Source organism: Amycolatopsis tolypomycina (assembly GCF_900105945.1).
Taxonomy (GTDB): domain Bacteria; phylum Actinomycetota; class Actinomycetes; order Mycobacteriales; family Pseudonocardiaceae; genus Amycolatopsis; species Amycolatopsis tolypomycina.
In genome coordinates, this window is the sequence record NZ_FNSO01000004.1 from 1,928,431 (window position 1) to 1,986,101 (window position 57,671).

The 57,671-nt window shown below is 73.7% G+C and carries 38 protein-coding genes and 1 pseudogene (1 of these 39 running past the window's edge); 20 read left to right on the forward strand and 19 right to left on the reverse strand.

The window, feature by feature from the left end:
* On the forward strand, window positions 1–1,002 hold the 3' portion of the coding sequence (locus BLW76_RS19500; RefSeq protein ID WP_091309405.1) for a winged helix-turn-helix domain-containing protein. The gene continues 1,557 nt to the left of window position 1, outside the view; the window shows 1,002 of its 2,559 coding nt (coding positions 1,558–2,559); its start codon lies beyond the left edge, outside the window; its stop codon occupies window positions 1,000–1,002.
* Window positions 1,003–1,006: 4 nt separating this feature from the next.
* Here BLW76_RS19500 and BLW76_RS19505 read toward each other — a convergent pair whose 3' ends face one another.
* Window positions 1,007–2,200 (reverse strand): AI-2E family transporter, encoded by a 1,194-nt coding sequence (locus BLW76_RS19505; RefSeq protein WP_091309406.1) that lies wholly within the window; start codon window positions 2,198–2,200, stop codon window positions 1,007–1,009.
* 187 nt (window positions 2,201–2,387) lie between these two features.
* Entirely contained in the window at window positions 2,388–3,506 is a 1,119-nt protein-coding gene (locus BLW76_RS19510; protein WP_091309409.1) for an epoxide hydrolase family protein, read from the reverse strand.
* A 63-nt stretch (window positions 3,507–3,569) separates the two neighbouring features.
* Between BLW76_RS19510 and BLW76_RS19515 the strand changes: the two genes are divergently transcribed.
* The 5 genes from BLW76_RS19515 to BLW76_RS19535 all read left to right on the forward strand — a co-directional run bounded on the left by BLW76_RS19515 (window position 3,570) and on the right by BLW76_RS19535 (window position 8,266).
* Window positions 3,570–4,520, forward strand: coding sequence for a helix-turn-helix transcriptional regulator (locus tag BLW76_RS19515; RefSeq protein WP_091309410.1), 951 nt, complete (start codon window positions 3,570–3,572; stop codon window positions 4,518–4,520).
* Between the two features lie 87 nt (window positions 4,521–4,607).
* Entirely contained in the window at window positions 4,608–6,014 is a 1,407-nt protein-coding gene (locus tag BLW76_RS19520; protein ID WP_244170214.1) for a DHA2 family efflux MFS transporter permease subunit, read from the forward strand.
* Window positions 6,014–6,775, forward strand: coding sequence for an isocitrate lyase/PEP mutase family protein (locus BLW76_RS19525; RefSeq protein ID WP_091309415.1), 762 nt, complete (start codon window positions 6,014–6,016; stop codon window positions 6,773–6,775). Before BLW76_RS19520 ends, BLW76_RS19525 begins: the two co-directional genes overlap by 1 nt.
* The gene (locus BLW76_RS19530; protein WP_091309417.1) at window positions 6,762–7,325 is read left to right on the forward strand and encodes a maleylpyruvate isomerase family mycothiol-dependent enzyme; all 564 of its coding nucleotides are present in this window, start codon (window positions 6,762–6,764) and stop codon (window positions 7,323–7,325) included. Before BLW76_RS19525 ends, BLW76_RS19530 begins: the two co-directional genes overlap by 14 nt.
* Window positions 7,322–8,266 (forward strand): RNA polymerase subunit sigma-70, encoded by a 945-nt coding sequence (locus BLW76_RS19535; protein WP_167384991.1) that lies wholly within the window; start codon window positions 7,322–7,324, stop codon window positions 8,264–8,266. The genes BLW76_RS19530 and BLW76_RS19535 overlap by 4 nt, the downstream gene beginning before the upstream one ends.
* On the opposite strand, the gene BLW76_RS19540 is transcribed toward BLW76_RS19535, so the two are convergent.
* The 4 genes from BLW76_RS19540 to BLW76_RS19555 form a co-directional block, all read right to left on the reverse strand.
* Window positions 8,263–8,742 carry a hypothetical protein gene (locus BLW76_RS19540; RefSeq protein WP_091309419.1) on the reverse strand — a complete coding sequence of 160 codons (480 nt, stop codon included), beginning with the start codon at window positions 8,740–8,742 and terminating at the stop codon, window positions 8,263–8,265. The two genes, BLW76_RS19535 and BLW76_RS19540, sit on opposite strands and share 4 nt — an antisense overlap.
* A gap of 9 nt (window positions 8,743–8,751) precedes the next feature.
* The gene (locus tag BLW76_RS19545; RefSeq protein ID WP_091309421.1) at window positions 8,752–9,396 is read right to left on the reverse strand and encodes a DedA family protein; all 645 of its coding nucleotides are present in this window, start codon (window positions 9,394–9,396) and stop codon (window positions 8,752–8,754) included.
* 111 nt (window positions 9,397–9,507) lie between these two features.
* Window positions 9,508–9,882, reverse strand: a complete 375-nt coding sequence (locus tag BLW76_RS19550; RefSeq protein WP_244170216.1) for a bacteriophage spanin2 family protein — start codon at window positions 9,880–9,882, stop codon at window positions 9,508–9,510.
* Between the two features lie 2 nt (window positions 9,883–9,884).
* Window positions 9,885–10,814: a TerC family protein gene (locus BLW76_RS19555; protein ID WP_091309426.1), complete on the reverse strand. Its 930-nt coding sequence runs from the start codon at window positions 10,812–10,814 to the stop codon at window positions 9,885–9,887.
* 182 nt (window positions 10,815–10,996) lie between these two features.
* Between BLW76_RS19555 and BLW76_RS19560 the strand changes: the two genes are divergently transcribed.
* On the forward strand, window positions 10,997–11,287 hold the full coding sequence (locus tag BLW76_RS19560; RefSeq protein WP_091309428.1) for a helix-turn-helix transcriptional regulator: 291 nt from the start codon (window positions 10,997–10,999) through the stop codon (window positions 11,285–11,287).
* A gap of 57 nt (window positions 11,288–11,344) precedes the next feature.
* Here BLW76_RS19560 and BLW76_RS19565 read toward each other — a convergent pair whose 3' ends face one another.
* Together BLW76_RS19565 and BLW76_RS19570 are read right to left on the reverse strand one after the other, a co-directional pair.
* Complete coding sequence (locus BLW76_RS19565) at window positions 11,345–23,602, reverse strand: non-ribosomal peptide synthetase (RefSeq protein WP_091309431.1); 12,258 nt, start codon at window positions 23,600–23,602, stop codon at window positions 11,345–11,347.
* An 82-nt stretch (window positions 23,603–23,684) separates the two neighbouring features.
* Window positions 23,685–26,336 carry a helix-turn-helix domain-containing protein gene (locus tag BLW76_RS19570; protein WP_091309434.1) on the reverse strand — a complete coding sequence of 884 codons (2,652 nt, stop codon included), beginning with the start codon at window positions 26,334–26,336 and terminating at the stop codon, window positions 23,685–23,687.
* A 454-nt stretch (window positions 26,337–26,790) separates the two neighbouring features.
* Between BLW76_RS19570 and BLW76_RS48565 the strand changes: the two genes are divergently transcribed.
* Window positions 26,791–29,844, forward strand: coding sequence for a LuxR C-terminal-related transcriptional regulator (locus tag BLW76_RS48565; protein ID WP_167384655.1), 3,054 nt, complete (start codon window positions 26,791–26,793; stop codon window positions 29,842–29,844).
* A gap of 42 nt (window positions 29,845–29,886) precedes the next feature.
* Here the strand turns inward: BLW76_RS48565 and BLW76_RS19580 are convergent, their stop codons facing one another.
* The 3 genes from BLW76_RS19580 to BLW76_RS19590 are packed head-to-tail and all read right to left on the reverse strand — an operon-like array spanning window position 29,887 to window position 31,822.
* Complete coding sequence (locus BLW76_RS19580; protein ID WP_091309439.1) at window positions 29,887–30,090, reverse strand: hypothetical protein; 204 nt, start codon at window positions 30,088–30,090, stop codon at window positions 29,887–29,889.
* 8 nt (window positions 30,091–30,098) lie between these two features.
* Entirely contained in the window at window positions 30,099–30,890 is a 792-nt protein-coding gene (locus tag BLW76_RS19585) for an ABC transporter permease (protein WP_091309442.1), read from the reverse strand.
* Window positions 30,887–31,822, reverse strand: a complete 936-nt coding sequence (locus BLW76_RS19590) for an ATP-binding cassette domain-containing protein (RefSeq protein WP_091309444.1) — start codon at window positions 31,820–31,822, stop codon at window positions 30,887–30,889. Before BLW76_RS19590 ends, BLW76_RS19585 begins: the two co-directional genes overlap by 4 nt.
* Before the next feature lie 139 nt (window positions 31,823–31,961).
* Between BLW76_RS19590 and BLW76_RS19595 the strand changes: the two genes are divergently transcribed.
* The 9 genes from BLW76_RS19595 to BLW76_RS19635 all read left to right on the forward strand — a co-directional run bounded on the left by BLW76_RS19595 (window position 31,962) and on the right by BLW76_RS19635 (window position 48,049).
* Window positions 31,962–33,209 carry a condensation domain-containing protein gene (locus BLW76_RS19595; RefSeq protein ID WP_091309446.1) on the forward strand — a complete coding sequence of 416 codons (1,248 nt, stop codon included), beginning with the start codon at window positions 31,962–31,964 and terminating at the stop codon, window positions 33,207–33,209.
* A complete protein-coding gene (locus BLW76_RS19600) occupies window positions 33,206–43,183 on the forward strand; it encodes a non-ribosomal peptide synthetase (RefSeq protein ID WP_167384656.1) in 9,978 nt (3,325 codons plus the stop codon). Before BLW76_RS19595 ends, BLW76_RS19600 begins: the two co-directional genes overlap by 4 nt.
* Window positions 43,180–43,389, forward strand: a complete 210-nt coding sequence (locus BLW76_RS19605; RefSeq protein WP_091309452.1) for an MbtH family protein — start codon at window positions 43,180–43,182, stop codon at window positions 43,387–43,389. The genes BLW76_RS19600 and BLW76_RS19605 overlap by 4 nt, the downstream gene beginning before the upstream one ends.
* A gap of 9 nt (window positions 43,390–43,398) precedes the next feature.
* Window positions 43,399–43,650 (forward strand): acyl carrier protein, encoded by a 252-nt coding sequence (locus BLW76_RS19610; RefSeq protein ID WP_091309453.1) that lies wholly within the window; start codon window positions 43,399–43,401, stop codon window positions 43,648–43,650.
* On the forward strand, window positions 43,650–44,873 hold the full coding sequence (locus BLW76_RS19615; RefSeq protein WP_091309456.1) for a beta-ketoacyl-[acyl-carrier-protein] synthase family protein: 1,224 nt from the start codon (window positions 43,650–43,652) through the stop codon (window positions 44,871–44,873). The genes BLW76_RS19610 and BLW76_RS19615 overlap by 1 nt, the downstream gene beginning before the upstream one ends.
* Window positions 44,870–45,838 carry a beta-ketoacyl synthase N-terminal-like domain-containing protein gene (locus BLW76_RS19620; RefSeq protein ID WP_091309457.1) on the forward strand — a complete coding sequence of 323 codons (969 nt, stop codon included), beginning with the start codon at window positions 44,870–44,872 and terminating at the stop codon, window positions 45,836–45,838. The genes BLW76_RS19615 and BLW76_RS19620 overlap by 4 nt, the downstream gene beginning before the upstream one ends.
* Entirely contained in the window at window positions 45,835–46,569 is a 735-nt protein-coding gene (gene fabG, locus BLW76_RS19625) for a 3-oxoacyl-[acyl-carrier-protein] reductase (protein WP_091309460.1), read from the forward strand. The genes BLW76_RS19620 and fabG overlap by 4 nt, the downstream gene beginning before the upstream one ends.
* A gap of 155 nt (window positions 46,570–46,724) precedes the next feature.
* A complete protein-coding gene (locus BLW76_RS49200) occupies window positions 46,725–47,327 on the forward strand; it encodes a PAS domain-containing protein (RefSeq protein ID WP_143060645.1) in 603 nt (200 codons plus the stop codon).
* A 128-nt stretch (window positions 47,328–47,455) separates the two neighbouring features.
* Window positions 47,456–48,049 carry a helix-turn-helix transcriptional regulator gene (locus BLW76_RS19635; RefSeq protein WP_091309464.1) on the forward strand — a complete coding sequence of 198 codons (594 nt, stop codon included), beginning with the start codon at window positions 47,456–47,458 and terminating at the stop codon, window positions 48,047–48,049.
* A gap of 37 nt (window positions 48,050–48,086) precedes the next feature.
* Here BLW76_RS19635 and BLW76_RS19640 read toward each other — a convergent pair whose 3' ends face one another.
* Entirely contained in the window at window positions 48,087–49,742 is a 1,656-nt protein-coding gene (locus BLW76_RS19640; protein ID WP_091309465.1) for a glycoside hydrolase family 13 protein, read from the reverse strand.
* A gap of 128 nt (window positions 49,743–49,870) precedes the next feature.
* Here BLW76_RS19640 and BLW76_RS19645 point away from each other — a divergent pair, with 128 nt between their 5' ends.
* On the forward strand, window positions 49,871–51,163 hold the full coding sequence (locus tag BLW76_RS19645; RefSeq protein WP_091309468.1) for an ABC transporter substrate-binding protein: 1,293 nt from the start codon (window positions 49,871–49,873) through the stop codon (window positions 51,161–51,163).
* A gap of 46 nt (window positions 51,164–51,209) precedes the next feature.
* On the opposite strand, the gene BLW76_RS19650 is transcribed toward BLW76_RS19645, so the two are convergent.
* Complete coding sequence (locus BLW76_RS19650) at window positions 51,210–51,485, reverse strand: hypothetical protein (protein ID WP_091309469.1); 276 nt, start codon at window positions 51,483–51,485, stop codon at window positions 51,210–51,212.
* Window positions 51,486–51,755: 270 nt separating this feature from the next.
* Here BLW76_RS19650 and BLW76_RS19655 point away from each other — a divergent pair, with 270 nt between their 5' ends.
* Both BLW76_RS19655 and BLW76_RS19660 read left to right on the forward strand, forming a co-directional pair.
* Window positions 51,756–52,028 (forward strand): hypothetical protein, encoded by a 273-nt coding sequence (locus BLW76_RS19655; protein ID WP_091309472.1) that lies wholly within the window; start codon window positions 51,756–51,758, stop codon window positions 52,026–52,028.
* A 20-nt stretch (window positions 52,029–52,048) separates the two neighbouring features.
* Window positions 52,049–52,330 carry a hypothetical protein gene (locus BLW76_RS19660; protein ID WP_091309475.1) on the forward strand — a complete coding sequence of 94 codons (282 nt, stop codon included), beginning with the start codon at window positions 52,049–52,051 and terminating at the stop codon, window positions 52,328–52,330.
* Window positions 52,331–52,376: 46 nt separating this feature from the next.
* Here the strand turns inward: BLW76_RS19660 and BLW76_RS19665 are convergent, their stop codons facing one another.
* The 6 genes and pseudogenes from BLW76_RS19665 to BLW76_RS19685 all read right to left on the reverse strand — a co-directional run bounded on the left by BLW76_RS19665 (window position 52,377) and on the right by BLW76_RS19685 (window position 57,424).
* Entirely contained in the window at window positions 52,377–52,658 is a 282-nt protein-coding gene (locus BLW76_RS19665) for a hypothetical protein (RefSeq protein WP_091309483.1), read from the reverse strand.
* A gap of 448 nt (window positions 52,659–53,106) precedes the next feature.
* Window positions 53,107–53,307, reverse strand: a pseudogene (locus BLW76_RS49670) (HNH endonuclease signature motif containing protein); the annotation flags it as partial.
* A gap of 109 nt (window positions 53,308–53,416) precedes the next feature.
* Window positions 53,417–54,874, reverse strand: a complete 1,458-nt coding sequence (ltrA, locus tag BLW76_RS19670) for a group II intron reverse transcriptase/maturase (RefSeq protein WP_167384657.1) — start codon at window positions 54,872–54,874, stop codon at window positions 53,417–53,419.
* A gap of 494 nt (window positions 54,875–55,368) precedes the next feature.
* Complete coding sequence (locus tag BLW76_RS19675; RefSeq protein WP_091309489.1) at window positions 55,369–56,493, reverse strand: HNH endonuclease signature motif containing protein; 1,125 nt, start codon at window positions 56,491–56,493, stop codon at window positions 55,369–55,371.
* Window positions 56,494–56,602: 109 nt separating this feature from the next.
* Entirely contained in the window at window positions 56,603–56,950 is a 348-nt protein-coding gene (locus BLW76_RS19680; RefSeq protein WP_143060646.1) for a hypothetical protein, read from the reverse strand.
* Between the two features lie 144 nt (window positions 56,951–57,094).
* The gene (locus BLW76_RS19685; RefSeq protein ID WP_091309493.1) at window positions 57,095–57,424 is read right to left on the reverse strand and encodes a winged helix-turn-helix domain-containing protein; all 330 of its coding nucleotides are present in this window, start codon (window positions 57,422–57,424) and stop codon (window positions 57,095–57,097) included.
* Window positions 57,425–57,671 lie beyond the last annotated feature (247 nt).

Here is a 57,671-nt window from a genome sequence, read left to right on the forward strand (position 1 = left end):
AGGCTGGCACTGGCCGTGGCCACCGCCGTCGCCGGCGACCACCCGGCGATGCGGCGGGCCTGCACGGGCGCGCTCGCCGTCGCGCGACGGCACGGCTGGCGCCGGTCTCCCGGCGTGGCCGAGTGCCACCTGATGCTGGCCTACGACGACCTCATGCGCGCCGAGCCGGTCGCCGCCGCGCGCGAACTGGCCCAGGCGGCCGCGGCCGAAGTGCCCGGCGGCGCGCCGCTGCCGGCCGCGCTGCGCGGGTTCTTCGAGGGCATGGTGCGCTTCGACGACGGCGACCGGACGGCGGGCTCCCAGGCCATGCGCGCGGCCCGGCACCGGCTGGCCGGCCTGGCGCTGCCGCCCGAGCTTGTCGCGGTGTGCGGCGTCGCCGAGTACCACGCGGCCATCGCCCTCGCCGAGGGCGTGCACGCGGCGGAAGTGCTCGCGTGGATGCACGAGCGGCTGCCCGCCGGCGGCGAGCTGGCCCTCCTGCGGGTCCGCGCGCACCTGGCCGCGGACGAACCGGCGGCCGCCGAAGCGGTCCTGCGCGACACCGCCGCGGCGCCGACGTTGCTGCCGGCCACGCCGGTCGACCGGTGCCTGGCGGAGACGGCGCTGGCGCTGCGCTCCCACCGGCGGACCAAGGCGCTGCACGCGTTGGACCGCGCGCTCGCCCTCGCCCGGCCGAACGGGCTGGTGCGCCCGTTCGCGCTGGCCGAGCCGCAGGTCGGGCACCTGCTGATCGACCACTCCGGCGGGTTCGGTGCGCTGGACCGGTTCGCCCAGGCGGTCCGCGGCCGGCTCGTCCCGCACGCCTCGGCCACCAGCCTGACCGACCGCGAGCAGGTGGTGCTGGAACGCCTGCCGTCCCAGCGGTCCCTGGACGAGATCGCCTCGGACCTGACGGTTTCGGTCAACACGGTGAAGACGCACGTGCGGGCGATCTACGGCAAGCTGGGTGTGAACAACCGGCGTTCGGCCGTCGTGGTGGCCCGCCAGCACGGCTTGACCTGAGCGGTCATTCCCGGCGCGGGGCCGACAGCAGCGCCTCGGCCCAGCGGGCCCGCGGGTCGACGTCCACCAGCAGCGCCTTGGCCAGCAGGGTCGCCGGCACGGCGAGGACAGCGCCGAGCGGGCCCAGCAGCCAGGTCCAGAACACCAGCGCCAGCACGGTGACCAAAGTGGACAGACCGACCGAGCCGGCCACGAACCGCGGCTGCACGAGCGACTGCACCACGAAGTTCAGCGCGGCGTACACCACGAGCACGGCGAGCAGGTGCCGCCACCCGCCGTCCAGGAGCGCGATGACCGCGGGCGGGGCGACACCGATGACGAAGCCGACGTTCGGGATGTAGTTGGTGACAAAGGCGAGCAGGCCCCACAGCAGGGCGCCCGGCACGCCGAGCAGGGCGAGCGCGGTGGTGTCGAGGGCGGCCACGAGCCCGCCGAACACGGTCGTCACGACGAGGTACCGCCGGGTGCCCGTCGCAAAGCCGCGCAGCGCGGCGGAAATCCACGGCCGGTCCCGCCCGATCCGGCCGAGGCGCTGCCCGGCCCAGGCGGTTTCCGCGCTGAGGAAAAGGAGGAGGGCGAACAGGAAGGCCAGGTTCGTGACGAGGCCGCCGACACCGGCGAGCAGCGAACCGGCCAGCCCGACGAGCTTCCCGGTGTCGACCGACGCGAGCACGGCCCGCAGTTCGGCCTCCCCGACCCCGAACCGGCCGAGGACGGTGAGGCCGTCGCGGAGCAGTTCGTCGACGCGGCCGGTGTAGCGGGGCAGCAGGGCGGACAGCTGCGCGACGGAGACGACGAAGACGAGGAAGAACCCGACGAGGATGGCGTAGACGGTGACGACGAGCACGCCGACGGTCAGCCACCGCGGCAATCCCTTGCGCCGCAACCAGGACCGCACGGGATCGAGGGTGATGACGACGACGAGCGCGAGGAAGACGGGCCCGGCGAACCAGGCGACGGCCCGCACCCCACCGAGCACGACCACCGCGGCGGCGGCGCCCAGCAGCACGACGAGGGCGCGGGGGAGCGGGCCGCCGCCGGTCTCGTGACCGGGAGGCAACGGGATGGGGGTACCGCCGCTGCCGAACCGGTCGGCGAGGCCCCGGAAGGCGCGGCCCGCCCGCCGTTCCCGGGGCCGGCCCCGCCGGGGCTTGCGGAACCGGGCAGCGGGGACGTCGGTGAGAGTGGCACGCACCATGCAAACCTCCGAAGACCAGCGGCGGCGAGGTCACGATGCCGCGGTTCGGGTGTTTCGGCTTCACCTGGTGCGGGGGAAAGCGGTGCGGGCCGCCGACCGAGTGTCATGAACGAGTCGTTCATGACATCAGACGTCCTGAACGAGTCGTTCATGACAGCGGCGACTGCGACGCTGCACGTCGCCGGCCTCAGCCCGCCGCGAGCCTGCCGAAGAACTCCCGGACGTCGGCCACCAGCAGATCAGGCGCCTCCATCGCCGCGAAGTGGCCGCCGCGGGGGAACTCCGACCAGTGGACGATCGTGTGCTCGCGCTCCAGGGCACTGCGGATCGACACGTCCAGCGGGAACACCGCCACCCCCGTCGGCACCGGGGACCGCGAGCTCGCGCCCCACGCTCCGGCGTGTGCGGTTTCGTAGTAGCAGTTGGCCGATGACCCGCCGGTGCCGGTCAGCCAGTAGAGCATCACGTTGGTGAGCAGCAGGTCGCGGTCCACCGCGTCCTCCGGCAGCTCGGCCGCCGGGTCGGTCCACTCCTTGAACTTCTCCACGATCCACGCCAGCTGCGCCACCGGGGAATCGTGCAGGCCGTGCGCCAGTGTCTGCGGCCGGGTCGTCTGCAGCGCCACGTACCCGGCCCCCTCGGTCCGCAGGTACTCGAAGTGCTGCAGCCGTTCCTTCTCGGCTTCGGTCAGCTCGCCGTCCGGGGCGCCGAACGCGTAGAGCCCGTTCGCGTGGACGCCGACGACCTTGTCCGGGTTGAGCCTGCCCAGGCCCGGGCCGACCACCGCGCCCGTGTCGCCGCCCTGGACGCCGTAGCGGTCGTAGCCGAGCCGGTCCATCAGCTCGGCGAACGCGCGGGTGATCCGGCCGGTGTCCCAGCCCGCCTCGCGGGTCGGTCCGGAGAAGGCCGTGCCGGGGATCGAGGGGATCACCAGGTGGAACGTCTCGCTCAGCGGGCCGATCACGGTCAGGAACTCCACCACCGAGCCGGGCCAGCCGTGGATCAGCAGCAGCGGCAGGGCGTCCGGGCGGTGCGAGCGGACGTGCAGGAAGTGGATGTCCTGCCCGTCGATCTCGGTGACGAACTGGGGGTACCCGTTCAGCTGCCGCTCGTGGGCGCGCCAGTCGTAGCCGTCGCGCCAGTACGCGGCCAGCTCCTTGAGGTAGCTCACCGGCACGCCGCGGCTCCAGCCGGCGCCGGGCAGGTCCGCCGCCCAGCGGGTGCGGGCGAGGCGGTCGCGCAGGTCGTCCAGGTCGGCCTGCGGGACGTCGATGGTGAAGGGCCGGATTCCGCTGTTGTTCTGCATGTCTCCAACCCTAGGAGCCGGTTAGGTCAGGTTCGGTCCTAGGCGACGAGCAGAATGGAACCCATGTGGGAAACCTCGGCCCGGCTGCTGCGCCTGCTCTCGCTGCTGCAGACCCGGCGTGACTGGTCCGGCGCGGAACTGGCCGAACGCCTCGACATCACCCCGCGGACCGTGCGCCGCGACATCGAACGGCTGCGCGCGCTCGGCTATCCCGTGCTCGCCACCGCGGGCACCGCCGGCTACCGGCTGGGCGCCGGGGCGGACCTGCCGCCGCTGCTGCTCGACGACGACGAGGCCGTCGCCGTCGCGATGGGCCTGCGCACCGCGGCCGGCGGCTCGATCACCGGCATCGAGGAGACGTCGGTGCGCGCGCTGGCCAAGCTCGAACAGGTGCTGCCCTCGCGGCTGCGGCACCGGATCAACGCCCTGCGCTCGGCGACGGTGCCGCTGGCCAACACCGGCCCCACCGCCGACCCGGACACGCTCACCGCGATCGCCGCCGCCGTCCGCGACTCGGTGCGGCTGCGCTTCGGCTACCGCGCCCACGACGGCACCGAAACCGTCCGCACCACCGAACCGCACCGGCTGGTGCACACCGGACGCCGCTGGTACCTCGTCGGCTGGGACGTCGACCGGGCGGACTGGCGCACCTACCGCGTCGACCGCCTCGACCCCCGCACGCCCACCGGCCCCCGGTTCACCCCGCGCACCCCGCCCGACCCCGACATCGGCGGCTACACCTCCCGGGCGATCTCGACGGCGGCCTACCGCTACCAGGGCCGGTTCACCCTGCACGTCAGCGCGGAGACCGCGGCCGAGCGCATCAGCCCCACCACCGCGGCGCTGGAGCCGATCGACGAGCACCGCTGCACCCTGCGCGCCGGCTCGGACTCGCTCGACGAGCTGGCGATCTACGTCGCCGGCAAGGGGTTCGACTTCGAGGTCCACGAGCCGCCGGAGCTCGTCGACCACATCCGGGCGCTGGCGGCGCGGTTCGGCCGGGCGACCGGCTGAGCGGGGCACCGATTCCTTCCGGGCCCGCGCGGGGTCCAAGTCTCCGGAAGCACCGCGACGCCGGTGCCCGGAGGCGAGGAGACGCGAGTGCACACCAGGACTTCACCCCCACCGGTGGCCGCGGGACGGGCCCGGCGGAAATGGGTGCCGGCCATCACGGCGGTCGCGTCGCTGATGGTCGTCCTCGACGCGCTGGTCGTGGCGACCGCGCTGACGGCGATCAGGAGCGACCTCGGCGCGTCGGTCACCGAGCTCGAATGGACGGTCAACGCCTACGGCCTGAGCTTCGCCGTCCTGCTCCTGACGGCGGCGGCCGCCGGTGACCGCTGGGGACGGCGCCGGGTCTTCGCGGCCGGGGTGACGCTGTTCGCGGCGGCGTCGCTGGTCTGCGCGGTCGCCCCCGACGTCACGGTGCTGATCGCCGGCCGGGTGCTGCAGGGGGCCGGCGCCGCGTTCGTCATGCCGCTCGCGCTCGCCCTGCTCGGGGCCGCGTACCCGCCGGAACTCCGCGCCAAGGCCCTCGGGGTCTTCGCGGGCGTCAGCGGGATCGCGGTGCCGCTCGGGCCGCTGCTCGGCGGCGCGGTCGTGGAGGGCGTCTCGTGGCCGTGGATCTTCTGGATCAACGTCCCGATCGGGGCGGCGCTGGCGTACTTCGCGCTGACCCGGATCGAGGAGAGCCACGGCCCGGACCCGGCCCTCGACGTCCCGGGCCTGCTGCTGGCCGGCGCCGGCTCGTTCGGCGTGGTGTGGGGCCTGGCCCAGGCCGGTGCGGCGGGCTGGGCCGATGTGGCGACGCTGGCGCCGCTCGGGGCGGGCCTGGTGGCGCTCGGCGCGTTCGTGGTGTGGCAGGGGCGGGCGGCCCACCCGATGCTGCCGCTGCACCTGTTCCGCTCCCGGCGGTTCGCCGCCGGCAACGCCGTCATCTTCTGCCACTGGGCGTCGGCGCTGGGCGCGGTGTTCTTCATGGCGCAGTTCCTGCAGGAGGGCCTCGGGTACGGGCCTTTGGCGGCCGGGCTCGGGCTGGCACCGTGGGGACTGACGACGACGTTCGTCCCCCAGCTGGCGGGCCGGCTGGTCGGCCGCTTCGGCGAACGGCCGTTCATCGTGGCCGGGCTGGGGCTGCACGGCCTGGCCATGCTCTGGCTCGCGCTCGTGGCCGGGCCCGGGATCGGCTACTGGGTGATCGCCGTGCCGCTCGTGCTGTCCGGGACGGGGATCGCGATGTGCCTGCCGGCGGCGCAGAGCGCGGTGCTGACGTCGGTCGCGCCGCGGTTCCTCGGCAAGGCGTCCGGCGCCTTCAGCGCGATGCGGCAGCTCGGCGGGGCGTTCGGCGTCGCGGTCCTGGTCACCGGGTTCTCCCTGGCCGGCGGCTACGGGTCGAGCGCGGAGTTCTCGGCCGGGTTCGGCGCCGCCGCGGTGGTCAGTGCCGTCCTCGCCGGGGTGGGCGCGCTGGCCGGTTCCCTGATTCCCCGGCGGTCCGAAGGAGCAATGTGATGTCGAAGGCCGATCTGCTGCGCGAACTGCACCACGGGAAGCTGCTGGTGCTGCCGAACGCGTGGGACGAGGAGAGTGCCTCCCTGGTCGTCGAGGCCGGGTTCCCGGTGGTGGCGACGTCGAGTGCCGCGGTGGCCGGCGCGCTGGGGCACGAGGACGGCGAGCGGGCGCCGTGGCGGGCGATGTTCGCCGCGGCGGCGCGGATCGCCCGTGCGGTGCCGGTCCCGGTGACGGTGGACGCCGAAGCCGGCTACGGCCTGGAGCCGGACCAGCTCGTGGCCGAGCTGCTCGCCGCCGGGGCGGCGGGGTGCAACCTGGAGGACACCGACCACCGGGCCGGGGGACTGGTGCCCGCGGAGGCTCAGGCGGAGCGCCTGGCCGGAGTCCGCGCGGCCGCGGGCGAAGCGTTGGTCGTCAACGCGCGGATCGACACCTTCCTGCCCGCCGGCGGGCTTTCGGAGGAGGAGCGGACGGACGAGACGATCCGGCGTGGCCGGCTCTACCGCGCGGCGGGCGCGGACTGCGTGTACCCGATCGGGATGGCGAGCGCGGCCGAGCTCGGGAAGGTGGTCGCCGGCGTGGGCGGGCCGGTCAACGGGAACACGAGCGCGGAGCTGGATCTGGACACCCTGGCGTCGCTGGGGGTCGCCAGGGTGTCCTTCGGCCCGAGGTTCTACCGGGCGGGCTTGGCGGCGATGCGCGAGGGGCTCGAGGAGTTGCGCCGCGCGGCGGGGATGGCGGTGCCGGGTGCCGGCCGTTGAGGTGCTGCTCGCCGCCGCGCTCGACCACGCCGTCGCGGCGGCGGCCGGGGTCGGGCTCGCCGATCTCGGCCGCCCTTCGGCCTGCGACGGCTGGACCGTCGCCGACGCGCTCGACCACCTCACGCGGTCCCTCCGCTGCGTTGCCACGTCGCTCGCTTCCGGTGCCGTCCCGCCTGTTCCGTCGCCGCGGGCCGGGCCGGTCACCGCCCGGAGCCTGCGGGGCGACCTCGGCCGGGCCGCGGCCGCGCTCGCGGCCGCCGTGACCGAGCTCCGGGGCCGGCGCGCGGTCGCCGTCGACGGGCTGCCGCTGCCGTGTCACCGGCTGATCGTCGTGGGCGCGCTCGAAGCCGCCGTCCACGGCTGGGACGCGAACCGGGCCCGGCCGCTGCCCGACGACCTCGCCGCCCGGTTGCTCGCCGAACTGCCGTCGGTGCTCGACGGCGGTACCCGCCGGGGCCTGTTCGCCGAGCCCGTCACCCTGCCGCCGGGTCACCCGCCCGGCGTCCGCCTGCTCGCCGCACTCGGGCGGGATGATCGACGATGTCCATGACGAACGAGGAGCGTGTGGTGTCTTCCGAGGAGCTGCTGCGGGACGAGTTCGGCTCGCTGCGCCCGGCGCTGGTCGCGCACTGCTACCGGATGACCGGGTCCTATCAGGACGCCGAAGACGTCGTCCAGGAGACCTACCTCAAGGCCGCACGGGGCGTGGACGCCTTCGAGGGCCGGTCGTCGCTCAAGACGTGGCTCTACCGGATCGCGACCAACACCTGCCTCACCGAGCTGAACCACCGGAGCCGTCGGGTGCTGCCGTCCGGGCTCGGGGCGCCGTCGGACGATCCCGGGGCGCGGGTCTTCGCCGACGACTCCGTCGCGTGGCTGGGCCCGCTGCCCGACGCCGTGCTCGGCGACCCGGGCGAGGTCGTCGTGCGGCGCGAGTCCGTCCGGCTCGCGCTGGTCGCCGCGCTGCAGCACCTGCCGCCCCGGCAGCGCGCGGCTTTCCTGCTGCGCGAAGTGCTTTCGTGGTCGGCCGCCGAGATCGCGGACGTCCTCGGCATCAGCGTGCCCGCGGTGAAGAGCCTCCTGCAGCGGGCGCGCGTCCGGCTCGACGAGCTGGACCCGGACGCCCGGCTGCCGGAGCCGGCCGAGCACGCGCTGCTCGACCGCTACATCGCCGCGTTCGAGGCCGAGGACACCGCGGCGCTGCGGGCCGTCATCCAGGACGACTTCAGCCTCGAAGCCGTGCCGCACCCGGTGTGGTTCCGTGGCGTGGGCGTGTGCCTGCCGTTCATGGAACGCGCGTTCGCCGCGCGGGGCGGCCCCGTGCGGCTGCTGCCCACCCGCGCGAACGGCCAGCCCGCCGCGGGCAGCTACCAGCACGGGCGGGCCGAAGGGCTGTGGGTGTTCACGATCACCGGCGGCCGGTTCTCCCGGGCGGTCAAGTTCCACGACCCGCGGCTGGTGACGGCGGCGGGGCTGCCCGCCCGGCTCTAGTGGGCGAGCAGCTTCACGCCGACGACGGCGAGGGCGATCGCCAGCTCGACGACGAAGAGCAGCAGCTTGACCGGCCACCGGACGGCGGTCCGCCGCGTCGCGAGCAGCGCCAGCGCGGCGATGGTGAGCACCAGCGACAGGGCGGCGAGCCACAACGCGGTCTTCAGCGGCAGCCAGCCGAGCGCGGCGGCGCCGACGCTGAGGACGGGCAGCAGCGCGGTCTCCAGGACGTGGCCGGCCGCGGCGACGATGTGGCGGAGGTCGTCGCCGCACGGGAAGCGGCCGTGCGTGATGCGGTGCGCGCTGACGTCGGCGAACCCGCCGGCCAGGCAGAGCGCGCCCATCGCGGCCCCGATGTCGGTGACGGCTTCGCCCGCGGACGTCTCGGCGGCGTAGCTGAGCAGGAGGACCACGGTCGAGAGGCCCACCAGCGTCGCGTACACGCGTTCCCGCAGGGCGGACACGGGTGCGGTCATGCCCGAACCTTAGACGTGCTTGCGCTCCCGGACCCGGCGGACCACGAACAGGCCGACGGCCACGGCGATCAGGGCGAACACGACGTACTGGAAGATCGACGCATACCGTTCGACGACCGGCCAGTTTTCGCCGAGCAGGTAGCCGGCGACGACGAACACGGTGTTCCAGATGAGACTGCCGGCGGTGGTGTAGAGCAGGAACCGCCCGAACGGCATGCGTTCCACGCCGGCGGGCACGGAGATGAAGCTGCGGAAGAGGGGGACCATCCGGCCGAAGAAGACCGCTTTGCCGCCGTGCCGGGCGAACCACGCGGCGGTCTTGTCGAAGTCGTCGGTCTTGACGAGCGGGATCCGCCCCACGAGCCGGCGCATGCGGTCGTGCCCGAGCCGCAGCCCGACCAGGTAGACGACCACGGCACCGGCCACGGAGCCGAGGGTGGTCCAGAAGAGGGCACCCGCGAGCGAGAACGCGCCCCGCCCGGCGGCGAACCCGGCGAGCGGGAGGACGAGTTCACTGGGCAGCGGCGGGAAGAGGTTGTCCAGCCCGACGACCAGTGCGGCGCCCGGACCACCGAGCGATTCCATGAGCCCGACGGCCCACCCGGCCACCCCGGTCAGCTCCCCGGCGGCGGTGGGGGCGGGGGACACGCTCATGGAGGCTCCTGGAGTGGGGGATCGGGGCGGGCCGGTTGCGGTGGGTGGTCTGCCGCGGCTGGTCGTGGGTGGTAAGGCGCGTTGGAACGCGCCTTACCACCCACGAGGGCCTCAGCCGGCGCAGGCCTTGGTCAGCGCGGCCACCTGGTCGGCCTTCTTCTGGACCCAGTCCGCCGGCCGCTGCACCAGGTCGTCGACCGTGGTTTCGCGCATCGTCTTGGCCAGGCCGTTGATCGCGTCGGCCGCCGTCGTGTTCGCGGCCTTGGCCGCCAGGCCGGTCAGCTCGTCCGCCGACGCGTGGGCCTTGTCGGCCGCCGCCTGGGGGTTGGTCAGGTCCAGGTTGGCCGTGGCGATGCGGACCGCGTCCGCGCAGACCGCGGCCGTCGAAGCCGCGTTGCTCACCTGGCCTGCCGTTTCCGCGGCCACGCCGCAGCCGGTGAGGGTCAGCAGGAGGCCTCCCGCGAGAACCGTGGTGACGAGGCGCATGGTCATTCCTTCCGAGAGAGAGCCGGGGGACGGGTACGGATCAGGCTGGCGGCGACCGCCGTCGCGAGGATCGCGGCGACCACGCCCAGTGACAGCGGCGTCGGGATCTTCCAGACGTCCAGGAGCAGCATCTTCACGCCGACCCAGACCAGCACCAGCGCCAAGCCGACCTTCAGGTAGACGAACCGGTGCATCACGTCGGCGAGCAGGAAGTACATCGCCCGCAGGCCGAGCACCGCGAAGGCGTTCGACGTGAAGACCAGGAACGGTTCCTGGGTGACCGCGAAGATCGCCGGGATCGAGTCGACCGCGAAGACGACGTCGGTGACCTCGATCAGCACCAGGACGGCCAGCAGCGGCGTCGCCACCCAGCGGCCGGCCTGCCGCACCAGGAACTTGCCGCCGTGGTCGCCGTCGGTGGACGGGACGATCCGGCGGAACAGCCGCAGCACGCGGTTCTGCTCGTAGTCGACCGTCTCGTCCCGGTGCATCGCCATCCGGATGCCGGTGAAGACGAGGAACGCACCGAAGACGTAGAGGATCCAGGAGAAACTCGCGATCAGCACCGAGCCCGCGGCGATGAACACCGCGCGGAACACCAGGGCGCCGAGCACGCCGTAGAACAGGATGCGGTGCTGGTACTCGCGGGGGACGGCGAAGTAGCCGAAGATGATCGCGAACACGAAGACGTTGTCGACCGCGAGGGACTTTTCGATGACGTAGCCGGCGAAGTACTGGCCCGCGAACTCCGCGCCCCAGGCCCACCAGACCACGGCACCGAAGGCGAGCCCCAGCACCACCCAGGCGCCCGACCACGCGAGCGCCGACCGGACGCCGACGACGGGTGTGCGGCGGTGGGCCAGCAGGTCGACCGCGAGCATGGCCAGGATGACGCCGAGCACGGCGGCCCAGGCCCAGATCGGGACGGTCACGAGACACTCCTCCGGTTCGGTGACGAACCGAAGGTCTCCCCGGTCACCCGAAGGTGACGCCGGCACCGGGCTGCGCAGGCAGCCGGATTGACGATGCCGGACCGGGCGGGTACTCCCCTCCGTGTCACCAGAATGACGAACTGGACTTCGTCTGTCAAGTTCGGACGGTTAATGTGACGGGTATGGCTTCGTGGACGTTCCTCAGCAACCACGCGCACGTCCTGCTGTGCGTGGCCGCGGATCCCGACCGGACGCTGCACGACATCGCCGAGCGGGTCGGGATCACCGAGCGCGGCGTGCAGCTCATCCTCGCCGACCTGATCGCCGAGGGCTACTTGGAACGCGAGCGCATCGGCCGGCGCAACCACTACAAGATCCACCCGGAAGGACGGCTGCGTCACCCGTTGGAGGCACACCATCGGGTGGCCGATCTCGTTGCGGCACTGGGGGTTGAACCCGCGACACCGGCGTGATGGCGCGGCCGACGACCGCCGGCGTGACTGCACCACCGCCCACCGCAACTCCCGTGATCACCACCCACCCAGGCCTTCGGCGAGTTCGTCGAGCTCGTCCCGGCCGAGCCCGGGCAGGGTGAGACCGCCGGCGTCGGCCGTGGGCAGGGCTGCCACCGCCGCCGCCCAGCCGTCGGCCAGTTCGTGTGCTTCCTCGTCCGTCAGGCAGTTTCCCGCCCAGCTCCAGTGGGCGACGAGCCGGAGCCCGCGTGGGCCGTCCTCGAGGGCTGCGTTCACCGTGAGCACCGCCGGTACCGCCATCTCCGGGCCGGTCTCCGGCACCGGGGACGGTTCCGGTGCGACCGCCCAGTCGGCCGGGGTTCCGGCCGGGTAGCGGCCGAGGTAGTTGAACGCGATTTCGGGATCCGCGCCGGGCAGGTCGACGCTCTCCGGGGGCAGGAAGCGCAGCAGGCCGTAGCCCCACCGGTCGGCCGGTGCGGCCCGCAGCTGCTCCTGCGTCCGGCGCAGCACGTCGTGGACCGCGCGGGGGTCGGTCCACGGCCGGGTGCCGCCCGCCTGTCCCGGGTCGAGCCGGACCGGGTACACGCTGGTGAACCAGCCGACCGTGCGGGTCAGGTCGAAGTCGTCGCGGCCGTGGCCTTCGAGCGTCACCGCCAGCGCGCTGCCCTGGTCGCCCCGGCGCCGCCGGTACCCCGCGGCCGACAGGGCGAGCGCCGCGAGCAGGCGCTCCAGGATGCCCGGCGTGCCGGCCGCGAACGCCGGAGCGGGCAGGTCCAGCCGCAGCCGGTGCAGGGTCGCGGCGGTGTCCCGCGCCGGGTCCAGTGGCCGCCCGAGCCACGGGCGGACGTCCCGCGTCACCTCGGCCCAGCGCTCGCGGCCGGCCGTCGCCTCGGGCAGGCGTGCGGTCAGGAGCCGGGCCCACTGCCGCACGGACGTGCCCACCGGCTCCAGGACCGGGACCGCCGCCGCGCGCACGGCCGTCCACGCCGTGGCCAGGTCCTCCAGCAGGATGCGCCACGAGACGCCGTCGACGGCGAGGTGGTGCACCACCAGCAGGAGGCGGCCGCGCTCGGCGGGCCCGGCGTCGAACCAGACCGCGCGGACCAGCTCGCCCGCCGCCGGGTCCAGCTCCGCCTGGGCGGCGAGCCCGCGCCGGGCCAGCTCGGCCTGCCGGGCCTCCGTTCCCAGCCCCGTGACGTCCACAGTGGACACCCGCAGGGCCACCGTGCCCGGCGGCCGGACGGCCAGGCCGTCGCCGGTGGCGACGAGCCGGAGCGCGTCGTGGTGGTCGAGCAGCGCGGCCAGCACGGCGTCCAGTTCCGCCGGCCCGAGCCCGGCGGGGGTCTGCACGAGCATCGACTGGTTGAACCCGGCGGCCGACGCGCCCTGGCGGCGCAGCCAGGCCGCCATCGGGGTGTCCTCGACGGGCCCGACCGGCTCGATGTCCGCCACGGTCCCGCCGCGCACCGGCTCGGCGGCATCGGCCATCTTCGCCGCGGTCCCGCCGAGCAGGACGTCACGCGGGTGCAGCGTCCACCCCGCCGTGCGGGCCCGGCTCACCACCTGGAGGGCGATGATGCTGTCGCCGCCCAGGTCGAAGAAGCTGTCGTCGACACCGACCGACGCCAGCCCGAGCACGTCGGCCAGCACGGCGCAGAACACCCGCTCCGCCTCCGTGCGGGGCTCGGCGGAACCGCTCTCGAACCGCGGGGCGGGCAACGCGGCCCGGTCGAGTTTCCCGTGCGGCGTCCGGGGAAACTCCGTCAGCCGGAGCACCGCCGCGGGCACCAGGTGCTCGGGCAGGCGCCCGCGCAGGTACTCGCGCAGCGGGGCGTCGTCCCCGACGTAGTAGGCCACCAGCTGCCGCCGTCCCGGCCGGTCCTCGCGGACGAGCACCGCGGCCTGCCGGACCGCCGGGTGGCCGGCGAGGACCGCCTCGACCTCGCCGGGCTCGACCCGGAAGCCGCGGAGCTTCACCTGGTCGTCGGCGCGGCCGAGGTAAGCGAGCGTGCCTTCGGCCGTCCACGCGGCGAGGTCGCCGCTGCGGTAGAGCCGCGCGCCGTCCGGGGCGGCGACGAACCGCGCCGCGGTCAGCGCGGGACGGTCCAGGTAGCCGCGGGACACCTGGGCGCCGCCGAGGTACAGCTCACCGGGCACCCCGGGCGGGACCGGCCGCAGCCACTCGTCGAGCACGTGGACCGTCGCGTTGTCCAGCGGCCGCCCGATGGTCAGCCCGCTGCCGGTGGCCAGTGGCTCGGTGATCGTGACCGAGACGGTGGTTTCGGTCGGCCCGTAGGCGTTGACCATCCGGCGGCCCGGCGCCCAGCGGTCGACCAGCCGCGGCGGGCACTCCTCGCCGGCGGTCATGACCGTAATCCCCTCGGGCAGCCCGCCGGGCGGCAGGGTCGCCAGTACCGTGGGCGGCAGGGCGACGAAGTTCGCGCCCGTCCCGGCCACCAGCCGCGCCAGCGGCTCGCCGGGGACGCGCTGCTCCGCCGGCACCGGCACCAGCACCGCGCCCGCGAGCAGCGCCACGAGGATTTCGCCCGAAGCGGCGTCGAACCCGAGCGGCGCGAACTGCAGAAGACGGGTGCCGCGGTCGATCCCGAACCGTCCGATGTGGTCGGCGACCAGCGCCACGATGTTGCGGTGCTCGACGACGACGCCCTTGGGCGTCCCGGTCGAACCCGACGTGAAGATGACGTAGGCCGCGTTGTCCGGCCGCAGCGGCACTTCCGGCGCCGTCGCGGGCCCCTCGCTCACGAAGCCGTCCACGAGGTCGCCCGGGGTGAGCACCACCGTGGGCCGCGCGGTCGCCAGCAGGTGGGCGATCCGCTCGGCCGGGTAGGCGGGGTCGACGGTCAAGTAGGCGGCCCCGGACTTGAGCACCGCCAGCAGCGCCACGATCAGCTCGATCGACGGCGGCAGCTGCAGCGCGACGATCCGGTCCGGGCCCGCGCCCTTCCCGACCAGCACGTGGGCCAGCCGGTTCGCGCGCTCGTCGAGCTCGCGGTAGGAGAGCTCGGTGCCGTCGAAGAGTACCGCGGTGTCCTCGCCACGCTCGGCCGCCGTGGCCGCGAACCACGCGGGCACGGTGGTGGCCGGTAGCCGGCGGCGGGGGCCGTGGGACGCGGCGAGGACGAGGTCGCGTTCGGCGGGGGTGAGCACGTCGATCCCGCCCGCCACCGCGTCCGGGGCGGCCACCGCGGCGGCGAGGACCCGGACGAGCCGGGCGGCCAGGGCCTCCGCGGTGGTGCGGTCGAAGAGGTCGGTGGCGAATTCGAGGTACCCCCGCATGCCCTCGCCGCGACGCGGGGTGAGGGCGAACGACAGGTCGAACTTCGCCGTCCCGGTGCCGGCCGGGACGATCTCGGCGGTCAGGCCGGGCAGGTCCAGCCGCGGTTCGGCCGTGGTCTGGAACGCCAGCAGCACCCCGAACGGCCGCCGCCCGTTCGTCACCCGTGCGAACGGGACGTCCTGGTGGGCCAGCGCGGCGACGTCGGTTTCGCGCACCCGGCCGAGCAGCTCGCGGAAGGTCGGCCGCCCCGACAGGTCCACCCGCAGCACCAGCGTGTTGGCGAACAGGCCGATCAGGTCGTCGAGAGCGGTGTCGCCGCGGCCGGCCACGGGCGTGCCGATCGCGATGTCCGAGCCCGCCCCCAGCTTGCCGAGCAGCGTGACCAGTGCCGCGTGCACCACCATGAACTCGGTCACCCCGGCGGCCGCCGCGAGGTCCGCGATCCCGCGGTGCAGGCGAGCGTCGACGGCGAATTCGACGACGTCGCCGCGGTGCGACGGGGTGGCCGGACGCGGCCGGTCGGTGGGCAGCGGCGGCTGTTCTTCGGGCAGGCCGTCGAGGGCCCGCCGCCAGAACTCCACCTGCTCGTCGTCCGGCCGTTCCCGCTGCGCCAGCACGTGATCCGCGTACTGCAGGGGCAGCGGTGCCCAGTCCGGCGCCTGCCCCCGCGCCCGGGCCGCGTAGGCCCGCGAGAGGTCACGGGCCAGCGGGTCCAGCGACCAGCCGTCGGCGGCGATGTGGTGCACGACAACGGAAAGCACGTGCTCGTGCTCGCCGAGGGCGAACAGGTGGGCGCGCAGGGGAAGGTCCTCGGCGAGGTCGAACGGCTCGCGTGCGTGGGCCGCGACGGCGGCGTCGAGCGTCTCGGCGGTCACCTCGGTGACCGGCAGTTCGGGCGAAACCCGGTCGCGGATCACCTGGTGGGCCACGCCGCCGGTGTCGGCGACCACCGTCCGCAGGCTTTCGTGGCGGGCGACGACGTCCGCGAGCGCCGCGCCCAGGGCTTCGCGGTCGAGCGGACCGGAAAGCCGTACGGCGGCCGGGATGTTGTACCGGGGAGACGGCCCGGAAAGCCGCTGCTCGACCCAGATCCGCTCCTGGGCGGGGGAAAGCGGCAGGCGGTCCGGACGCGGCGGCCGGGCCGCGCTCGCGTGGGGGGACGCCGCGGCCGCCCGTTCGATCGCCGGCAGCAGCCTCGCCACCGTCGGCTCTTCGAACACCGCCCGGACGCTCAGCGCCACCCCGAAGTCCGCGTGGATCCGCCCCACCAGCCTCGCGGCCAGCAGGGAATGCCCGCCCAGCTCGAAGAAGCCGTCCTCCGGCGAAACCCGGTCGACCCCCAGCACGTCGGCGAACAGCGCGCACAGCTTCTCTTCGGCGGCGGTCCCGGGCCGCCGTCCTCGCCCGCCCGAGAAGACCGGGGCGGGCAGCGCCCGCCGGTCCAGCTTGCCGTGGGGGGTCAGCGGGAGGTCCCGCAGCACCAGGAACGCCGAAGGCACCAGGTATGCGGGCAGCTGTGTCCGGGTCCACGCGCGCAGCTCGTCGACGTCGAGCGCGGCGCCCGCCGCCGGGACGACGTAGGCGACCAGCTGCTTCTCGCCCCGCCGGTCCGGCGCCGCCCCGGCCGCGACCTCGCCGACCGCGGGGTGCCCGGCCAGCACGGACTCGACCTCGCCGGGCTCGATCCGGTAGCCGGAGATCTTGAGCTGGCCGTCGGCCCGGCCGGCGAACTCGAGCTCGCCGGTGTGGCTCCACCGGCCCAGGTCCCCGGTCCGGTACATCCGCTCGCCGTCGCCGAACGGGCAGGCGACGAACCGGCCGGCGGTGAGCCCGGCGCGGCCGAGGTAGCCACGGGCGAGTCCCGGCCCGGCGACGTACAGCTCGCCGGGCACGCCGGCGGGGACCGGCCGCAGGCCCCGGTCGAGCACGAACACGCGCAGGTCGGGCAGCGGCACCCCGATCGGGCTGCCGTCGTGCGTCACGGCGTCCGCGCCGAGCTCCCGGTGGGTCACGTGCACGGTCGTCTCGGTGATCCCGTACATGTTGACCAGCCGCGGGGCATCGCCGGACCGCCTGCCGTACCAGTCGGCCAGGCGGCGTGGTTCGAGCGCCTCACCCCCGAAGATCACGGTGCGCACCGCGGGCGGGTCCCAGTCCTGCGGCCGGTCCGCGGTGAGGTGCAGGAAGGCCGACGGGGTCTGGCACACCGTGGTGACCCGCTCCTCGGCGAGCAGCCGCCGGAAGTCCCGCGGCGTCCGGGCGGTGTCGAGGGGCACCACGACCAGGCGCCCGCCGTGCAGCAGGGCGCCCCAGAGCTCCCACACCGAGAAGTCGAACGCGTAGGAGTGGTAGAGGGTCCAGACCTCGTCCGGCCCGAAGCGGAAGAGCCGGGCGGCCGAGGCGAAGAGGCGGGTCACGTTGGCGTGCGAGACGAGCACGCCCTTCGCCCGGCCGGTCGAGCCGGAGGTGTAGATGACGTAGGCGAGCTGGCCCGGCAGGATCCGCCGCCCGGGCGGGGTCTGCGGGTGGGTGGCGAGCCCGGGGTCGTCGAGGGCCAGGCCGGGGACGCCGGTCTCGACGGGGTGGGGGCTGATCACCAGCGACGGCCCGGCGTCGCCGAGCACGTGGGTGAGGTGGCCTTCCGCGCATTCCGGGTCCAGCGGCAGGTAGGCACCGCCGGCCTTGAGCACCGCCAGGATGGCGACGACGAGGTCCACCGAGCGGGGGAGCAGCAGCGCGACCAGCCGGTCGGGGCCGACGCCCCGGGCGATCAGCGCGTGCGCCAGCCGGTTGGCCCGCGCCTCCAGCTCCCGGTAGGTGACCTGCTCGCGGCCGCAGGTGACCGCGACACGGTCCGCCGAAGCCGCCACCTGCGCCTGCCAGAGGTCCACCAGTGTCGTCGTGACGTCTTCGCGGGCGGGCGGCCGGGCGGCCTCGGCGCCCAGGTCCAGCGTGACGGCCACGGCATCCGGGTTCGCCAGGACCGCTTCGACGGCCGCCTCGAAGCAGGCCTGCACCTCGGCCGGTCCGGCCGGGCCGAACAGCCCGGCCTCGTAGGTCAGCTCGCCGGCGGTGTCCGCGCTCCGCCGGATCAGGTCGCGGACCGTCACCGAGCCCGGCAGCCCCGGCACGTCCTCGCCGAGACCCAGCTTGGCGACCAGGACCGTCCACACCGCGCGCGCCGCGGCGCCGGGGGAGACCCCGGCCTCCGCCGCGAGCCCGGCCAGCCGCTCGCGGGCGGCCGCCAGGTCGACCGGCACCCGCCCGGGGAGAGCCGGGGGCGGCACCCGGGTGCCGCCCGCCGTGCGCTCCGGCCGGGGCAGCGCGGCCCGGTCGAGCTTTCCGTGCGCGGTCACCGGGAACGCGGCCACGGGCACGACCGCGGCGGGCACCATCACGGCGGGCAGCCGTCCGGCCGCGTGGGCGCGCAGCTCGTCGGTGTCGCACGCGCGACCGGGAGCCGCGACGACGTAGGCCACCAGCTCCCGGTCACCCGCGGCGTCGGGCAAAGCCAGCACGACGGCCTCGGCGACGGTCTCGTGGTCCCGCAGCACGGCCTCGACCTCACCCGGTTCGATCCGCACGCCGCGGATCTTGACCTGGTGGTCGGCCCGGCCCAGGTACTCGACCTCGCCGTGGCGGTTCCAGCGGGCCCGGTCACCGGTCCGGTACATCCGTTCGCCGTCGCCGAACGGGTTCGCCACGAACCGGTCCGCGGTCAGCCCCGGGCGGCCCCGGTACCCGCGGGCGAGCTGGACCCCGGCGAGGTACAGCTCCCCGGGCGCGCCGGGCGGCACCGGCCGCAGCCGGTCGTCCAGCACGTACAGCCGGGTGTTCCACACCGGCCGCCCGATCGGCACCACCGGCACCTCGTCCGCCGGCGGCGACGCCCACGCCGTGACGTCGATGGCGGCCTCGGTCGGGCCGTAGAGGTTGTGCAGCTCGGCGGGGAGCTTCGCGTGGAATTCTTCGCGCAGCGATGGGGAAAGCGCTTCCCCGCTGCAGTAGACGCGCCGCAGGCTCGGGCACCCGCCGGGGTCGGCCGCCGCCAGGAACTCGCGCAGCATCGACGGCACGAAGTGCAGGTCGGTCACGGCCTCGCGGCGGATCACCTCGGCCAGGTACCACGGGTCGCGGTGCCCGTCCGGGCGGGCCACGACCAGCGTCGCCCCGGTGACCAGTGGCCAGAAGAACTCCCACACCGACACGTCGAACCCGCAGGAGGTCTTCTGCAGCACGCGGTCGCCGGCGGACAGCCCGTAGGTGCCCTGCATCCACAGCACGCGGTTCGCCAGCGCCGCGTGGGACACCACGACCCCCTTCGGCCGCCCGGTCGAGCCCGAGGTGTAGAGCACGTAGGCCGCGTTGCCGCCGTGGGGACGGGCTTCCGGCAGGGGCCGCGACGGCGGGAGGTCGTCGTCGAGCGACAGCACCGGACTGTCCACAGTGGCCGGAACCAGCGCGGCGGCGGAGGCGTTCGTGACCACCAGCACCGGTGCGGCGTCGCCGAGCAGGTGCCCGATCCGCTGGGCGGGGTAGTCCGGGTCGACCGGCAGGAAGGCCGCGCCCGACCGCGCGATCGCGTGCAGCGCCACGATGAGCTCCACCGAGCGCGGCAGCACGACGGCCACCACCCGCTCCGGTCCCGCCCCGGCCGCCGCGAGCGCCCCGGCCAGCCGGTCGACCCGGGCCGCCAGGTCCGCATACGTGACCGTCTCGCCTTCGAACACCACGGCGGGCGCGTCCGGGGTCGCCACGGCCCGGGCGGCGAACAGCTCCGGCATCGTCACGGCCGGGACCGGGTGCCCGGTGTCGTTCCACGCGGTCACCACCTGGTGCCGCTCGTCGCCGGCCAGGACGTCGATGCCGGAGATCGGCCGCCCGGGTGCCGCCGCGACGGCTTCGAGCACCCGGGTCAGCCGGCCGGCCAGCCGCTCGGCGGTGCCGGCTTCGAACAGGTCCGCGCGGTACTCCAGCGCGCCCGCGAGCCCGGCGGGCCCGCCGTCGGCGAAGGACTCCGCGTAGTCGAGCAGCAGGTCGAACTTCGCGGTGGCGGTGGGCAGCTCCTCGACCGTGGCCCGGACGCCGGCCAGGTCGGTGTGCCGGTCCGCCTGGGCCCGGGCGACGACCATCACCTGGAACAGCGGGTTGCGGGTGAGCGAGCGTGCCGGGTTGAGCGCGTCCACGACGAGCTCGAACGGCACGTCCTGGTGGGCGAACGCGGCCAGGTCGGTCTCCCGGACCCGGGCCAGCAGCTCCTCGAACGACGGGTCGCCCGAGACGTCCGTGCGCAGCACGACCGTGTTGACGAAGAAGCCGACCAGCTCGTCGAGGGCCGCTTCCGCCCGGCCCGCGCAGGCCGTGCCGATCGGGATGTCGGTCCCGGCGCCCAGTTTCGCCAGCAGCACGGCGAACGCCGCCTGGACCACCATGAACACCGTCGCGCCGCCGCGGTGGGCGAGGCCGGCGAGCCGGGCGTGCAGCCCGGCGTCCACCGCGAACGGCACCCGGCCGCCGTCCGTCGCCGGAGCCGCCGCCCGCGGCCGGTCGCAGGGGAGCGGCAGCTCGTCCGGCACCCCGGCCAGCGCGGCCCGCCAGAAGTCCAGCTGACGGGACACGACACTGTCCGGATCGGACTGCGAGCCCAGCATTTCCCGTTGCCACACCGCGAAGTCCGCGTACTGGGCGGGCAGTTCCGGTGGGGCCGGGACCGCACCCCGCGCCCGCGTCTCGTAGGCGGCGGTGAAGTCGCGCCACACCGGGGCCCACGACATCGCGTCACCGGTGATGTGGTGCATCACCAGCAGCAGGACGTGGTTCTCCGCGTCGAGGCGGAACAGCCGGGCCCGCAACGGCAGGTCCGCCGCCAGGGCGAACGGCCGCTGCACGGCCACCGCCACGGCGGCGTCGAGGTCGGCTTCGGCGACCGGCACGGTGTCGAACGCCAGGCGCCGCAGCGCCGTGTCCGGGTCGAGGACGTGCTGGTACGGCACCTGCTCGTGCGCCGGGAACACCGTGCGGAGGCTTTCGTGCCGGGTGAGCACGTCGCCGAGGGCCAGGTGCAGCGCCGCCGGGTCGACCGGGCCGGCCAGGCGCACGAGCACGGGGACGTGGTACGCCGAACCGGCGTCACCGAGCTCTTCGAGGAACCACAGCCGCTGCTGGGCGTAGGACAGCGGCACCCGGTCCGGCCGCGCCGCCGTCCGCAGGGCCGGGCGGGCCGAGCCGCCGTGCGCCGCGATCGTCCCGGCCAGCGCCGCCACGGTCGGCGCTTCGAACACGGCCGAAACACCCAGGTTCGTCCCGAACACCTCGCGGATCCGCCGCACCAGCCGGATGGCGAGCAGCGAGTGCCCGCCGAGGGCGAAGAAATCGCCTCCGTCGGCGGGGTGCCCCAGCACTTCCGCGAACAGCTCCTCGAGAGTTTCTTCACGCTCGTCGCGCGGCTTGCCGCCGGGCACGGCCGGCCATGCCGGTTCCGGCAGCCGCCCGCGATCGATCTTCCCCTTGCGGTCCAGCGGAATCCGGTCGACGGTCGTGACCAGGACCACCGGCTTCACCGCGGCCGGGAGCCCGGCGGTCAGCACCGCCCGCGCGGCGGATTCGTCCGGTTCGCCCTCGACGTAGCCGACCAGGAACGGCTCTCCCGACGGGGCCGGGCACACCACCGCGACGGCGTCGCGCACGCCGTCGAGCCCGCGCAGCTCGGCCGCGATCGCGCCGAGGTCCAGGCGCACCCCGCGGAGGCTCGCGGCGTCGACGTACTCGAGCGCACCGGTGGCGGTCCAGCGGGCCCGGTCACCGGTCCGGACCATCCGCGCCCCGGGCGGACCCGCCGGATCGGCGACGAACCGGGCCGCGGTGGCCGCGGGGTCGCCCGCGAAGCCCCGCGCCACCCCGGCACCGCCGACGTACACCTCGCCGGTGACGCCCACCGGCAGCGGCCGCAGGTCCGGTCCCAGCACGGCGATCCGGGTGTTGCGCACGGTCCGTCCGATGTGGACGGCCCCGGAGCACTCGGTGAGGCCGTATTCGGCGGTAGGCGCTTGCCTGTCGCCGTCCCGGACATCCCCGGCGATGCGGACCCGGCCACCCACCGCCAGCGCGGCGAACAGCTGCCACACCGAGCGGCCGGACGTCAACGGCGCGTTCTGCGGCACGGTGTCGGCTGCCGTGATCTCCAGCGCGTCGATCCGGGCGCGGAGCTGGTTCATCAGCCCGGCGTCGCAGACCACCGGGCCGTTGACGAAGGCGGCACTGCTTTCGTGCCTCGGCACGAAAGCGAACTCCGGAGCTTCGGGGAGGTCTTCGACGATGAGCACCCGCAGGCCGGGAACGCGCGCGGCGACCTCCTCCGCCGTCGCCCGCCACGGCAGGCCGGTCACCAGGAACCCGGCGCCCCGGCGCGCGAGCTCGGCCGGTTCCGCCGGGTCCACCGGCACGTAGGCGCCGCCCGCCGCCCACACGCCCAGCACCGCGCCCGCGAACCCACCGCCGGGCTCACCCATGACGCCGACGACGGACTCGGGCCCCGCCCCGGCGGCCACCAGACCGGCACCGACCTTGCGGGCGAGGCCCAGGAGCTGCCCGTACGACCAGACGCTGTCGCCGGCCAGCACGGCTTCGGTGTCCGGCGCGGTTTCCGCCACCGCGCGCAGCAGCTCGCCGAGGTTTTCGGTCGGCCGCGGTTCGCCGTCGCCCCAGGGCGGCCGGGCCGGACCGGCTTCGAGCCGGGCCAGCGGCCGGTCGCCGTCGGAGTTCGCGAACTCCGCGAGGAACTCCACGAACAGCTGCAGCAGCCGGGCCAGTTCGTCGCCGGTGTACAGCGCCGGGTTGGCGTTGACGTCGAGGAAGAGCCCGTCGTCGCCGGTCTCGCCGACGATGAACTCGAGGTCGTCCACGGGACCGGTGGACAGCACGCGGCCGGTCGCGACGCAGCCGCCGAACGAGCGCACCTGCCCCAGGCCGAGGACGTTGACGGCCGGGCCGAACGGGCGGACGTCGCCCGGCAGTCCCAGGTGGCCCCGCACCAGGCGGCCGCGGTACCGCTGGTGCCGCACCGTGCGCCGGACCTCCGCCGCGGTGCGGGCGAGCAGTGCGCCGCGGGTCAGGTCCGGGCGGACGGTCAGCGGCAGGGGCAGGGGGTTCGCCAGCACGCCGGGGATCCGCCGCGTGGCCGCCCCGCGGCGGCCGGTCGTCAGCAGGGTCAGCAGCACGTCCGGGGACCCGGTCATCCGCCGCACGAAGGCCGCGGTCGCGGCGACGACCAGTTCGGGCACCGCCACCCGCGCCTGCCACGCGGTTTCCTTCAGCCGCTCGGCGTCGGCGCGGGGCAGCCACGCCGACCGCCGCACGACGTCCGTTGCGAGCACCGGAGGGCGCGCGGAGAGGCTGACCAGCTCCGGCGGGGCAGCGAAGCGGTCTGTCCACAGTGCACGGTCGGCGTCGAACTCGGCCGAGCCGCCGTGGTAGGCGCGATCGTCGTCGACGAGGACGGCCAACTGCGGCAACGCGCCGCCACCGGACGGGCGGCCCGAAACGAGCGCGTCGTAGACGTCGGTCAGCCGCTTGAGGAGCAGTCCCTGGCTGAAGCCGTCGCCGGCCAGGTGGTGCAGGCACATGAAGAAGCGCCACCGCCCCGGGCCGAGCCGGTAGAGCACGCAGCGGGGCACGAGCGGGGCGGACAGGTCGAACGGGGTCCGCACTTCGGCCCACATCAGCTCTTCGGCCGCCGCGCCGGGGTCCGGGTCCCCGCTCAGGTCCAGCACGGGGACGTCCACGCCGGCGGGCTCGATCACCTGGCGGGGTTCCTCGCCCACCACCTCGAAGCGGACCCGCAGCGTTTCCGCTTCGCGCACGACCTGCCGCACCGCCGCGGTCCACAGCTCGGCGTCGAACGGTCCCCGGATGTCGTAGTACCCGGCGACGTTGGAGATCGCCTTGTCGCGGGCTTCTTCCCCGCGGTACCACAGCTCGGTCTGCGCGGCGGTCAGGGGCAGGACGACGCGGCTGGCCATGCTGGCGGCTCCTCTGCGGCGGTGGGGACGCCAGTATCGGCAGGGCAGGACTGGCAATCCGCAAAGAAGCGCCCAGGGCGGCTCAGCCCTGCGCGTAGTGGCCGGAGAGGATCGCGGTCGCCAGTTCGACCCGCGACCGGTAGCCGCTGCGCTGGAAGAGCCGGGACAGCCGCCCTTCGACGCTCTTCTCGCCCGTCTGCAGGAGCGTGGCGATCTGCTTGTTGCCCAGCCCTTCGGCCACGAGGACCGCGAGCAGGCGCTCGTTCTCGGCCAGCGTCGTCTGCCGGCCGGGCACCTGCACCCCGCACTGGCGCATCAGCGTCCGCGACCAGGACCGGCTCATCAGCGCGTCCATGGCGCCGAAGATGGCGTAGGACTCCGAAAGCAGGGCCGGCGGCTCGCCCAGCCCGTACCGCACGAACCGTTCGAGCGCGACGGCCTGCTCCAGCGGCTGGTCGCGCAGGCGCAGCAGGCGCATCGCCTCGGCGGCCGCGGCCGGGTCGTCGTGCACGAGCGCGTGCAGGGTGAGGCGGTTGAACTCGGCGCGCTCGGTGCCCAGGCACTTCGCCACCTTCTCGAGCTTGGTCAGGTAGCCCGGCAGGTGCTCGGTCCGGTGCGTGCGCACGCCCATGTCGGCCAGCGCGATCCACAGCAGGTCGGTCTGCGCCAGGACGCCGTTCTCCTCGGCCTCGTCGACCGCCGCCCGCAGGATCGCTTCCGTGCGCGCGTATTCGCCATGTGCGCGCTCGTACAGCGCCTCGGGAATCGCCAGCAGGTGGGGCATCGCGGGCCCGCGGGCCCGTGCCGTGGCGAGCAGTTCGCGGGCCCGCGAGAGCTTGCCGCGGCACAGCTGGATGGTCGAGACGAGCTGGAACATGACGGTCTGGGCCGGGTCGCAGCCGTCGGGTGCCCCGGCGGCGATGTGCTTGCGGGCCAGCTCCATGGCGTCGTCGAAGCGGCCGGCGCCCACCGTGAGGATCATCCGGGCGGGCGTGCCAAGGGGCACCGTGCGGGTGGCGTCGAGCAGCCGCTCCGCCTGCCGCAGCTCGCTCAGCGCCACGAGCGCGCCGGCGTGGCCGGCCACTTCCGCGGACGGCCGTTCCCCGGCCTCGATCCGGCGCTCCAGTTCGGCGAGGTCGTGGTCGAACGCCGTGCGGTCGCCCAGCCACAGGTCCACGACGGAGCCGAACTGCCGGACGGCCGCCGCGACCCGCGGGCCGCCGGGATCCTCGCGGATCCGCTGCAGCAGCTCGTGCGATGCGCGCCAGCGGCCGACCAGGGCCAGCGCGTACGCCCGGACGACCAGGCCTTCGAGCGGGGTGGCGAAGGGCATCGCGGGCGAAGTCCCGCCGTCGGCGAGCTCCGCCAGCTCGTCCCGGCGACCGGTCCCGGACAGGGCGCGGAGGTGGACGAAGCAGACGTCCAGCAGCTCGTCGGCCGGGATTTCCGCCGCGTGCGCGCGCAACACCGTCCCGGTGGACTCGAGCGCCTGGCCGGGGTCGTCGACCGCTGCGCTGATGCGGGCGTGCAGCAGCAGGATCTCGGTGCGTGCGGCCGGGTCGGCGGTGAGCCCGGCCGCCGCCCGCAGCCAGGGCAGCGCCCGCCGCCCGTCGGCCGGCGCCAGTGCACGGGCGTGGGCGAGCAGGTCGGCGGCCGCCCGGGCGGGGTCGACGAGCCGCCCCGCGTCGACGAGCTGGTCGGGCAGGGCGTGGGGCGCGGTGCCGCGGGCCGCGCCGGACCACAGCGCCTGCACGGCGAGCTGGGCGAGCCGGCGCCGCTCGTAGGGCCCCAGCGCCCAGGTCAGCGCCACCGCGACCAGCGGCTGGCGGAACGTCCAGGTGTCCCGGGACCGGGCATGGTGCAGCACGCCGGTCCGGGCGAGCAGCTCCAGCTCGTGCCGGGCCTGGGTTTCGGCGGTGCCGAGCGCTTCGGCGACCAGCCGGGTGGCGGCCGGGCCGAGCCCCTGGAACACCGAGACCGCCTTGGCCGCCGCCCAGGCGGTCGCGCCGAGCCGGCGGATCGCGGTGAGCAGTTCGTGCTGTTCGGACAGCCGCGACGGCGCCGGCGCCCCGGTCAGGTAGGCGTGCCGGTCGACCACGCGCAGGATGTCGTGCGCCTGGCCGATCCGCAGGCCGGCCTCGACGAGGGCGGGCCAGCCGTGGGTGGCCCGCCACACGCGGTCGGCGAGCCGGCGTTCCGGCACCGCGCCGAGCAGAGACGTGACGAGCGACGGCAGTTCGGTGCGGGGCAGCGGGCGCAGGGTGACGTGGTGGAGCAGGCCGTCCCGGTGCAGCCGCGCGGCGCTCTCCTGGAAGGCCGCGCGGGTCGCGGCGGGCAGGGGCAGCGCGACGGTGCACACGCAGGCGGACTTCGTCGTGGCCAGCTGCCGGACGAGCGCGTCCAGCGAGCCGATGCCTTCGGCCGGCAGCAAGTGGACGTCCTTGAGGAGCAGCAGCGTGCCCGCGGTGGCGCGCAGCACCGCCGCGGTCGGGATCCGCTCCAGCAGGGCCGCTCCGGAGGCGGCGCCGGCGAACGCGAAGTCGACCACCCGCACCTGGGCGAAGGGCGGCGGGTGCTCGGTGAGGAGACGGCAGAGGGCGGCCTCGACCGCGGTGAGCTCGACGCCGACCGGTCCGCTGAGGACGGTCAGCACCGGACGGCCGGGCGAGTGGAGCGCCTCGGCGATTTCGCGGGCGACCCGCTCGGACGGCGGGACGAATCGATCAGGCTGCACGCTTCCCGCTCTGCTCGTTCGGGCACCCCGGCGGGACATCGGTTCGCCGGGCCGGGGCGTGTCAGATTAACCGCAGCCCGCCGGAGCCCGCCAACGCCGCCGGACCGGTCGCCCGCTGTCCAAATGCACTGTGGTGGCACGGGATCTGGCCGATGAGGCCACTCCCGCACAGCTGAAGATCACTCTTGCGGGTGACCGTCGGCGCTTTTCCCGGCGTTCTGTTTGTCCCGCTGCCTCCGGTGGCCGGTATCACTCCGGAGTGCCGGGCAGGGCCTCGGCCGGGTGACTAACACTGTTCACGCGCACATATGCGTGATCGACTACTTGAGCTGTGTCCCCGAATGGGGTACATCTCATTCCACTTTCGGCCGGACGGCGTAATGGGCGTGGCCCGCTCTCGTCACCCGAGGGAGCGCGGCGGCCCGACGGGGCGGTGAACGGGAGGAGGCGGTCGGTGATCCGGGACTGCAGTGCCTTGCCGGGGCGGGGCGACGAGGTCGCCGCGCTGGAAAATGTCGCGGGGCGGCCCGTTCTCGTCGTGCTCAGGGGGGTGGCCGGCGCGGGCAAGACGGCCGTGCTCGGCGCGGTGCGGAAGAAGTGGCACGAACGTGGAATGAAGATTATTCACGTCTCCTTTTCCGCCGGTGATTCCGGTGAATGCGGCGTCCCGGCGGTGCTGGCCGCTTTTCACGCGGAATTCGGCACTCGATGTGACACCAAGCTGGCGGCTGTAAACCGGCTTTGCTCGTCGGAGGACACCGGGAGTTCACCTTCCGATCCCGCGTTGTTCACCGAGCTGACCCGGCTGTTCGGGGCGCTCCGGCAGAGCGGTCCCGCGGCCGTGGTCTTCGACGACCTCCACGCCGTGCCCGACTCCGGTTTCACGATCGCGGCCGCGCGCTACGCCGGCTGCACGGTGCTCGCGGCCTGCCGCGACGAAGAGGCCGTCGAGCCCACCCTGCTGAGCGCGCTCGCCGACCAGGTCGTCGACCTGCGGCCGCTGACGGACGGCGAGATCGACGAGCTGCTCGCCGACCGCGGGCCGGTGGATCCCGCCGTCGCCCCGGCGTTGCGGGCCGCGCTCGGCTCCCTGCGCGGCAACCCGGGTGCCGTGCTGGCGGTCCGGGACGAACTCGAGCGGGCCGGCCGGCTCGTCCCGGTGCGCGGGGTGCGGTGCCTGGCCGACCCCACGGCGCCGATCGCGCTCCCGCCCGGCCACGAGCGGGTCCGGCAGGTGACGCGGCTGCCCGAGCCGGCCCCGGCACTGGCCGCGCTCGTCGGCGTCGCCGGGACCATCCCGGTGGACGACCTGCTGCGCCTGGCCGAAACGGCCGGCTGGGAGCCGGCCGCCTGCGGCCGGGCCACCGACCGGCTCGTCGCCGCCGGAGTGCTGGGCTGCGACGAGCGGGGTGAGCTGTTCGTCCCCTGCCCGGCACTGGCCACGGCGGTGCTGAACACCTTGGGGGAGCGGACGCACGCGATCCACGCAATGGTCGCCGGCCACCTGCTCCACGGCGACTCCGCGTTCGAGGTGGAGCCCCTCGCCGGGCCCGAAGTGCGGAGCGAGCCGGACGTGGTCGCGCGGCTGTGCCGGGAAGCCGCCCGGATCAGCCCCGCCGCCTCGGCCACCCGCTGGTACCGCACGGCGCTGGCGCACTGCGCGGCCTCCGGCCCCGGCCCCGACTCCGGACGGGTCCTCGGCCTCGGCCGCGACCCTGACACTGGCCGCGGCCGCGGCCCCGGCTCTGGCCCCGGCCCCGGCCTTGGCCTCGGCCCCGGCTCTGGCTTTGGCCCCGGCTCTGGCCGCGACTCCGGCCCTGGCCCTGGCCCTGGCCCCGACACTGGCTCCGGCTCCGGCCCCGGCCCCGACTCCGGACGGGTCCTCGGCCTCGGCCTCGGCCGCGACCCCGACACTGGCCCCGGCCCCGGCCCCGGCCCCGGCCCCGGCCCCGGCCCCGGCTCTGGCCCCGGCCTTGGCCTCGGCCCCGACGCCGGCCCCGGCCCCGGCCGCGGCCCTGGCCCCAGCCCCGACACTGGCCCCGACCCCGACCCCGACCGCGACCGCGACCGCGACCGCGACCCCGGCCTCGGGCCCCGCCCCGGCTCAGGCCCCGACCCCAGCCCCGACCCCGGCCGGGTCTCCGACCTGACACGGTCGCTCCTGCGCCTGCTGGTGCGGATCGGCCGCCACGACTGGCTGCCCGAGGTGGTCGCCGAGGTGGTCGCCGACGGCGTGCCGGCCGGGCTTGAATACGAGCTGGCGGTGGCGGCGGCGCTGGGGGCCTTGCACACGGGCATCCCGGTCACCTCGGCCGTGGCGGCGGAGCTGGCCGTCGATCCGGCCGGGCGGCCGCCGCTCGAGTTCGCCGGGCTGTGGTTCGACGGGCGCGAGGCCATGAGCCTCGACGGGTTCGTGGCCGCGTTCGGCGCCTTCCGGCTCGGCGGTGCGCCGGATGCCGCGCCGATGCGTGACCAGCTCGAGATCTGGGCGGGCCGGCACGACCTGGTCGCCCTGTTCGGGTTCCTGTTCGGCGCCGAATACGGTGTCCCGGAGGGCGGGCCGCTCGCGCTGTACCACCGGGTCATCACCGGCTACCACCGCGGGGAGTGGGCCGAGGTGCTGTCCGCGGTCCGCGTGCTCGAGCTGAGCGGGCAGCCGACCACGCCCGCGCACTCGCAGGCGCGGCTGCTGGCGGCGGAGATCCAGGCGTGCGAAGGGGAATTCGAGCTCGCCGCCGAATGGCTGGCCGCGGCGGGCGGGAGTCCGTTCCCCGCGATCGCGACCTGGGCCGAAACCGGCCTGTTGTGGCGCAGCGGACGGCTGCACGAAGCGGTCGACGCGGGCTGGCGCGGCTACGAAAAGGCCGCGGCGGCGGCCGAGCGGGGCAACCCCATCGGGATGCACTGGCTGCTGGTGCGGCTGACGATGCTGGAGTCCGAGGCCGGCGGCGTGGAAAGGCTGGCCGAGCTGCGGACGCTGGCCCGGAAGTGGTACCGCCGCTACGGCGGCCGCCGGCTGCAGATGGCCGACCTGATGGTCACCAGCCTGGTCGAACGCGACTTCGCGAGCGCCCGCGCCGCCGTCGAGGTGGTGCGCAACCACGACAACCAGAGCGAACTGATGCGCGCGTGCCTGATCGCCTCGAGCAGCGCCGACGAGCCGCGGCCGTGGCTGCACGAGGCCTACGACATCGCCCGCCGCCTCGGCGGCGACCTGCTCCGCATGACGATCAAGGCCCGGATGCGCGAGCGCGGCGTGGCCCCGCCCCGCCGTCACCTCGCCTCGGCCGACCTGTCGGCCACCGAGCTGCGCATCATCGCCCTGATCCGCCAGGGCCTGACCAACCGGCAGATCGCCGGTGCGCTGCGAATCAGCGAAAAGACGGTGGAGAGCCACCTGACGCGGCTGTTCGCGAAGACGGGCTGCCGGTCGCGGCTCGACCTGGCCACCGCGAGCATCGAGGGCCGCCTGACCGTCGCGGGCCTCGACCGGAACGGAACGGCCTGACGGAGCCGCCGTCGTCCACGACGTGCGACGGCGGCACCCGGCTCAGCCGCCCTGGACGACCCCGAGCAGGTCGCCGACCGACAGCGGCGCCCGCCCGCCCGGCACCGCCGGGACCGCCCGGCCCGCGACGGCACCGCCGTGGGCGAAGAACTGGTCGCAGATCGCCGCGACCGGCTGTTCCGGACGGCCGAGGGCCAGCGGATCCGGCGCGGGCGTGGTGTTCACAGTGGACTCGACGGTGTTCATGCTTCTCCTCAGGGTGTTTTCTCGGAAACGGACCGGAAAACCCGCGAAGCCGCCGTCACGACGACGGCCAGCAGGATCGTGATCGTCACGCACGCCACCGGCACGGCGTGGACGACGGCGAAGCTGTCGCCGGTGTCCGCCACCGGGTTGCCCCACAGCAGGCGGCAGGCCGTCGACACCGTGCTCACCGGGCTCCACGACGCGATCGCGTGCAGCCAGCCCGGCAGGCCGTCCGGGGGGACGAAGGCCGTCGACACGAACGAGCCCACCACCAGGACCAGGCCCGACAGCGAGTTGACCGCCGGGGTGCTGCGGATCCACAGGCCGGCCAGGATGCCCGTCCACGACAGGAGGAACGCCAGTGCCAGCAGCAGGCCGAAGCCCGCCAGGCCCGCGCCGATCCCGGTGTGGATCCGCCAGCCCAGCAGCCAGCCGACGGCCAGCGCGATGGTCATGCCCACCGCGAGCAGCAGCAGGTCGCACAGCGACTGCGCGAGCAGCACCGGGGTCCGGCCGATCGGCAGGGAGCGGAACCGGTCGACGAGCCCGCCGCGCAGGTCCTCCGCCACCGCGATCGCGCTCGTGCCGAAACCGGCCAGCGCCACCTGGGCGCCGACGCCGGCCATGGTGAAGTCGAGGAAGCTCGTGCCGTCCGGCATGGCCATGGACTTGTTGAGCAGGTAGCCCATCACCACCACCATCGTCACCGGGGTGAGCGTGACGGCGAACAGCTCGCCGGGCGAGCGGCGCAGCCGCAGCAGCCGCCGTCCGGTGAGGGCGGCGGTCTCGGTGAGGATCATGCGGCCTGCTCCTTTCCGGTCAAGGCGAGGAAGACGTCGTCGAGGGACGGCCGCCGGACGGCGAAGTCGGTCACGGCCAGGCCGGCCCCGTCGAGGGCGGCCGCCGCCGCGGCGACGGTCGCCATGCCGTCGTCCAGCGGCAGGGAGAGCCGTCCCGCCGCGGGGTCGACGTCCGACGCCGCCGGGCCGAGCGCGGCCACCGCGGCCGGGACGTCGGCCGGGTCCGCCAGGACGATGCCCAGCCATTCGCCGCCCACCTTCCGCTTCAGCTCCTCGGGGCTGCCCTCCGCGACGACCGAACCGGCGCCGAGGACCACGATCCGGTCGGCGAGCCGGTCGGCCTCCTCCAGGTACTGCGTGGTGAGCACCACCGTGATGCCGCTGTCGACCTGCTCGCGGACCTCCGTCCACAGTTGACGGCGGCTGGCCGGGTCCAGCCCGGCGCTCGGCTCGTCGAGGAACAGCACCGCCGGCCGGGTGACCAGGCAGCACGCCAGGTCGAGCCGACGGCGCATCCCGCCCGAGTAGGTGCCCGCCCGGCGGTCCGCGGCGGCGGTGAGGTCGAACCGCGCCAGCAGCTCGTCCGCCCGGACGCGGGCACCCCGGGCGCCCAGCCGCAGCAACCTGCCCAGCAGCACCAGGTTCTCGCGCCCGGTGAGCTGCCCGTCGACCGCGGCGTACTGGCCGGCGAGCGCGATCCGGCGCCGGACCTCCTGCGGCGCACGGGCGACGTCGAACCCGGCGACGCGCGCCGCCCCGCCGTCCGGCGCGAGCAGCGTCGCGAGGATCCGGACGGTGGTGGTCTTGCCTGCCCCGTTGTGGCCGAGCAGGCCCAGCACGGTCCCGGACGGCACGTGCAGGTCGATGCCGCGCAGGGCCTCGTGGCCGGGATAACGCTTGCGCAGCTGGCAGGTCTCGACGACCGCGTCCACTTCGGACCCCTTTCCTGGCGTTGCCCGCCGATCCTGGCCGTGCCCGCACTGGCATGGCGCCAACGTCGCTTTTGCGCTTTGCCAGTCGTGCCTTGCCGATACTGGCGGCCCCCACCCGCCTCCGGAGAGGAGCTCCCCGATGCCCGAAACCGCGCTACCGCTGACCGCCGCCCAGTCGGAGCTGTGGCAGCGCTGCGTCCGCGAGCCGGGCAACGCGGTGTACAACCTCGGCGGCGTCTACGACATCCACGGCCCGCTCGACCCCGCCCGGTGGACGGCCGCGGTGCGGACCGCCGTCCGGGAAGCCGAAACCCTGCGCGTGCGGTTCGTGCCCGAAGCCGGCGAGACGCGCCAGGCCGTCGTGGCCGCCGAACCCGAGATCGCGCGGCTCGAACTGAGCCGGGACGCGGCCGAAGCGTGGATGCGGGCGGACGTCCGCACGCCGTTCGACCTGACCGCGCCGATGCTGCCCCGGTTCGCGCTGATCCGGCTCGCCCCCGAGCACCACCTGGGCTACGTGTGCGTGCACCACGTCGTGTCCGACGGCTTCAGCCAGCTCCTGCTGTTCCGGCGCATCCTCGACATCTACGACGCCGGACCGGACGCCGGGAAGGGCGCGCCGGCGCCCCTGCGGCTCCTGGTCGAGGACGACGTCGCCTACCACGCCGATCCCGCCCGGCACGGAACCGACCGGGCGGTGTGGGCGAGCCGCTTCCCCGGCGAGTGCGAGCCGACGACCCTGTCGAGCCGTCCGTTCGTGCCCGCGGCCGACTTCGTCCGGGAGTCCGAGGTGGTGCCCGGCGCGGTCGCGCAGCAGCTCAGGGCGGCCGCGTGGGAGGTCCGGGCGGCCCTGCCCGTACTGCTGATCGCCGCGACCGCGGCCTACGTCGAGCGGATCACCGGCACGACCGACGTCCTGCTGAACCTGCTGACCACCGCCCGCACGGACGCGCAGCTGCGGCCGATCCCCGGCATGGTGGCGAACGCGGTGCCGGTGCCGGTGACCGTCCGGCCCGGGATGACCCGCGGCGAGCTCGTCACGGAGGCGGCCGTGGAGATCAAGCGGACGGTGCGGCACCAGCGCTACCGCGGGCGGCGGGTGCGCGAGCACATGGGCCTGCCCGGGGATCCGCGGCCGTTCGGCCCGACCGTGAACATCCTGCGCGTCGGCCAGGAACGGCACTTCGGCGGCTGCCGCGCGACCGTGCACGACGTGTCCACCGGCCAGGTCGACGACATCGAATTCGTCATCGGCGAAACCCCGGACGGCGGCCTGCCGCTCACGGTCATCGCCAACCCCGCGCTGTACGACCAGGACGAGGTGGCCGCGCACGCGTCGCGGTTCGTGGCGTTCCTCGCCGACTTCGCCCGGGAGGGATCGCTGTGACAACCCAGGGACTGCAGGACGTCCTGCCGCTGACGCCGCTGCAGGAAGGGCTGCTCTTCCACGCCGCGCTGAGCGACCGCGGCACGGACGTCTACCACGTCCAGCTCGTCGTCGACCTCGAAGGCGACCTCGACGCCGAACGGCTGCGCGCGGCCGGGCAGGCGCTGCTGGACCGGCACGCGCCGCTGCGCGCGTGCTTCCGGCGCCGCCGCTCGGGGGAGCCGGTGCAGGTCGTCCCGGCGCGCGCCCGGCTGCCGTGGCGCGAGCTCGACCTGCGCGGCCGCCCGGACGGCGAAGCGGACGCCGTCGTCGACGAGGAACGGACCCGCCCGTTCGACGTCGAAAACCCGCCGCTGCTGCGGTTCCTGCTGATCCGGCTGGACGAGAAGCGCCACCGGTTCGTCTCGACCAACCACCACGTCCTCGCCGACGGCTGGTCGATGCCGTTGATCCTGCGCGACCTCTTCGCGCACTACGCCGGCCGGCCGGTGCCGCCGGTGCCCGACCACCGCGCCTACCTGCGGTGGCTGCGCGGCCAGGACCGGGCCGCGGCCGAGCAGGCCTGGCGCGAAGCCCTCGACGGCCTCGCCGAGCCGACGCTCGTCGCCGGCCCCGGCCGCCTGCGCGAACCGCGGCTGCCCGAGGCACTGGTCGTCGACGTGCCGGAGCGGCTGACCGCGGACGTCACCGCGTGGGCGCGGGCCGAAGGGCTGACGCTCAACACCGTGCTGCAGGGCTGCTGGGCGATCGTGCTCGGCGGGCTCACCGGCCGCTCCGACGTCGTGTTCGGCGCGGTCACCGCGGGACGGCCGCCGGAGGTCGCGGGCATCGCGGACATGGTCGGGCTGTTCATCAACACCCTGCCCGTCCGCGTCCGGCTCGACCCGGCCGCGACCCTGGCCGGCACCTTCGCGCGCCTGCAGCGCGAGCAGTTCGGGCTCCTGCCGCACCAGCACCTCGCGCTCGGGGAGGTCCAGCAGCAAGCCGGGCTCGGCGAGCTGTTCGACGCGGCGTTCGTCTTCGAGAGCTACCCGCTCGCCGCCGAGGGCTTCGACGGCGAGATCGCCGGGCTGCGGGCCAGTGCCGCCGAAGCGCGGGACGCCACGCACTACGCGCTCAGCCTCACCGTGGTGCCGAACCAGCGCCTGAGCCTGCGGCTGGAGTACCGCGACGACGTCCTCGACGCCGGGACCGCCCGCCGCACCGCCGACCGCGTCCTCGACCTCCTGCGCACCGTGGTCGCCGAGCCGGACCTTCCGTTGGGACGGCTGTCCCCGCTCACCGCGGCCGAACGGGAAGCCGTGCTGGCCGCGGGCCGTGGGCCGCGGCGCGCGGCGCGCCTGCCGGTCGCGGACCTGGTCGAGGCCCAGGCGGCCCGCACGCCGGATGCCGTGGCCGTCGAGCACGACGGCGTCGCCGTGACCTACCGCGAGCTGGACGTGCGAGCCAACCGGCTGGCCCACCGGCTGATCGACGCGGGTGCCGGGCCGGAGCAGGTGGTGGCCGTCGTGCTGCCGCGCTCGGTGGACCTGGTCGTCGCCGCGCTCGCGGTCGCCAAGGCCGGCGCGGCGTACTTCCCGGTCGACCCCGGGTACCCGGCCGAGCGCGTCGCCGGGCTGATCGCCGACACCGAACCGGTCGTCGTGCTGCGCGACGCCGAAACCGGTGACCACCCCGGCACCGCCCCGCCGCGCGCCGTGCGGCCGGAGCACCCCGCGTACGTGATCACCACGTCGGGCTCGACCGGGCGCCCCAAGGGGGTCGTGGTGCCGGTGGGCGCGCTGGCCAACGCGATCGCCGACGTCGTCCGCACCTGCGGGCACGCCCCGGGGGACCGGGTGCTGGCCGTCGCGGCGCCGACGTTCGACATCGCGCTCGAAGAACTGTTCGCGCCACTGGTCGCCGGGGCCACGCTGGTCGTCGCCGGCCACGACACCGTCCGCGACCCGGTCGCGCTGACCCGGTTGATTCGCGAAGCCCGGATCACCCTGCTGGACGCCGGGCCCGCCCTGTGGCACTACGTCCTGGAAGAGGACGCCGCCGCGCTCGCCGGGCTGCGGGCCATCGTCGGCGGCGAGGCGGTCGGGGCCGAGCTGGCGAACCGGCTGCGCGCGGCGACCCGCGGGGTCGTCAACTTCTACGGCCCCACCGAAACCACCATCAACGCCACCGGCTTCCGGCTGCCCGGGCCGGTCGAGGAGGCGCCGCCGATCGGGCGGCCGGTCGCGAACACCGACGCCTACGTGCTCGACTCCGCCCTGCGGCCGGTGCCGCCCGGTGTCACCGGCGAGCTGTACCTCGCCGGCGCCCAGGTCGCCCGCGGCTACCTCCGCCGTCCCGGGCTCACCGCCGAGCGGTTCGTCGCCGACCCGTTCGGCCCGGCGGGGACGCGGATGTACCGCACCGGCGACCGCGTCCGCTGGACCGGCGGCGAGCTGGAGTTCCGCGGCCGCGCCGACGAGCAGGTCAAGATCCGCGGCTTCCGCATCGAACCCGGCGAGGTCGAAGCCGTGCTCGCCGACGGCGACGGCGTCACCGGCGTGGTCGTGCTCGCCCGCGACGACGACGGCGACCGCCGCCTGGTCGCCTACGTGACCGGCACGGCGGGCGCGGACGAGCTGCGCGCGCGGGCGGCGGCCCGGCTGCCCGAGCACTGCGTGCCGTCGGCCTTCGTGGTCCTGGACGCGTTCCCGCTGACCTCCCACGGGAAGGTGGACCGCCGGGCGCTGCCCGCGCCGGACTTCTCCGGGGTGCGGGACCGCCGCGCGCGGACCTCGCTGGAGGAGATCCTCTGCGGGCTGTTCGCCGAGGTGCTCAAGCTGCCGTCGGTCGGTGCCGGGGACAACTTCTTCCACCTCGGCGGGCATTCGGTCCTCGCCACCCGGCTGGCCGGGCGGATCCGCACCGTCCTGGGCACCGACCCGGGGGTTCGGGCGATCTTCGAGGCCCCGACCGTCGCCGAGCTGGCGGTGCGCCTCGACGGCGAAGCTGCGGCACGCCCCATGCTGACGGCGATGCCGCGGCCGGAGGCGGACCTGCGGCTGTCGTCGGTCCAGGAACGGTTCTGGTTCATCGACGAGATCGCCGGGCGGGACGGCTCGCTGGAAATGCCCCCGCTGGCCGTCCGGCTGCACGGCGAACTCGACGTCGAAGCGTTCTCCGCCGCGCTGGGCGACGTCGTCGAGCGGCACGAGTCCCTGCGCACGCTGTACCCCGTCGTCGGCGGCGAACCGCGGCAGCGGATCCTGGCCGCCACGCAGGCCCGGGAGCTGGCCCGCCTGGACGTCCGCGGCCCCGGGGAGATCGCGTCGGTGAACCGGCGCTTCGACACCACCACCGAACTGCCGGTGCGGGCGGTGCTGTTCCGCGAGGCCGCCGACGAGCACCTGTTCGTCCTGGTCCTGCACCAGATCGCCGTCGACGGCTGGTCGCTGGTGCCGCTGGCCCGCGACTTCGCCGACGCCTACCGCGCCCGCCTCGCCGGCCACGCTCCACAGTGGACACCGCTGAAGGTGCAGTACGCGGACTACGCGCGGTGGCACCACTCGATCCTCGGCGAAGACTCCGATCCGGACAGCGGGATCTCGCGCCAGCTGGCGTACTGGCAGTCGGCGCTGGCCGGGCTGCCCGAGGAGCTGACGCTGCCCGCCGACCGGCCCCGTCCGGCGACGCCGACCTACCGCGGCCACGGCATCGACTTCGAGATCGACGCGGCGATCCACCGCACGCTCACCGACGTCGGCCGCCAGACCGGCACCACGGCGTTCATGATCGTGCAGGCCGCGCTCGCGGTGCTGCTGGGCAAGCTCGGCGCGGGCACGGACATCCCGCTCGGCACCGCGGTGGCCGGGCGCACCGACGAAGCGCTCGACGACCTCATCGGCAACTTCGTCAACGTCCTCGTGCTGCGCACCGACCTCGGCGGCGACCCGACGTTCCGCGAGCTGCTGACCCGGGTCCGGCGCACCGACCTGGCCGCGTTCAGCCACCAGGACGTGCCGTTCCAGCGGGTCGTCGACGCGCTCAACCCGGTGCGCTCGGCCGCCCGGCACCCGCTGTTCCAGGTGATGCTCGAGTTCGAGAACCTCGACGAAGTGCGGTTCGAGTTCGCCGGCCTGGACGCCCGCTTCGAACACCAGGCCCTCGAAGCCATGGACTACGACCTCATGTTCATCATGCGGGAGCGGCACACCGGCGACGGCGCGCCCGCGGGCATCCGGGCCTTCCTGGAAGCGGCCCTCGACCTGTTCGACCCGGAGACCGCGCACGCCATCGCCCGGCGGCTGGTCCGGCTGCTCGGCGACCTGGTCGCGGCCCCGGACCTGCCGATCAGCGCGTTCACCGTGCTGGAGCCCGCCGAACGCGACCTGGTGCTGACCACGTGGAACGACACCGCGCGCGGCGAGCAGTTCGTGGACGTGCCCAGCAGGGTGCGGGAGTTCGTGCGGGCGGCCCCCCGTGCGGTGGCGGTCGCCGACGACGACGGCGTGTGGTCCTACCGCGAGCTGTGGGCCTTCGCCTCGGGCGTGGCCGGGGCTCTGTCCGGGGCTCTGTCCGGGGCACTGTCCGGCGGCGCACCGGTGGTGGGTGTGCTCGGTGACCCCGGCCGCGGGTTCGCCGGCTCGGTGCTCGGGGTCTGGGCCGCGGGCGGCGCGTACGTGCCGGTGGATCCGGCGGCCCCCGTGGAACGAATCGCGGGCATGCTGACCGACGCGGGCGCCGAGCTGCTGCTGGCGCCCGAGGAGTCCCGCCCTCGGGCGGAGGAGATCGCCGCGGCCGTGCCCGGCTTGCGGGTGCTCACCGCGCGTTCGTCCACAACGGACTTCACGCCGGTGCCTCGGCGTCCCGGCGATGCCGCGTACGTCCTGTTCACCTCCGGCTCGACCGGACGGCCCAAGGGCGTCGTCGTCCACGACGGCGGCATGGTGAACCACCTGCTCGCCAAGATCGAGGACCTCGGGCTGACCGCGGCCGACACCGTGCTGCAGAACGCCCCGCTGACGTTCGACATCTCGGTGTGGCAGCTGTTCTCCGCGCTGCTGACCGGCGGCGCCGTGCGGATCGTGGGCGCCGACCTGCGGTCCGACCCGCGGCGGCTGTTCGACGTCGTCGACGCCGACGAGGTGACCGTGGTCGAGGTGGTGCCGTCGTTGCTGCGCACCGCCCTCGACGACTGGGACCCGCGCCTGGAGCTGGCCGCAGTGCGCCGGCTGCTGGTCACCGGCGAGGCGTTCCCGCCCGACCTGCGCGACCGCTGGTTCGCCCGGTTCCCGGGCATCGGCCTGGTCAACGCCTACGGCCCCACCGAGTGCTCGGACGACGTCACGCACGCGGTCCTCGGGCCCGGCGACGTCGTCCCGATCGGGCGGCCGGTGCGCAACACGCAGCTCTACGTGCTGGGCCCGGAGCTGCGGCCCGTCCCGCCGGGCGTGGTCGGCGAGCTGTACGCCGGCGGCGCGGGCGTCGCCCGTGGGTACGCCGGACGCGCCGGCGGCACCGCCGAGCGGTTCGTGGCGAACCCGTTCGGCCCGCCCGGTTCACGGCTGTACCGCACCGGCGACCGCGTCCGCTGGAACCGCGACGGCGAACTGGAGTACTTCGGCCGCGCCGACGACCAGGTCAAGGTGCGGGGCGTGCGCATCGAGCTGGGCGAGGTCGAGGCCGCGCTGCACGCGCTGGCCGGCGTCCGCGCCGCCGCCGCCGCGGTCCGGCCCGACCCCGCGGGCCAGCCCTCCCTCGTCGGCTATGTGGTGCCCGGCGGCGACTTCGACGTTGCCGCGGCGCGCACGGCACTGGCGGGCAAGCTGCCGGTGGCGCTCGTGCCCGCGGTCCTGGTGCCGCTGCCGGAGCTGCCGGTCGACGGCAACGGCAAGATCGCCCGGCGCGCCCTGCCCGAACCGGCGTGGCCGGTGGCCGCCGCGACCGGCGGCGAGCCGAAGACGCCGCGCGAGGAGATCCTGTGCGGGCTCTTCGCGGACGTCCTTGGCCGGCCCGGGATCGGGACCGGCGACAGCTTCTTCGAGCTGGGCGGGCATTCGCTGCTGGCCACCCGCCTGGTCGGCCGCGTCCGCGCGGTCTTCGGGGCCGAGCTGCCGGTTTCGGCGGTCTTCGAGGCCCCCACCGTCGCCGGGCTCGCCCGCGCGATCGAGGCCGCGGCCGCGCCGGCCCGCCCGGCACTGCGGGCAGGGACGCGGCCCGAGCGCGTCCCGCTGTCGTTCGCGCAGCAGCGGCTGTGGTTCCTCGACCAGCTCGGCGACGGCGGTGTGGCGTACCACATCCTGACCGTGGTGCGGCTGACCGGCGAGGTCGACGTCGACGCCGTCCGGGCCGCGCTCGGGGACGTCGTCGTCCGCCACGAGAGCCTGCGCACGGTTTTCCCGGAGCACGACGGCTCCCCGTACCAGCACGTCCTCGACCCCGGCGAAGCCCTGGCCCGCCTGCGCTTCGACGTCGCCGGGGAGATCGCGGTCGAGGAGTTCGTCCGCGAAGGGTTCGACCTCACCAGAGACCTGCCGCTGCGCGTCCGGCTGTTCGACACGGGCGGCGGCGAGTACGTGCTGGCCCTGGTGCTGCACCACATCGCCGGGGACGCGTGGTCGTTCGGCCCGCTCACCGCCGACTTCACCACCGCCTACCGCGCGCGGACCGCCGGTGCGGCACCCGGCTGGCCGGACCTGCTCGTGCAGTACGCCGACTTCGCCGTGTGGCAACGGGAAAGCCTCGGCGAGGAGTCCGATCCGGACAGTGCGGTGCGCACCCAGCTCGCTTTCTGGCGCCACGCCCTCGACGGCGCGCCGGACGAGCTGGCCCTGCCGTTCGACCGCCCGCGCCCGGCCGCGCTGTCCCTGCGCGGCGACCGCGTCCCGCTCGACGTGGACGCCGCCACCCACCGGGGCCTGGCCGAGCTGGCCCGCCGCACCGGGACGACGGTGTTCATGGCCGTGCAGGCCGCGCTGGCGGTGACACTGGCGAAACTCGGGGCGGGCACGGACATCCCGATCGGCACCGCGGTCGCCGGCCGCACCGACCGGGCCCTGGAAGACCTCGTCGGCTTCTTCGTCAACACCCTGGTCCTGCGGACCGACGTCTCGGGCGACCTGTCGTTCGAGGAGCTGCTGGCCCGCGTCCGCGAGACCGACCTGGCCGCGTTCGCGCACCAGGACGTGCCCTTCGAGCTGGTCGTCGACGCGCTCAACCCCGCGCGGTCGCTGGCGCGGAACCCGCTGTTCCAGGTCATGCTCGTGGCCCGGAACGTGCCGGACGCGGGCGACGAACCCGACGGAGTGCAGGCCGTGGTCGACAGCGTGGAGACCGACACCGCGAAGTTCGACCTGCTCTTCGACTACGCCGAGCGCCACGACGGCGGCGTTCCGGCCGGGCTCGCCGGATCGCTGGAGTACAGCACCGACCTGTTCGACCGCGGCACCGCCGAGCGGATCGCCGCCTGGCTGGTCCGGGTCCTGCGGGCCGCCGTCGCCGACCCGGCCGGCCTGGTCGGCGCGCTGGAGCTGACCGGCGACGCCGAACGCGAGCGGGTCGTGACCGGGTGGAACGCCACCGCGCACCCCATCCCGGCCGTGACCGTGCCGGAGCTGGTCCGCGGCCAGACCGTCGCGACCCCGGAGGCGATCGCCGCGGTCGACGAGGACGAGCAGGTCACCTACCGGGAGCTGAACGTCCGGGTGGACCGGCTCGCGCGGGCACTGGCAAGCCGCGGTGCCGGGCCGGAACGCGTGGTCGCGATCGCGCTGCCGCGGTCGGTGGACCTGGTGGTCGCGCTGCTCGCGGTGCTGCGCACCGGGGCCGCATTCCTGCCGATCGACCCGGACCACCCGGCCGACCGCGTCGCCCACCTCCTCGAGGACGCCCGGCCCGTGTTCGTCCTCGACGACGTCCGGATCGACGGAGACGCCGAGCTCACCGGCCCGTTCTCGGGAGACGGCGCGGCGTACGTGATCTACACGTCGGGATCGACCGGCAAGCCGAAGGGCGTCGTCGTCTCGCACGCGGCCCTGGCCAACCGGCTGCTGTGGATGCACGAGACGTTCGGCCGCCCGGGCCGGGTGCTGCAGAAGACCTCGTGCGGGTTCGACGTGGCGCTGTGGGAGTTCTTCTGGCCGCTGGTCTCCGGCGGGACGCTCGTGCTCGCCCGGCCCGACGGCCACCGCGACCCGCGCTACCTCGCCGACGCCATCCGGCGGCACGGCGTCACCGACGTCCACTTCGTCCCGTCGATGCTGCGGGAGTTCCTGCCCGAAGCGGCCGGCCTCACCGGCCTGCGCCGCGTGTTCTGCAGCGGCGAAACCCTCACCCCCGCCCTGCGCGACCGGCTCCACGCGACCCTGGACGTCGAACTGCACAACCTCTACGGCCCCACCGAAACCACGATCGAAGTCACCGCGTGGACGTCCCCGCCGGGCCCGGCCGCGACCGTCCCCATCGGACGTCCACTGTGGAACACCCAGGCGTACGTGCTGGACCGCTGGCTGCGTCCGGTGCCGCCCGGGGTGGCCGGCGAGCTGTACCTCGCCGGCGTGCAACTGGCACGCGGCTACCAGGGCAAACCCGGGCTGACCGCCGAGCGGTTCGTCGCGAACCCGTTCGGGCCGCCTGGCGCCCGGATGTACCGCAGCGGTGACCGGGCCCGCTGGAACCACGACGGCGAGGTCGAGTACCTCGGCCGGGTCGACCACCAGGTCAAGGTGCGTGGCGTGCGGGTCGAGCCGGGGGAGATCGAGGCCGTGCTGCGGGGCCACGACGGCGTCTCGGACGTGGTCGTGCTGCCGCGTCCGCTCGCCGCGGGCGACCACCAGCTCGTCGCCTACGTCATCGGGAAAGCCGGTGCCGACGTCACTGCCGAGGCGCTGCGGGCGCACGCGGGCAAGCGGTTGCCGCAGTACATGGTGCCTTCGGCCTTCGTCGCACTCGACGCGTTCCCGGTGACCGTCAGCGGGAAACTGGACCGGGCCGCGCTGCCCGCACCGGAGGTGCCGGGCAGCGGCCGCGCGCCGCGCACCGACCGCGAACGCACGCTGTGCGCGGTGTTCGCCGAGGTGCTGGACGTGCCGTCCGTCGGGATCGACGACGACTTCTTCCGCCTGGGCGGGCACTCGCTCACCGCGACCCGCCTGGTCAGCCGGATCCGGGCCACGCTGGGCGCCGAGCTGAGCGTCCGCGCGTTGTTCGAACGGCCGACGGTCGCCGGCCTGGCCGAGCGCCTCGACGGCGCCGACGCCCGCGAAAGCGCGTTCGACCCGGTGCTCCCGCTGCGGACCGGCGGGGACCTGCCGCCGCTGTTCTGCGTCCACCCCGTGGGCGCGCTGAGCTGGTCCTACGCCGGGCTGCTGCCGCACCTCGACCCGCGGCGGCCGGTCTACGGCCTCCAGGCCCGCGGCCTGGCCGGGGACGAGCCCCTGCCGGCGTCGCTGGAGGAGATGGCCGCGGACTACCTCGGCCGGATCCGGGAGATCCAGCCGTCCGGGCCGTACCACCTGCTGGGCTGGTCGTTCGGCGGGCTCGTCGCCCACCACGTCGCGGCCCTGCTGCAGCAGCAGGGTGAGGAGGTCGCGATCCTGGTCAGCCTGGACAGCCACCCGCTGGCGAGCACCGGCGAACCGGTGGGGGAGCGGGAGATCCACAGCACGATCCTGGACGCGGTCGCCGGCTCCGGGCGCTCGCCGGACTTCGGCGAAGAGCAGTTGCGGCGGCTGGTGGCGGTGTGGCGCAACAACGACGAGCTGGCGAAGAAGTTCGTGCCCGGCCGCTACGCCGGGCGGCTGCTGCACTTCGCCGCCACGGACGCGCCCGACGACCCGGCCGGGGTCTGGGGACCGCACGTCGATGCCGTCGACGTCCACGCAGTCGACGCCGCACACGCCGACCTGACCAAGCCCGGACCGCTGAAGCACATTGGCGAAATTCTCGCCACCGCGCTGCTTGACTTGGCGCACGATCCCCGAAAGGAGCAGCGATGAGCAACCCGTTCGACGACGCCGACGGCACCTTCCACGTGCTCGTCAACGACGAGCAGCAGCACTCCCTGTGGCCGGCCTTCGCCGAAGTGCCCGCCGGCTGGACGGTGGTCCTGCGCGACGCGACCCGCGAAGCCGCGCTGGCCTACGTCGAAGAGAACTGGACCGACATGCGGCCGGCGAGTCTCGTCCGCGCCATGGGTGAATAGGAGCCCGTCATGACCGAGGTGAAGGTCGAGCTCTACGAGGAGCTGCGTGACCTGGTGTGCGACGTGCTCGAACTCGAGCCCGGGGAGGTCGACGGCACGAGCTCGTTCGTCGACGACCACGGCGTCGACTCGCTGTCGCTCATCGAGCTGGTGTCCCAGTGCGAGAAGCGCTACCGCATCCGGATCGCCGAGTCGCAGCTGAAGACGATGCTCACGCTCGACGGCGTCTACCACGTCGTCACCGAGGCGGAAGCGATCTGATGAGCCGCCGGGTGGTGGTGAGCGGGCTCGGGGTCGTGTCGAGCATCGGGATCGGCCGGGCCGAGTTCGCGGGGGCGCTGCGAGCGGGCCGCAGCGGCGCCCGGCCGATCAGCGTCTTCGACACCGAAGGGTTCGAGCGCACGATGGGGTGTGAGGTCGCGGGGTTCGACCCGCGGCCCTGGATCCACCGGGTCGACCCGGACGAGCTCGGCCGGGCGAGCCGGTTCGCCGTCGCGGCGTCCCGGATGGCCGTCGAGGACGCCGGGTTCACCGAAGCCGAGCTGCGCGCCCGGCGCGGCATGATCTGCGTCGGCACCACCGACGGCGAGGCCCACGACCTCGACCGGCTGGCCGAACTGGAGCTCGCCCACGGACCGGCGGCGATGGACCCGGTGCTGGCCCGGCGCTCGACGGCCACCCGGCTGTCCGCCGCGATCGCCCACGACCTCGCCCTGTCCGATGTGGAAGCGGTCACGGTGGCCACCGCATGCTCGGCCGGGAACTACGCCATCGGCACCGGGTTCGACGCCGTCCGCGCGGGGGAAGCGGACTTCGCCCTGTGCGGCGGCGCGGATTCCCTGTGCCGCAAGACGTTCGCCGGCTTCTACCGGCTCGGGACGGTGGCCCCGGACTGCTGCCGCCCGTTCGACTCGGGGCGGAAGGGCATCCTCACCGGGGAGGGAGCCGGGGTGATCGTGCTGGAGACCGCGGAGTCCGCGCTGCGCCGCGGGGCCCCGATCTACGCCGAAGTGCTCGGGTACGCGCTCAACTGCGACGCCCTGCACCCCGTCGCGCCCGACCGGGCGAGCATCAAGGAGTGCATCGAGCTGGCACTGGCCGACGCCGGGGTCGAGCCGGCCGAGGTGGACCTGATCTCGGCGCACGGCACCGGCACCCCGGCGAACGACGTGACCGAAACGGGGGCGATCCGGGACGTGTACGGGGAGAAGCCGCCGCCGACCGTGTCGTTCAAGGCGATGCTCGGCCACGCGATGGGTGCCGCGAGCGCGCTGGCGGCCATCGCGTGCGGGCTGGGCATCACCCACCGGTTCATCCCGCCGACCATCAACCACCGCGAAACCGACCCGGAGTGCGCCATCGACTGCGTGCCCAACCACGCGGTCGACGCCGAACTGAAGATCGTGCAGAACAACGGCCTCGCGTTCGGCGGCAACAACGCCGTCGTCGTCCTCGGCCGGTTCGACGAGGAGGTGGCCCGGTGAACCCGGTCATCACGGCGTGGACGGCGGTCTCGCCCTACGGCATCGACCGCGAGTCCTTTGTGGATGGTCTGCGCGGCGGCCGCGCGGCGCCGGTGTCCGACGGCGCGGTCCACCGGACGGCCCTGGTGCCCGGGTTCGACGCCCGCGAGCTGCTGGGCCGCAAGGGCACCCGGTCGATGGACCGGCTCATCGGGCTCGCCGTGTGGGCCGTCGGCCGCCTGACCGCCGACCGGCCCGCCGAACGCGGGGACCGCTCCGGGCTGGTGCTCGGCACCATGGGCAGCCTGCAGAGCACCATGGACTTCAGCCGCTCGTCCTTCACCGAAGCCAAGCCCTACTTCGTCGACGCGGCCCGGATGCCGAACTCGATCATGAACTCCGCCGCGGGGCAGTGCGCGATCTGGCACAGCCTGACCGGGCCGAACGTGACGCTGGCCGGCGGGCGGCCGGCCGGTCTTTCGGCGCTGGCCTGCGCGCTCCGCCTGCTGCGGGCCGGCCGGGCGTCGAACGTGCTCGTCGGTGCCGTCGAGGAGTACTCCGACACGCGGTCCTGGATCGAGTCCCACAGTGTTGCCGACAGCGTTGGCGGCGTGCTCGGCGAGGGCTGCGTGGTGCTGCGCGTCGAGCCCGCCGGGGAGCGCCCGGCGCTGGCGGAGGTGCTCGCCGTGCGGTCGCGCGTGGCGCTGACCGGCGACCTCGAGGGCACGCTTACGTCCTGTGTGGACGATGCGCTGGCCGCGGCGGGCGTGTCCGCGGACGACGTCGCGATCGAGTTCTGGTCCGGCGTGCCGGGCCGGGCCGACCCGGTGGCGGACCTGATCGGCGACACCGGCGCGGCGACGGCCATGTTCCACGTCGCCGGGGTACTGGCGACCGGCGAACCCGGTGACGTCGCCGTCGTCGGCTCGGCCGACCGCGACGGCGCGGTGGTGTGCGCGGTGCTGCGGCTGGGCGGCCCGCGATGAGCGGGGTGGCGCTGGTCAGCGGCGGCTCGCGGGGCATCGGCCGGGCGGTCGCGCTCCGCCTGGCCCGCGACGGCTTCGACGTCGCCTTCTGCTACCGCACCGACGAAGACGCCGCGCGCGAGGTCGAGAAGGAACTGGCCGAGCTGGGCGTGCGGGCGCTGGCCGAGCGGGTCGACGTCGCCGACGCCGAAGCCGTCCGGGCGTGGGTCGCCCGCACCGAGGACGAGCTCGGCCCGGTCACCGCCGCGGTGACCTCCGCGGGCATCACCCGTGACCGGCTGCTGGTCCGGATGCCGGACGAGGACTGGAAAGCCGTGCTGGAGACCAATCTGGACGGTGTCTACCACGTGTGCCGCTCGGTCGTGTTCGGGATGATGAAGCGCAAGGCGGGCACGGTGATCGCGATCAGCTCGATCGCCGGCGTGCACGGCGCCGCCGGGCAGACCAACTACAGCGCCTCGAAGGCCGGCACGATCGGCTTCTGCAAGGCTCTGGCCAAGGAGGTCGGGCGCTACGGCGTGCGCGTCAACGTCGTGGCACCGGGGTTCATCGACACCGACATGGTCGCCGAGCTCGACGACCGCACCCGCGAGCGCGCACTGGCCGACATCCCGCTGCGGCGGTTCGGCACGCCGGACGACGTCGCCGACCTGGCCGGGTTCCTCGCGTCCGCGCGGGCCCGGTACATCACCGGCTCGGTGCTGCACGTCGACGGTGGGCTCATCCGGTGACCCGGGAGCCGGAGCCGTTCCGCGTTCGGCGGACGGCGGCTCCGCCCGGACCTGAATTGCCTGCGCCACCACCGCGTTTCCCGCGGCCCGTGCCTACCGTGAGCGAGCCGGTTCCGCACATCGGTGGAGCCGCGGGCGAAGGGACGGTGGTCAGCATGAGCGAAGCGGCGCTGCGCCGGGGAAAACGGCTCCCGGAACACGGGGAGCCGGGGGCCGGGATGGCCGAACTCGGCCGCGACCTGGTGGTCCGGCGGGTCAACGGCGCCTTCGCTGACCTGTTCGGCACCACGCCGGACGACGTGATCGGCACGCCGTTCCGCGGCTGGTTCCGGCCGGCGGACCGGGACACGCTCCGGCGCGAGCCGGCCGGGCTGGTCCCCGGCGAGCGGTTCGACGAGCGGCTCGTCGGGCTGGGCCCCCGCCCGTTCCTCGCCGACGTGACGGGCCGGGCCATCGACGACGACGGCGAGGTGCGCCTGGTGCTGCTGGTGCGCCCGGTGCCGTCCGGCGAGGCACCGGTGCGGCTCGCCGCGCTGGACGCGCGGATCCTGGAAGGACTGGCGGCGGGCGAGCCGGCGGTCCGCATCGCGCTGCGGCTGTACCTGAGCCGCCAGGCGGTCGACTACCGCATCGGCGCGATGCTGCGGAAGCTCGGGGCGCCGAGCCGCGCCGCGCTCGTCTCGCGGGCGTACGCGGCCGGGGTGCTGCAGCCCGAGCTGTGGCCGCCGCGGGTGGCGTCACACGCGCTCGAAGACTGAGTTTCCGCACTGAGTTTCCGCACCGCGGCACCGCCGCTCGCGTGGATCGCGGGTACCGCGGCGGCCGTCCCGGCTTGTTGGATGAGGACATCCGAGCACGGGCATCCGAAAACCACGGGGTGGGTGACATGAGCGAAGCGTGGCACGTCGCGTGCGTCGACGAAGCCTTCCGCGTGCTGACGGCCGAACCGGCGTTCGGCGAGCTGTTCGGCGCGTCGGCGTTCGAACTGCGGCACCGGGGGCTCCTCGACTTCCTGCACCCGGACTGCGCCGACGGGCCGCGCCGCGCCTTGACCGCGCTCGCCGCCGGCACCCGGCCCGAGGCGACCGAACGCGTGGTGCTGCGCGGCCCGGGCGGCACGGTGGTCGCCGCGGAGGTGGCCGCACTGGCACTGGCGGGCTCGCGGCGGATCGTGGTGGCCGTCCGCCGGGCCGCGGACCGGCCGCAGCGGACCCGGCCACCGCTCCTGACACCGCTCGAGGCCCTGGTCCTGGAGGGGCTCGCCGCGGGCGTGCCGACGACCGAGCTGGCGCGGCGGGCCCACCTGAGCCGCCAGGGCGTGGAGTACCACGTCGGCGCCCTGGTCCGCCGGTTCGCGGTGCCCAACCGCACGGCGCTGGTCGCCAAGGCTCACGCGACCGGCCTGTACACGGCGGAGACGTGGCCACCCCGCGTGGACCCGCGCCGGCTCGACGGCACGCGGAAGGCCGCCGGTTCCTGATCACCGGCCCGGCGCGCGCAAGGCCGCCGGTTCCTGATCACCGCGCCGGCAGGAACCAGGCTGCGGAATCGCCCGCCACGCCGGAATTGCCGCCGCTGCTGTTCCCGGCACTGCTGACCACAGCCGCACCCCAGGCGGCCGGTGCGGTGAACGCCGTGCTCCCGGTGTTGACCGCGCACACCAGCTGCCCGCGCCGGAACGCCAGCACCGCGTCGTCGCCCGGGTCGAGCCACTCCACCGGGCCCGGCGCGCCGAGCCCCAGGTGCCGCCGCGCCTGGATCGCCCGGCGGGAGAAGTGCAGGACCGACGCCTCGTCGGCCTCCTGGACGTCGACCGCGTACCGGCCGAACCACTCCGGCTGCGGCAGCCACGGCACCCCGGTGCCGAACCCGAACGCCGGGGCGTCCGCCGTCCACGGCAGCGGGACGCGGCAGCCGTCGCGGCCCTGCTCGCGGCCGCCCGTGCGGTGGAACACCGGGTCCTGGCGGGCTTCGGCGGGCAGGTCGAGGACCTCCGGCAGGCCCAGTTCCTCGCCCTGGTAAAGGAAAACCGACCCGGGCAGGGCCAGCAGCAGGAGCAGCGCCGCGCGGGCCCGCCGCTGCCCGAGCTCGACGTCGACCTCGCCGCGGGGGCGCAGGAGGGCAGCGAACGCGTCGTTGCTGGCCGGGGCCGGCTCGGGGCGGGTGATGCCGTAGCGGGTCACCGTCCGGTGGACGTCGTGGTTGGCCAGCGTCCACGCCGCCGGAGCGCCGGTCGCCGTCGTCCGGGCCGTGGTGCGCTCGACCGCCGCCCGCAGTGCCCGGGCGTCCCAGGGCTGGACCAGCAGGTCGAACGAGAAAGCCTGGTGCAGCTCGTCCGGCCGCAGGTAGTGGTCGAGGTCGGCCGGGTCCGGCACCCACACCTCGCCGACGAGCAGCAGGTCGCGCTCCGGGCCGTAGCCGGCCGCGAGCGCGTGCCAGCGGCGGAAGATCTCGTGCACCCCGGGCTGGTTCCAGCTGTGGGCGTTGTAGCCGTCGCCCGGCCAGTCGCGCAGGGCCGCGTCCTTGACCAGGCCGTGGCAGACGTCGATGCGGAACCCGTCGACACCGCGGTCGAACCAGAACCGCAGCACGTCGTCGAAGTACGCCAGGACCTCGGGGTGGCGCCAGTCGAAGTCCGGCTGCTCGCGGGCGAACAGGTGCAGGTACCACTGCCCGGGCGTGCCGTCCGGCTCGGTGACGCGGGTCCAGGCCGGACCGCCGAAGACCGACCGCCAGTTGTTGGGTGGCTCGTCACCCCGGCCGTCGCGGAAGACGAACCGCGCGCGCTCGGGGGAACCCGGGCCGGCGGCCAGTGCCGCGGTGAACCAGGGGTGCCGTTCCGAGCAGTGGTTGGGGACGAGGTCCATGAGGACCCGCAGGCCGCGGGCGTGGGCTTCGGCGACCAGGCGGTCGAACGTCTCGAGCGTGCCGTACTCCGGGTTGACGGCGTGGTAGTCGGCGATGTCGTAGCCGTGGTCCGCCTGCGGCGACGGGTAGCACGGGTTGAGCCAGATCGCGTCGGCGCCGAGTGCGGCGATGTGGCCGAGCCGCCCGATCACCCCGCCGAGGTCACCGACGCCGTCGCCGTCGCTGTCGGCGAACGACCGGACGTAGAGCTGGTACACCACCGCGTCGTCCCAGAACGAGCGCGGGCGGGCAGGAATCCGGGGCACCCCGAGATCTTCGCACGCGCGTCCCCGGCACACGGGGGGACTTTTCCCGCGGCTTGCGCGTAGTGCCCGGCCGCGCCGCGGGGGACAATACGCAGTTGCCCGGTTTCCCCCCGACCACTGGAGGCCCCATGTTCCCCCGACGCGGCCGGTCGGCAGCCGGCGCGATCCTGCTGGCGGGCGCGGCACTGGCCGGCTGCGCGCGGACCGACGGCCTGACGGTCAACCTGTACATCTCCCCGGAGGACCACCTCCAGACGGTCGTCGACCGGTGCACCGCGCAGGCCGCCGGGCGCTACCGGATCGTCTACAACAAGCTGCCGCGCGGCGCCGACGGCCAGCGCGAGCAGATGGCGCGGCGGCTGGCCGCCCGCGACGACTCGATGGACGTCCTCGGCCTCGACGTCACCTGGGTGCCGGAGTTCGCCGAGGCCGGCTGGGTCGAGCCGTGGACCGGCGCGGCCGAGGCGCAGGCGACCCAGGGCGTGCTGCCCGGGCCGCTGACCACCGCCCGCTGGAACGGCCGGCTCTACGGCGCCACGAAGAACACCAACGTCCAACTGCTCTGGTACGACGACCGGACCACGGCCTCGCCGCCGAAGAGCTTCGACGAGATGATGCGCACGGCGGAGCAGCTCAAGGCCGCGGGCAAGCCGTACCAGGTGCTGTTCACCGGCGCGCAGTACGAGGGCCTGGTCGTCTTCTACAACACGCTGGTGGCGTCGGCGGGCGGGCACATCCTGTCCGACGACGGCAAGTCCGTGGTGATGGACGACGGCGCCGTCCGCGCGCTGCAGCTGCTGAAGACGCTGACCACCGCCGGCATCACCGATCCGTCGCTGACGAACTCGAAGGAGGACGACGTCCGGCAGGCCTTCCAGCGGGGCAGCGGCGCGTTCGAGCTGAACTGGCCCTACGTCTTCGCGTCCTACGCACAGGAGAAGCCGCAGGACCTGGCGCACTTCAAGTGGGCGCGCTACCCGTCGGTCGAGCCCGGGCGGCCCAGCCGCGTCACCATCGGCGGCTTCAACCTGGCGATCAGCACGTACTCGCGGCACAAGCCGGAAGCGTTCGAGGCGGCGCTGTGCCTGCGCAACGCGGCGAACCAGAAGTACCAGGCCCTCGTCGACGGTATCCCGCCAAGCATCGCGTCCGTCTACGACGACACCAAGCCGCTGGACCCGGCGAAGCCGGCCGACGCGGGCACGAACCCGACGATGGCCGACCAGTACCCGATGAAGGCCGACATCCGCGCGGCGCTCGCCGACGCCGCGGTGCGCCCGCTGACCCCGGCGTACCAGAACCTGTCGACGGTGATCTCGAACGTGCTGTCGCCGCCGTCGGAGATCGATCCGGCGGCCACGGCGCAGCAGTTGCGGGAGGCGCTCACGGACGCGTTGAACTCCCGCGGCATCATCCCGTGAGGCGGGCGGGTCCTGCGACCGCGTGGCGATCGCAGGACCCCGGGTGTCACAGCGTGCCGAGCACGTTCAGCAGCTGGTCGGCCGACATGCGGTCGCCGGCGGCCGGGCCTTCGGCCACCGGGGAGGCGGTCTGGTCGAACCCGTGCCGGAAGACGTGCGCGGCGGCCCGCCACGCGTAGGTGAACGCGGTGACGCCGACGTAGACGGTGTCGAACTCCGCGGCGCAGGCCAGCGGCAGGACGGCCTCAGGAACTTCGAGCGGCTTCAGCGCTTCGGTGGCACGGGAGAAGTGCGCGGTCGCGGCCGCTTCGACAACAGTCATCATTTTCGTCCGTTCTCGGTGGGTTCGGCGAGGAATTTCCCCGGCCTCGCCGACCGGGTAAGGTCATGATGTCCGCTGTTCTCCGGACGGCAACAAAATCGGCGTGTTGCGGGTGGAAATCCCCGATTGTTCGGACAATCGCGGAATGTCAACCACCCGCAGGTGTCGGTTGCCTGAATCCTCCGTCAATCGGTGGATGACCCGTTCCCGGCCGGCCGCTTATCGTGACGGAAGCTACGCGGTGCGTGGTACGGGAGCAGAGGAGAAGAGATGGAAGTGATCGAGGCCATGCAGGACCTGGCGAACCCGGGAGTGGAGCCTCTTTCCTTTGGGGCGCCCGCGGTGGACCCCACCGCCTGCACCTGGGCGATCGCCGCGGCGACCTTCGCCGGGTTCACCGTGGGGGCGGGCGTGGGGTGGGTCAACTGCCACTACCACGGTTGCGTTCAGCAGGCCGACGACGTCGAAGTCCCGGAGGGAGTGGCGGGCCTGCCCGTCGCGGAACTGCTCGGCATGCGCAACCAAGCCGCCACCCAGGCCTGACCGAACCGATGGAGGATGAAATGAGCGGGATTTCGACGGCCTCGTTCCCCGGAACGCTCGAGCCGCTGGAGTACGGCGGCCGCGAGGTCACCATCGCCTGCACCCCCGCGGCGGTCGACCTGGCCGCGGTCGGCCTCGGCGCGGCCGGCATCGGCTACTTCGCCGCGAAAGCGTTCTACCACAAGCACGTGGGCCACTTCGACGACCGCGAGGACCTCCTCGACAGCGGCGTGGCCCAGGACGAGCTGCTGTCCTCGTCGGATTTGCTGTCGGTCCGGGTGAACGAGCTCACCCGCAGCTGACAGAACCCGGCCGGGGGCGGGTCATCGCCGCCCCCGGCCGCCCGGTTCACCCGGCAAACCGGAATTCCGGTGCGGCAAGGGCAGTGAGCCCTTCGTCGGTGACGACGGCGGGCACCAGTTCCCCCGGCCGCCCGGGCCCGTTCGCCGCGATCAGGCCGAGCCGGCCGAGGGTGCGGGCGGTGGCCTGGTCGCAGCAGGGGAGGCCATCGACGTAGAGATCGGGTTCGCAGCCGAGCGAAAGCTGCGCCCGCCCGTCGCCGACGGCCTTGAGCATGTTCACAGCGCGGCGGGTGAGCGGGCCGCTCTCCGGGCGGGTGTCGTGGTCCATTGATCGCTCCCGATCTGGTTCGCCGGAATGATCAGGAAACGGTAGAACGCGGGTGGTGCAGGTCACCATGCGCGGATGGGGAAACGCGGACTCGCCACCGGCGGATCGCCGGCCCGGCCGGGAATACCGGGGAGTCGTGGTGGCTCGCAGGATGCGCAGCCAAGCAACGGCGGCCGGGTGCGGGTATCTCGGTGGCGCTGGTTGGGCTCGGGCGGGGGTGGCGGCGTGCGCCGGTTGGCTCGGGCGGAGGTGGTGGGGTGCGCTGGTTGGCTCGGGTGGAGTGGCGGTGAGCGCTGGTTGGCCCGAGCGGGATGGCGATGAGCGTGGGCGGCTTCGGCTGTGCTGATCGTTCGCGGCGATCATCGGGTGAGTGCAGTCGCCTGACAAGTCTCCGGCCGCGCACGTGGGTGTGGGCCCGTAGCCGTGTGGCTGCGGGCCTTTCCCGTGTTCAGGCTGCGAATGGCAGGGGTTCGTGGATGTTGTTGCGTCGGGGTTGTCGGCGTCGGTCGATGAATGCTGGTGGGAGGAATTCGGGGAGGCCGTCGGGGGCGATGCGGACTTCCCAGCCGGAGCGGTGCAGGAGCCGGTGGTGGTGGGCGCACATCAGCACCAGGTTGTTCAAGTTTGTGGGGCCGCCATCAGCCCAGTGAGAGTCGGCAGGGGGCGCGGTGTCCGGATTTCGCCGGGTCGTTTCCCCCTGCCGCTCTCCCGAACCCGGCGTACCCGTTTCCGAGTACCGGGCTCTCCACGAGTCGCCGTCAGGCAGGCGAGACGCCTGGTTTGTCCCATGGTGTCGGTATCCGGTGGCCCCGGTAGCGATAACGCTGAATGGTCATCGTGGCGGGTTGCCAGAGTGCGACACTGTTGTATTCCGGCCACCACCGGTTGTAGTAGCGGCGGATGATCCACCGTCTGCTGGTGCGGGGGTGTTTGTTCTTCAGCCATTCCCAGACCCGCCACCACAGGTAGTGCTGGAGATGGTGGTAGGCCTTGCTGGAGGAACTGTGCCGGAAGTACTGGGCCCATCCGCGGGTCATCGTCCCGAGTTGCCGGAACAGTCGGTCCGCGTCCTGATGGGTGATCCGCTTGGTCGCTGCCTTCACCTTCCGTTTGATGGAAGTCATCGACTTCTTCGACGGATAGGTGTAGATCAGTTTCCGGTCGCTTCCGTATTGAGTGTGCCGCTGGATGCGGAATCCCAGGAAGTCGAATCCCTCGTCGATGTGCACGATCTGTGTCTTTTCCGGGGCGAGCCGAAGCCCGATCCGGTCCAGGATCGCACCGATCTCATCCCATAGTTTCTCCGCGTGGTCTCGGGTTCCGTTGACCAGGACGACGAAGTCGTCGGCATAACGGGTCAGCCGGAATGTTGCGCCGCCGCGTTGGCGATGGCGCGCCCGGGTCCAGGAGTTCCTGTGGTTCTCCCAGATCTGGTGGAAATAGTCGTCCAGTTCGGAGAGAGTGATGTTGGCCAGCAGCGGCGACAGAATGCCGCCCTGAGGGGTTCCGGAATGGGTGTCCCGGCCGGCGCCGTCCTCGCTGAGGATTCCCGCGCGCAGGAACGCCTTGATCAGCTCCAGGATCCGCTTGTCCTTGATCCGTTTCCGCACCAGCCCGAGCAGGGCGGTGTGGTCGATCTCGTCGAAACAGGCGGCGATGTCGCCCTCGAAGACCCACTCATAGCCCTGCTGGGCATAGTGGCGGATCTCCTCGACGGCGTCCTGGGCCCGGCGTCTGGGCTGGAAACCATAACTGGAGTCCCGGAACCCGGTCTCGAAGATCGGTTCCAGGACCAGCTTCAGCGAGGCTTGAACGACCCGATCGGTCACGGTCGGTATCCCCAGCCGGCGCGTCTTCCCGCCGGTTCTGGGAATGTGCCGTTCCCGGACCGGGAGCGGACGGAACGCCCGAGCCTTCAGATCAGCCCGGATTTCCTCCAACAACCCGACAACACTCAGCTTCGATTCGGTGATCGAGCGGACAGTCCGCCGATCGACACCCGCGCTGCGTGCTCCGGTGTTCCCCGACACCCGTTCCCACGCCGTGACGAGGAATGCGGGGTCGGCCACGAGGTTATAGAGATCATCAAACCGGCGGCCGGGATCGGCCGCCGCCCAACGGTGCAGCTTCGTTTGCATTCCCAGTACCCGCTGCCCTGCGGTGAACGGCACCAACAGCAGATCACCGATGTTCACCGGTGAGGCTTCTTCTGGCATTACCTCAACTTCCCTGCTTCGTCTCGCTGTCGCCCTTCCCCATGTGGACGGCTTTCCCGTCCTCGGAGTACTACGGCGACTCCGCCCCATCGCAAGCCTCTCGGCAGGCAATGCGCCTATCCGTCATCAGACCACCGGCTGTGACCCGTTTATGGAAGGCTTGCGGTGGTTCCCATGTTCACGTGTTCCCGATCGACGAGTGAGGCACCCAGCTTTACCCCGGCAGTCCCTGTGAATACGCCACAGACTTTCTCCACAGGCTGCCCGAGAACAATTCCCGGGCGGACGCTACCCCTACCACTTGGTTCACGCGCACTGCACTACCGACCCATATCCGCCAGGTTCGAGTCGGCTCCACATAACGAGGCTTCAGACACTGATTCCTATTCGTATACCTTCTCGTCTCGCTCACCGAGCCCGCACCATCTGGCGATACTGGCACGACTCGACTTTGTCAGGGCCGCTTGCCACCTCAACCTGCCCATTCCCGCAGGTCAGGCTGCCCTCAGCTTCACCGAACCGCTGTGACGATCCAGCGTCGGAGGTCTTGCACCTCCGATCGGATAAACACGCGCCTCATGGCGCACGTGGCGGATGTGGTGACCTTGGCAATGCCGGGGTGGTCGGTGGCAGCCGGGGAAGGCGCAGCCTCGGTCCCGCAAGAACAAGGCCCGGCGCAGCCCAGCAGAGATCAACCGGCGGAGGCGGCCCAGGTTGAGGGGTTCGCTCTTCTCACCCAGGACCGCAGGGATGATCATGGCATCACAGGCATGCACCCGGGCCTCGGCCGCGGTCATGGTTCCGGTGTCGCCGAGGGTGGCCTTGCCGACCCCGGACTTCAAGTCCTCCAACGACACCGCGACCATCACGTGGGCCCGCTCGCCCGCCTGCATCGGCAGATCCGGAGAGTCGAGGGCGAGATCAACCGCGTCGGAGAAGGCATCGCCGTAGCGTTGCGGGGTGGTGCGGAAGTCGGGGCCGTCGTCTCCGGTGCGGCGCTCGGCCAAGGCATCGAGCAAGGTGTTGGCGCGGGTGCCGGTTTCGTCGTCGAAGCGGCCGCTCAGCTCCCATATCCCGGTTCTTTTGCGGCGCAGGAACAACTCCCGGGTGGGCACCGAGGGTTCGGTGTCGTCGGGGGCGGTTCCGTCGGGGGCGAGGTGGGCGAGGATGCGGGCACCGAGGGCTGCGACTTGCTTGTGCCCGGCTTCCTCGGCGAAAGTCAGCAAGTTGGCCTCGGCACTCAACCGATGCTCGACCGGAACCTGAGCCAGGACACCGGTGATCACGTCGATCATCCGGTCACTCAACCGCCCCGCCCGCGCGGCAACACCGGTCGCGGGCGCCAGCGCGGGAATCGGGGAACCATCAAGGTTCCGCCCGGGATTCACCAAGCGGGCACGCTTCACCAGACGTTCCACGGTCGGCTTGGGCTCGTCGGCGAGGTGTTCCAGAAGTCGTGCTGCAGAACGGTATCCGAACAGCTCCATCACTCCGCGCTGCTCGATTTCCACCAGCAGCGCGCCAAGTTCGGCCTCGGCGGAGCGTATGGTCGTGAGCAGCTCACCGATGCGGTCGGCGAATGCCACCGCCTCGGACGAGAGAGCCGCGTCGTTGGTCATACCTCCAAGCTACTCACCAAATCGAACACATGGCATCACACGAAACGGTGAGAACACAAGGTAAAGAAAAGGCCCGCGGAGACGAATCTCCGCGGGCCGGGCGCACGTCTCAGCCGAGGACCGAGATCACGTCCGCCTTGATCAGGCCGAGGATCGAGCCCACCGTGACGATCTGCACCTTCACGTCCTTCTTCAGGTCGCCGATGACCTTCGTCAGCGGCGTCCACTCGACGACGACCTTCCGGCCCGAGCCGTCCAGCACGATGGTGACGTACTTGCCGTGGACGGCGACGACCTTGCCGGTCAGGGTCACGCTGCCCAGGCCCGGCACCGTGATGTCGGAGGAGGCGGGGGCGGTCAGCGTGGCGGCGCCCGCCGTGCCCGTCGCGCCGAGCAGGCCCGCGCACACCAGCGCGGTCGCGGCGACGGCGGTCGTGATCTTCGTCAGAGTACGCATCTTCATTTCCCACGCGGCCTTTCGGTCGTTCCGATCCGGGCGAGCGGTTTCGCCCGTGCCGCGAAGATTAGGGGAGCTCACCCGCTGCGCCGTATCCGCGAATGCCGAACCATTTTCCGGGCTTTCGTTGCCGGGTAAGCGAAATCAGGGGGACGCCGTGCGGCCGGCGAGCCGGTAGCCCGCGCCGTGGGCGGTCCGGATCAGCACGTGGTGGCGGTCGCCGAGTTTCCGGCGCAGCCGGCCGACGTAGAAGCGGACCTTCCGGCTGTCGCCGCCGAGCGCGCGTTCGAGCAGCCAGCCCGGGCTGACGCGGTTGGGGTTGAGCATGAGCATCCGCAGCAGCCGGAATTCGGTCGGCGTCAGGTGGACCGCTTCTCCCCGGAGGCGCACCTTGCCGGTCCGCAGATTCATTTCGAGCCCTTGGACGCGCACCACGGGCTCCTGCGACGGAGTGCGCTCGATCACGTCGGTCATGATTCCTCGAATGGTTCAGGGAATTGTTCGGCGCAGAGTGTGTACGACGGCAAAGATCGTGGACAAGGGTCCGGCGGCTGCGCATTCCGCGGAATTATCGTTCGGCGGATCCGGAGGCGCCAGGCTCGGACGCGGGTCACCCCGGGCGGCTGAAAAGTGCCTCTGACCTGGGCGTCGTCGGATCTGTCCGATTTGTTCCCGGTTGTTGAGGGATTCCCCTGCAAGCGTTGCTCGCTGCGGATCTTCG

Excerpts from the sequence above, each read along its gene's own strand:
- BLW76_RS19505 (WP_091309406.1), bottom strand. The coding sequence starts at position 2,200 with ATGGTGCGTGCCACTCTCACCGACGTCCCCGCTGCCCGGTTCCGCAAG.
- BLW76_RS19510 (WP_091309409.1), bottom strand. The coding sequence starts at position 3,506 with ATGCAGAACAACAGCGGAATCCGGCCCTTCACCATCGACGTCCCGCAG.
- BLW76_RS19515 (WP_091309410.1), top strand. The coding sequence starts at position 3,570 with ATGTGGGAAACCTCGGCCCGGCTGCTGCGCCTGCTCTCGCTGCTGCAG.
- BLW76_RS19525 (WP_091309415.1), top strand. The coding sequence starts at position 6,014 with ATGTCGAAGGCCGATCTGCTGCGCGAACTGCACCACGGGAAGCTGCTG.
- BLW76_RS19535 (WP_167384991.1), top strand. The coding sequence starts at position 7,322 with ATGACGAACGAGGAGCGTGTGGTGTCTTCCGAGGAGCTGCTGCGGGAC.
- BLW76_RS19540 (WP_091309419.1), bottom strand. The coding sequence starts at position 8,742 with ATGACCGCACCCGTGTCCGCCCTGCGGGAACGCGTGTACGCGACGCTG.
- BLW76_RS19545 (WP_091309421.1), bottom strand. The coding sequence starts at position 9,396 with ATGAGCGTGTCCCCCGCCCCCACCGCCGCCGGGGAGCTGACCGGGGTG.
- BLW76_RS19550 (WP_244170216.1), bottom strand. The coding sequence starts at position 9,882 with ATGCGCCTCGTCACCACGGTTCTCGCGGGAGGCCTCCTGCTGACCCTC.
- BLW76_RS19560 (WP_091309428.1), top strand. The coding sequence starts at position 10,997 with ATGGCTTCGTGGACGTTCCTCAGCAACCACGCGCACGTCCTGCTGTGC.
- BLW76_RS19565 (WP_091309431.1), bottom strand. The coding sequence starts at position 23,602 with ATGGCCAGCCGCGTCGTCCTGCCCCTGACCGCCGCGCAGACCGAGCTG.
- BLW76_RS19580 (WP_091309439.1), bottom strand. The coding sequence starts at position 30,090 with ATGAACACCGTCGAGTCCACTGTGAACACCACGCCCGCGCCGGATCCG.
- BLW76_RS19585 (WP_091309442.1), bottom strand. The coding sequence starts at position 30,890 with ATGATCCTCACCGAGACCGCCGCCCTCACCGGACGGCGGCTGCTGCGG.
- BLW76_RS19595 (WP_091309446.1), top strand. The coding sequence starts at position 31,962 with ATGCCCGAAACCGCGCTACCGCTGACCGCCGCCCAGTCGGAGCTGTGG.
- BLW76_RS19605 (WP_091309452.1), top strand. The coding sequence starts at position 43,180 with ATGAGCAACCCGTTCGACGACGCCGACGGCACCTTCCACGTGCTCGTC.
- BLW76_RS19610 (WP_091309453.1), top strand. The coding sequence starts at position 43,399 with ATGACCGAGGTGAAGGTCGAGCTCTACGAGGAGCTGCGTGACCTGGTG.
- BLW76_RS19615 (WP_091309456.1), top strand. The coding sequence starts at position 43,650 with ATGAGCCGCCGGGTGGTGGTGAGCGGGCTCGGGGTCGTGTCGAGCATC.
- fabG (WP_091309460.1), top strand. The coding sequence starts at position 45,835 with ATGAGCGGGGTGGCGCTGGTCAGCGGCGGCTCGCGGGGCATCGGCCGG.
- BLW76_RS49200 (WP_143060645.1), top strand. The coding sequence starts at position 46,725 with ATGAGCGAAGCGGCGCTGCGCCGGGGAAAACGGCTCCCGGAACACGGG.
- BLW76_RS19635 (WP_091309464.1), top strand. The coding sequence starts at position 47,456 with ATGAGCGAAGCGTGGCACGTCGCGTGCGTCGACGAAGCCTTCCGCGTG.
- BLW76_RS19645 (WP_091309468.1), top strand. The coding sequence starts at position 49,871 with ATGTTCCCCCGACGCGGCCGGTCGGCAGCCGGCGCGATCCTGCTGGCG.
- BLW76_RS19650 (WP_091309469.1), bottom strand. The coding sequence starts at position 51,485 with ATGACTGTTGTCGAAGCGGCCGCGACCGCGCACTTCTCCCGTGCCACC.
- BLW76_RS19655 (WP_091309472.1), top strand. The coding sequence starts at position 51,756 with ATGGAAGTGATCGAGGCCATGCAGGACCTGGCGAACCCGGGAGTGGAG.
- BLW76_RS19660 (WP_091309475.1), top strand. The coding sequence starts at position 52,049 with ATGAGCGGGATTTCGACGGCCTCGTTCCCCGGAACGCTCGAGCCGCTG.
- BLW76_RS19665 (WP_091309483.1), bottom strand. The coding sequence starts at position 52,658 with ATGGACCACGACACCCGCCCGGAGAGCGGCCCGCTCACCCGCCGCGCT.
- ltrA (WP_167384657.1), bottom strand. The coding sequence starts at position 54,874 with ATGCCAGAAGAAGCCTCACCGGTGAACATCGGTGATCTGCTGTTGGTG.
- BLW76_RS19675 (WP_091309489.1), bottom strand. The coding sequence starts at position 56,493 with ATGACCAACGACGCGGCTCTCTCGTCCGAGGCGGTGGCATTCGCCGAC.
- BLW76_RS19680 (WP_143060646.1), bottom strand. The coding sequence starts at position 56,950 with ATGCGTACTCTGACGAAGATCACGACCGCCGTCGCCGCGACCGCGCTG.
- BLW76_RS19685 (WP_091309493.1), bottom strand. The coding sequence starts at position 57,424 with ATGACCGACGTGATCGAGCGCACTCCGTCGCAGGAGCCCGTGGTGCGC.